Origin of the sequence: Pedobacter sp. MR2016-19, assembly GCF_014947265.1 — a bacterium.
In the GTDB taxonomy this organism is placed as follows: Bacteria; Bacteroidota; Bacteroidia; order Sphingobacteriales; family Sphingobacteriaceae; genus Pedobacter.
This window is the reverse complement of record NZ_JADCNK010000020.1, coordinates 1-57,671: the sequence shown is the minus strand read 5'-3', so window position 1 is coordinate 57,671 and position 57,671 is coordinate 1. Positions and strand designations below refer to the sequence as shown.

Annotated in this window: 53 protein-coding genes and 1 tRNA gene (1 of these 54 running past the window's edge); 25 read left to right on the top strand and 29 right to left on the bottom strand. The window is 37.6% G+C overall.

Features of this window, described 5'->3' with window-relative positions; all coding sequences use genetic code 11:
* On the bottom strand, positions 1-79 hold the 5' portion of the coding sequence (gene topA / locus IM793_RS20255) for a type I DNA topoisomerase (protein ID WP_193424496.1). 2,486 nt of this gene lie to the left of the window's left edge; only the first 79 of its 2,565 coding nucleotides appear in the window; it begins with the start codon at positions 77-79; its stop codon lies off the left edge, out of view.
* Positions 80-630: 551 nt separating this feature from the next.
* On the opposite strand from topA, the gene IM793_RS20250 reads away from it, so the two are divergent.
* The gene (locus IM793_RS20250) at positions 631-1,143 is read left to right on the top strand and encodes a glutathione peroxidase (RefSeq protein WP_121283271.1); all 513 of its coding nucleotides are present in this window, start codon (positions 631-633) and stop codon (positions 1,141-1,143) included.
* A 350-nt stretch (positions 1,144-1,493) separates the two neighbouring features.
* Here IM793_RS20250 and IM793_RS20245 read toward each other — a convergent pair whose 3' ends face one another.
* Together IM793_RS20245 and IM793_RS20240 are read right to left on the bottom strand one after the other, a co-directional pair.
* Positions 1,494-2,330 (bottom strand): MBL fold metallo-hydrolase, encoded by an 837-nt coding sequence (locus IM793_RS20245; protein WP_193424494.1) that lies wholly within the window; start codon positions 2,328-2,330, stop codon positions 1,494-1,496.
* Positions 2,331-2,376: 46 nt separating this feature from the next.
* Positions 2,377-2,820, bottom strand: a complete 444-nt coding sequence (locus tag IM793_RS20240; protein WP_121283273.1) for a MarR family winged helix-turn-helix transcriptional regulator — start codon at positions 2,818-2,820, stop codon at positions 2,377-2,379.
* A gap of 170 nt (positions 2,821-2,990) precedes the next feature.
* Here IM793_RS20240 and IM793_RS20235 point away from each other — a divergent pair, with 170 nt between their 5' ends.
* Positions 2,991-4,223, top strand: coding sequence for an MFS transporter (locus IM793_RS20235; protein WP_193424492.1), 1,233 nt, complete (start codon positions 2,991-2,993; stop codon positions 4,221-4,223).
* 282 nt (positions 4,224-4,505) lie between these two features.
* Here IM793_RS20235 and IM793_RS20230 read toward each other — a convergent pair whose 3' ends face one another.
* A complete protein-coding gene (locus IM793_RS20230) occupies positions 4,506-5,525 on the bottom strand; it encodes a LacI family DNA-binding transcriptional regulator (protein ID WP_227256330.1) in 1,020 nt (339 codons plus the stop codon).
* Between the two features lie 252 nt (positions 5,526-5,777).
* Between IM793_RS20230 and IM793_RS20225 the strand changes: the two genes are divergently transcribed.
* The 5 genes from IM793_RS20225 to IM793_RS20205 all read left to right on the top strand — a co-directional run bounded on the left by IM793_RS20225 (position 5,778) and on the right by IM793_RS20205 (position 11,000).
* Positions 5,778-7,607 (top strand): glycoside hydrolase family 2 protein, encoded by a 1,830-nt coding sequence (locus IM793_RS20225; protein ID WP_193424490.1) that lies wholly within the window; start codon positions 5,778-5,780, stop codon positions 7,605-7,607.
* Positions 7,608-7,671: 64 nt separating this feature from the next.
* On the top strand, positions 7,672-8,496 hold the full coding sequence (locus IM793_RS20220) for an SDR family oxidoreductase (RefSeq protein WP_193424488.1): 825 nt from the start codon (positions 7,672-7,674) through the stop codon (positions 8,494-8,496).
* Between the two features lie 53 nt (positions 8,497-8,549).
* Positions 8,550-9,713 (top strand): mannonate dehydratase, encoded by a 1,164-nt coding sequence (uxuA, locus tag IM793_RS20215; RefSeq protein ID WP_193424486.1) that lies wholly within the window; start codon positions 8,550-8,552, stop codon positions 9,711-9,713.
* A 750-nt stretch (positions 9,714-10,463) separates the two neighbouring features.
* A complete protein-coding gene (locus tag IM793_RS20210) occupies positions 10,464-10,697 on the top strand; it encodes a hypothetical protein (protein WP_132397428.1) in 234 nt (77 codons plus the stop codon).
* 229 nt (positions 10,698-10,926) lie between these two features.
* Positions 10,927-11,000 (top strand) — tRNA-Arg (locus IM793_RS20205).
* A gap of 357 nt (positions 11,001-11,357) precedes the next feature.
* On the opposite strand, the gene IM793_RS20200 is transcribed toward IM793_RS20205, so the two are convergent.
* The 6 genes from IM793_RS20200 to IM793_RS20175 form a co-directional block, all read right to left on the bottom strand.
* Positions 11,358-11,852 (bottom strand): hypothetical protein, encoded by a 495-nt coding sequence (locus tag IM793_RS20200; protein ID WP_193424485.1) that lies wholly within the window; start codon positions 11,850-11,852, stop codon positions 11,358-11,360.
* A gap of 143 nt (positions 11,853-11,995) precedes the next feature.
* Positions 11,996-12,904, bottom strand: a complete 909-nt coding sequence (locus tag IM793_RS20195) for a helix-turn-helix domain-containing protein (RefSeq protein ID WP_193424484.1) — start codon at positions 12,902-12,904, stop codon at positions 11,996-11,998.
* Between the two features lies 1 nt (position 12,905).
* Complete coding sequence (locus tag IM793_RS20190) at positions 12,906-13,847, bottom strand: STM4504/CBY_0614 family protein (protein ID WP_193424483.1); 942 nt, start codon at positions 13,845-13,847, stop codon at positions 12,906-12,908.
* A 15-nt stretch (positions 13,848-13,862) separates the two neighbouring features.
* Positions 13,863-14,363 (bottom strand): hypothetical protein, encoded by a 501-nt coding sequence (locus IM793_RS20185; protein ID WP_193424482.1) that lies wholly within the window; start codon positions 14,361-14,363, stop codon positions 13,863-13,865.
* A gap of 741 nt (positions 14,364-15,104) precedes the next feature.
* The gene (locus IM793_RS20180) at positions 15,105-15,992 is read right to left on the bottom strand and encodes an AraC family transcriptional regulator (RefSeq protein WP_193424481.1); all 888 of its coding nucleotides are present in this window, start codon (positions 15,990-15,992) and stop codon (positions 15,105-15,107) included.
* Between the two features lie 9 nt (positions 15,993-16,001).
* On the bottom strand, positions 16,002-17,006 hold the full coding sequence (locus IM793_RS20175; RefSeq protein ID WP_193424480.1) for an aldo/keto reductase: 1,005 nt from the start codon (positions 17,004-17,006) through the stop codon (positions 16,002-16,004).
* 166 nt (positions 17,007-17,172) lie between these two features.
* On the opposite strand from IM793_RS20175, the gene IM793_RS20170 reads away from it, so the two are divergent.
* From IM793_RS20170 to IM793_RS20160, 3 genes are all read left to right on the top strand, one after another.
* Complete coding sequence (locus tag IM793_RS20170; RefSeq protein WP_193424478.1) at positions 17,173-17,871, top strand: DUF1826 domain-containing protein; 699 nt, start codon at positions 17,173-17,175, stop codon at positions 17,869-17,871.
* A 124-nt stretch (positions 17,872-17,995) separates the two neighbouring features.
* A complete protein-coding gene (locus IM793_RS20165) occupies positions 17,996-18,727 on the top strand; it encodes a DUF92 domain-containing protein (RefSeq protein WP_193424476.1) in 732 nt (243 codons plus the stop codon).
* Positions 18,728-18,934: 207 nt separating this feature from the next.
* Positions 18,935-19,321, top strand: a complete 387-nt coding sequence (locus IM793_RS20160; protein WP_193424474.1) for a hypothetical protein — start codon at positions 18,935-18,937, stop codon at positions 19,319-19,321.
* A 363-nt stretch (positions 19,322-19,684) separates the two neighbouring features.
* On the opposite strand, the gene IM793_RS20155 is transcribed toward IM793_RS20160, so the two are convergent.
* Positions 19,685-19,918, bottom strand: coding sequence for a hypothetical protein (locus tag IM793_RS20155; RefSeq protein WP_193424472.1), 234 nt, complete (start codon positions 19,916-19,918; stop codon positions 19,685-19,687).
* Between the two features lie 162 nt (positions 19,919-20,080).
* Positions 20,081-20,539, bottom strand: a complete 459-nt coding sequence (locus IM793_RS20150) for a MaoC family dehydratase (RefSeq protein ID WP_121283284.1) — start codon at positions 20,537-20,539, stop codon at positions 20,081-20,083.
* A gap of 434 nt (positions 20,540-20,973) precedes the next feature.
* Here IM793_RS20150 and IM793_RS20145 point away from each other — a divergent pair, with 434 nt between their 5' ends.
* The 4 genes from IM793_RS20145 (at position 20,974) to IM793_RS20130 (ending at position 27,282) form a co-directional block, all read left to right on the top strand.
* Entirely contained in the window at positions 20,974-23,304 is a 2,331-nt protein-coding gene (locus IM793_RS20145; RefSeq protein ID WP_255512126.1) for an ABC transporter permease, read from the top strand.
* Between the two features lie 471 nt (positions 23,305-23,775).
* Positions 23,776-26,232, top strand: coding sequence for a TonB-dependent receptor domain-containing protein (locus IM793_RS20140; protein WP_193424468.1), 2,457 nt, complete (start codon positions 23,776-23,778; stop codon positions 26,230-26,232).
* Between the two features lie 272 nt (positions 26,233-26,504).
* Positions 26,505-26,945 carry a PaaI family thioesterase gene (locus tag IM793_RS20135; protein ID WP_193424466.1) on the top strand — a complete coding sequence of 147 codons (441 nt, stop codon included), beginning with the start codon at positions 26,505-26,507 and terminating at the stop codon, positions 26,943-26,945.
* Positions 26,946-27,108: 163 nt separating this feature from the next.
* Positions 27,109-27,282: a hypothetical protein gene (locus tag IM793_RS20130; RefSeq protein ID WP_193424464.1), complete on the top strand. Its 174-nt coding sequence runs from the start codon at positions 27,109-27,111 to the stop codon at positions 27,280-27,282.
* 76 nt (positions 27,283-27,358) lie between these two features.
* Here the strand turns inward: IM793_RS20130 and IM793_RS20125 are convergent, their stop codons facing one another.
* The 11 genes from IM793_RS20125 to IM793_RS20080 form a co-directional block, all read right to left on the bottom strand.
* Positions 27,359-28,639, bottom strand: a complete 1,281-nt coding sequence (locus IM793_RS20125) for a nucleoside recognition domain-containing protein (protein WP_193424462.1) — start codon at positions 28,637-28,639, stop codon at positions 27,359-27,361.
* Positions 28,640-28,892: 253 nt separating this feature from the next.
* Positions 28,893-31,751: a S9 family peptidase gene (locus IM793_RS20120; protein ID WP_193424460.1), complete on the bottom strand. Its 2,859-nt coding sequence runs from the start codon at positions 31,749-31,751 to the stop codon at positions 28,893-28,895.
* Between the two features lie 297 nt (positions 31,752-32,048).
* Positions 32,049-33,842 (bottom strand): membrane protein insertase YidC, encoded by a 1,794-nt coding sequence (gene yidC / locus IM793_RS20115; RefSeq protein ID WP_193424458.1) that lies wholly within the window; start codon positions 33,840-33,842, stop codon positions 32,049-32,051.
* A gap of 20 nt (positions 33,843-33,862) precedes the next feature.
* On the bottom strand, positions 33,863-35,479 hold the full coding sequence (locus IM793_RS20110) for a CTP synthase (RefSeq protein WP_193424456.1): 1,617 nt from the start codon (positions 35,477-35,479) through the stop codon (positions 33,863-33,865).
* Positions 35,480-35,638: 159 nt separating this feature from the next.
* On the bottom strand, positions 35,639-36,400 hold the full coding sequence (locus tag IM793_RS20105) for a GLPGLI family protein (RefSeq protein WP_193424454.1): 762 nt from the start codon (positions 36,398-36,400) through the stop codon (positions 35,639-35,641).
* 6 nt (positions 36,401-36,406) lie between these two features.
* A complete protein-coding gene (locus IM793_RS20100; RefSeq protein ID WP_193424452.1) occupies positions 36,407-39,184 on the bottom strand; it encodes an outer membrane beta-barrel protein in 2,778 nt (925 codons plus the stop codon).
* Between the two features lie 144 nt (positions 39,185-39,328).
* A complete protein-coding gene (locus IM793_RS24890; RefSeq protein ID WP_227256329.1) occupies positions 39,329-39,475 on the bottom strand; it encodes a hypothetical protein in 147 nt (48 codons plus the stop codon).
* A gap of 70 nt (positions 39,476-39,545) precedes the next feature.
* Positions 39,546-39,806, bottom strand: a complete 261-nt coding sequence (locus IM793_RS24885; RefSeq protein WP_227256328.1) for a hypothetical protein — start codon at positions 39,804-39,806, stop codon at positions 39,546-39,548.
* Between the two features lie 12 nt (positions 39,807-39,818).
* Positions 39,819-40,289, bottom strand: coding sequence for an HAD domain-containing protein (locus IM793_RS20090; RefSeq protein WP_193424451.1), 471 nt, complete (start codon positions 40,287-40,289; stop codon positions 39,819-39,821).
* Between the two features lie 16 nt (positions 40,290-40,305).
* The gene (locus IM793_RS20085; protein WP_193424449.1) at positions 40,306-40,689 is read right to left on the bottom strand and encodes a hypothetical protein; all 384 of its coding nucleotides are present in this window, start codon (positions 40,687-40,689) and stop codon (positions 40,306-40,308) included.
* 184 nt (positions 40,690-40,873) lie between these two features.
* Positions 40,874-41,416, bottom strand: a complete 543-nt coding sequence (locus IM793_RS20080) for a hypothetical protein (protein ID WP_193424447.1) — start codon at positions 41,414-41,416, stop codon at positions 40,874-40,876.
* A 267-nt stretch (positions 41,417-41,683) separates the two neighbouring features.
* Here IM793_RS20080 and IM793_RS20075 point away from each other — a divergent pair, with 267 nt between their 5' ends.
* Positions 41,684-42,637 carry a GNAT family N-acetyltransferase gene (locus tag IM793_RS20075; RefSeq protein ID WP_193424445.1) on the top strand — a complete coding sequence of 318 codons (954 nt, stop codon included), beginning with the start codon at positions 41,684-41,686 and terminating at the stop codon, positions 42,635-42,637.
* A 106-nt stretch (positions 42,638-42,743) separates the two neighbouring features.
* Here IM793_RS20075 and kdsB read toward each other — a convergent pair whose 3' ends face one another.
* The 3 genes from kdsB to trpS all read right to left on the bottom strand — a co-directional run bounded on the left by kdsB (position 42,744) and on the right by trpS (position 45,298).
* Entirely contained in the window at positions 42,744-43,523 is a 780-nt protein-coding gene (gene kdsB / locus IM793_RS20070; RefSeq protein WP_193424443.1) for a 3-deoxy-manno-octulosonate cytidylyltransferase, read from the bottom strand.
* 83 nt (positions 43,524-43,606) lie between these two features.
* Positions 43,607-44,221: a deoxynucleoside kinase gene (locus IM793_RS20065; protein ID WP_090500686.1), complete on the bottom strand. Its 615-nt coding sequence runs from the start codon at positions 44,219-44,221 to the stop codon at positions 43,607-43,609.
* A 78-nt stretch (positions 44,222-44,299) separates the two neighbouring features.
* Positions 44,300-45,298: a tryptophan--tRNA ligase gene (gene trpS / locus IM793_RS20060; protein WP_132397380.1), complete on the bottom strand. Its 999-nt coding sequence runs from the start codon at positions 45,296-45,298 to the stop codon at positions 44,300-44,302.
* A gap of 758 nt (positions 45,299-46,056) precedes the next feature.
* Here trpS and IM793_RS20055 point away from each other — a divergent pair.
* The 6 genes from IM793_RS20055 (at position 46,057) to IM793_RS20030 (ending at position 49,245) form a co-directional block, all read left to right on the top strand.
* The gene (locus IM793_RS20055) at positions 46,057-46,782 is read left to right on the top strand and encodes a 1-acyl-sn-glycerol-3-phosphate acyltransferase (RefSeq protein ID WP_193424441.1); all 726 of its coding nucleotides are present in this window, start codon (positions 46,057-46,059) and stop codon (positions 46,780-46,782) included.
* A gap of 3 nt (positions 46,783-46,785) precedes the next feature.
* On the top strand, positions 46,786-47,076 hold the full coding sequence (gatC, locus tag IM793_RS20050; RefSeq protein WP_193424439.1) for an Asp-tRNA(Asn)/Glu-tRNA(Gln) amidotransferase subunit GatC: 291 nt from the start codon (positions 46,786-46,788) through the stop codon (positions 47,074-47,076).
* A gap of 145 nt (positions 47,077-47,221) precedes the next feature.
* Positions 47,222-47,980 (top strand): ABC transporter ATP-binding protein, encoded by a 759-nt coding sequence (locus IM793_RS20045; RefSeq protein WP_121283302.1) that lies wholly within the window; start codon positions 47,222-47,224, stop codon positions 47,978-47,980.
* An 82-nt stretch (positions 47,981-48,062) separates the two neighbouring features.
* Positions 48,063-48,611, top strand: coding sequence for a cob(I)yrinic acid a,c-diamide adenosyltransferase (locus IM793_RS20040; RefSeq protein WP_193424419.1), 549 nt, complete (start codon positions 48,063-48,065; stop codon positions 48,609-48,611).
* Between the two features lie 85 nt (positions 48,612-48,696).
* A complete protein-coding gene (locus tag IM793_RS20035; RefSeq protein ID WP_010603503.1) occupies positions 48,697-48,918 on the top strand; it encodes a DUF2795 domain-containing protein in 222 nt (73 codons plus the stop codon).
* Between the two features lie 168 nt (positions 48,919-49,086).
* Positions 49,087-49,245 (top strand): lmo0937 family membrane protein, encoded by a 159-nt coding sequence (locus IM793_RS20030; RefSeq protein WP_109924584.1) that lies wholly within the window; start codon positions 49,087-49,089, stop codon positions 49,243-49,245.
* A gap of 511 nt (positions 49,246-49,756) precedes the next feature.
* Here the strand turns inward: IM793_RS20030 and IM793_RS20025 are convergent.
* Both IM793_RS20025 and queA read right to left on the bottom strand, forming a co-directional pair.
* Entirely contained in the window at positions 49,757-50,422 is a 666-nt protein-coding gene (locus IM793_RS20025) for a 2-C-methyl-D-erythritol 4-phosphate cytidylyltransferase (protein WP_193424417.1), read from the bottom strand.
* Between the two features lie 74 nt (positions 50,423-50,496).
* Positions 50,497-51,546: a tRNA preQ1(34) S-adenosylmethionine ribosyltransferase-isomerase QueA gene (queA, locus tag IM793_RS20020; RefSeq protein WP_121283305.1), complete on the bottom strand. Its 1,050-nt coding sequence runs from the start codon at positions 51,544-51,546 to the stop codon at positions 50,497-50,499.
* 201 nt (positions 51,547-51,747) lie between these two features.
* Here queA and IM793_RS20015 point away from each other — a divergent pair, with 201 nt between their 5' ends.
* Positions 51,748-52,992: an ABC transporter permease gene (locus IM793_RS20015; protein ID WP_193424415.1), complete on the top strand. Its 1,245-nt coding sequence runs from the start codon at positions 51,748-51,750 to the stop codon at positions 52,990-52,992.
* A 609-nt stretch (positions 52,993-53,601) separates the two neighbouring features.
* Here IM793_RS20015 and IM793_RS20010 read toward each other — a convergent pair.
* The gene (locus IM793_RS20010; protein ID WP_193424413.1) at positions 53,602-54,798 is read right to left on the bottom strand and encodes a pyridoxal phosphate-dependent aminotransferase; all 1,197 of its coding nucleotides are present in this window, start codon (positions 54,796-54,798) and stop codon (positions 53,602-53,604) included.
* Between the two features lie 113 nt (positions 54,799-54,911).
* Between IM793_RS20010 and IM793_RS20005 the strand changes: the two genes are divergently transcribed.
* Genes IM793_RS20005 through bioA form a run of 3 tightly spaced genes read left to right on the top strand, consistent with a single transcriptional unit; the run spans position 54,912 to position 57,644 of the window.
* Positions 54,912-55,898 (top strand): cation diffusion facilitator family transporter, encoded by a 987-nt coding sequence (locus IM793_RS20005; protein WP_193424411.1) that lies wholly within the window; start codon positions 54,912-54,914, stop codon positions 55,896-55,898.
* On the top strand, positions 55,885-56,337 hold the full coding sequence (locus tag IM793_RS20000) for an NUDIX domain-containing protein (protein WP_193424409.1): 453 nt from the start codon (positions 55,885-55,887) through the stop codon (positions 56,335-56,337). The genes IM793_RS20005 and IM793_RS20000 overlap by 14 nt, the downstream gene beginning before the upstream one ends.
* A 5-nt stretch (positions 56,338-56,342) precedes the next feature.
* Positions 56,343-57,644 (top strand): adenosylmethionine--8-amino-7-oxononanoate transaminase, encoded by a 1,302-nt coding sequence (gene bioA, locus IM793_RS19995; RefSeq protein WP_193424407.1) that lies wholly within the window; start codon positions 56,343-56,345, stop codon positions 57,642-57,644.
* Positions 57,645-57,671 lie beyond the last annotated feature (27 nt).

Sequence of the window (57,671 nt, the reverse complement as noted above, 5' to 3'; positions counted from 1 at the left end):
CAAGGAAATCTTTGCCTAAATAGCCTTCTATAGTTTTAGCTTTTGCGGGTGACTCGACGATTAATAAATTTTTGGCCATGAAATACGTTTTTGTGCAAATAAAGCTATAATTAAAGCATAAATCCAAACCTGAGAAGAATTTAATACATTTTTTTTATTAATTAAGTGATAAATATGTTGGTTTATAGGTCGATTTTAATCTGGTTTTAATCTTTTTTGTTTTTGAAAAGCAATAACAATGCTGTTAGGTTAAGGTTGGGCCCGCCCCCGTTTCTGCCGATGAAAGATCGGCATCTCACTTCGGTCGGGTTTAGTTGGCTTGGCTGATGCTGCTATTCAGGTTTTAATAGCGTTTTGTATGAAGCGATAAGAACAGACTTTGTTAATTAAACCGGATAGAGCGGAATAGCCCACAGCGCAGCGAGGACTATAAGCGATAGCAGGGCTACAACTGCGAAGAACTACTGCGCGCTCATTTCCTGATCAAAAGAAATAATGATTTATGATAATAGCCGCTTTATTGGCAATACCTTAGGTGCTTTAATTATGGATATCACATAATTTACAGCCACATTACATCAAGGCAACCGATTTGTACTTATATTCGTATATAAATATAAAATAAAAACGATGATCAGCACAATTCTAATCCTATTAAACTTATTGGTATCCCCACCAAAAAATGTTTATGATTTCAGCTTTAAAACCATTGATGGTAAGGAAATTAAGCTTTCTAAATTTAAAGGCAAAAAAATCCTAATTGTTAACACGGCATCTAAATGCGGTTTTACACCACAGTACGAAGATTTAGAAAAACTTCAGAAACAATATGGTAAAAAGGTCGTATTAATCGGTTTCCCGGCAGGTAACTTCGGTGGACAGGAATTTTCTACCAATGCAGAAATTAAAGAGTTTTGTACCGGAAAATATAATGTTTCGTTTTTGCTTGCAGAAAAAAGCAGTGTTAAAGGCGATGATATCAGTCCTTTGTTTAAGTATTTAACTTCTCAGACCAATACTGAAGAGCAAGGCGATATTAAATGGAATTTTGAGAAATTTTTAATCAATGAAAAAGGAGAATTGGTTCACCGTTTCCGTTCTAAAACAAAACCTACTGACGAGGCGATTATTAAAAACCTGTAAAGGGATGTAAAATGGACAATGTAAGAGGGAAGATGTATTAATCTTTCGCTTCTTTAAATAAATTAAAAGGTAAAGTGGTAAGACATTTTACCTTTTTTTTATGTTATATATGGAGTGTTCGGGGGATTTAGACATAAGAAAGGGGCTTAAATCCATAAGCCCCAAATAAACCAAACAAACTATTTATGAAGTTTATATAAAACGCCTGTTCAGATAAAAAGTTTTTGAAAAAAATAAATTTATAATGGGTAGATATGGTGTTAACAGCTCAATGGCTATTAATAGCGTAAAATAGGGGATACTGTAACCGAATTGATGGAAAAAGCCAAGATATTTTTGACAATAAAATGTTAAAACAGGTTAAGCTGTGCTGGTTGGTATAGATTAGGGTCGAAGCTGTAAACTTCAGGCGTATCTTGCCTGTTGCTAACGTAATAAAGCTCCGTTTCCTCATATCTAGAAGCTACTTTTACAAAAGTATCGCCAGCCACGTTTTTAAAAAGATTTTCAACCAACTCTGCGCTGTTATTATCTTTTGATAAGTGGCTCAGTAAGAGATGGCTCATGTATGGCGCTTTATGATTGACGAATAGTTCCAGTGCCTGTGTATTGCTCAGGTGGCCATGTCCACCCGTAATCCTTCTTTTCAAAAAATAAGGGTATTTACCACTCTCCAACATCTGCGAATCGTAATTGGCTTCCAGGAAAGCGGCATGACAGCTTTTGAAATGGGTAATTAAACGATCGCATACTGAGCCTATATCTGTAAAAACACCAACTCTTACTTCGTTACATTCAATAGTAAAACTATAAGGATCAGCTGCATCGTGAAATTTAGAAAAGGCAGCAATCTTTAAGTCGCCAATATGAATGTGCTGTTGATTGCTTAATGAAAAGGTATTGTTTGCATCCAAAAGCAGCCGGCTGCTTTTTAAGGTAGCTGTACTGATGTAGACCGGGAGTTTATATTTTTTAGCAAAAACAGCTACCCCTTTAATGTGGTCGCTGTGTTCGTGCGAGATAAAAACAGCTTTTACTTTGCTTATAGGTAAACCCAAACGATTCATCCGGATTTCTACCTCTTTACAGGTTAGGCCAATATCAACCAAAACAGCTTCATTATCATTACCTATATAGTAACAATTGCCATTACTGCCCGAATTGATTGATGTAAAATATAATGCCATTTTCAGGTTGCAAGATAAGGCTTATTTGGCGAAGCAAAAAAGAAAATTATACTCTTGCACCGTTGTGTTCTACCAAACGAGAAAGCAGTGGGAGGAAAGCCTGGATGAGGTTGATTTCTTCGGAAGAAAAGATTTTTTCCATGGTTTGTACCAGCCATTCTTCTTTTATTTTTCTAGTTGCAATAATGTGTTTTTCGCCAAGTTTGGTTAAGCCGATAAAAACCTTTCTTTTATCCTCCTCGCTTGGAAAGCGCTCTACACATTTGGCATCAAACAGGCGGTTAATGATCTGCGAAATGGCTTGTTTGGATACTCTTTCCATGTCTGCCAGTTCTGTAGAAAGCATTTTGCCATGCTGTTCGAGTAGCGACATGGTCAGTAATTCAGCGTTACTAAAGTCTGAACTTACATTTTGCTTGCGTAACTCTCTGGTTAAACGGGTAACGGTGCTTCTTAACTTTGCGGCAATCTCTTGTGTTTGAGTAGGCATCTTATTGGTAAATAAACTTTACAAATATAAGGTTTAATTTTTATAGATAAACTAAGTAACTTTTATTCGGCGTGTAAATTATGATGTTTTCGTGATAAAAAGGAGTTGTTTTGGTTTTAGAGTTTAATCAAAATTTTCTAATTTTGTAAAGTTACTTTACTATTTTAATTATGAGTATTTTTCGTTCGTTAAGACATTACAATTACAGGTTATTTTTTACAGGTCAGGCTATTTCGCTAATAGGCACGTGGATGCAGCGTGTTGCCATAAGCTGGTTGGTTTACCGTTTAACAGGTTCGGCATTTTTGTTAGGACTGATTACTTTTTTGAGTTTAATCCCTTCGCTGGTACTGGCACCCTATGCAGGGAGCTATGTAGACAGGCATAATAAATACAAGATATTAGTAATTACCCAGATCATTCTGATGCTTCAGGCTGGTGCTCTTGCTTTAATGATCTGGTTTAAGGTGTACGATATATTCTGGATTGCAGCACTTTCGCTGGTTCAGGGCCTGGTGAATGCTTTTGATGTGACTGCGCGCCAATCGTTAATGGTAAATTTAATTGATGATAAAGAAGATTTGCCAAACGCCATAGCGCTCAACTCTTCAATGTTTAATGCGGCCAGGCTAGTCGGGCCGGCATTGGCAGGCGTAATTTTAAGTGCCTGGGGAGAAGATATCTGTTTCCTGGTTAACTTTGTAAGCTTTATTGCTGTATTAGGCTGTTTGGTTATGATGAAACTGAAACTCACAGAGCACCAAAAATCGACAGAAAATATCTGGATTGACCTGAAAAAAGGTTACGATTATCTTAAATCATCTCCGGATTTGGCCTCTATGATATTAATGATGGCTGCATCAAGTTTATTGGTAATCCCTTTTACTACTTTATTGCCTGTTTTTGCAAAAGATATTTTTAATGGAAATGCCACTACATTTGGCTGGTTTGAAAGCGCTGCCGGACTTGGCGCCTTCTTCGGGGCAATTTATATGGCTACTTTAAAAGCGGGTCAGAACCTACAGAAAATTGTAATGATGTCGGGTGTACTGTTGGCTATTTCTGTTGTGGCGCTGGCTATATCCCCATCACTTATTATGGCCTTAATTTGTACCAGTATGGCTGCCTTGGGTTTAATGGCGCAAAACTCATCTATCAATACCTATTTGCAAACCCATGCCGATGATGTAATGCGCGGCAGGACTTTAAGTTATTATATTATGGCTTACCAAGGGGTATTGCCAATTGGTAGTTTGTTAATGGGTTACCTGGCGCATCTTTTCGGCACGCAAGTGGTTGTGGCTTTCGAAGGTGTTGCAGGATTGTTGATCGTAGCAGCGTTTGTATATAATGAAAATCATCGCAATCAATTGAAAAATAAGTTTTCTCTATCTGGAAATTAGATCATATCGTAAGTTTTTATTTTCTTAATTACCTTAACTTCTTAATGGTTGATGATAATTAGTTTTTTTACCATTAAGGAGTTAAGAAACATTAAGGCTTCCATAACAATTTATTAACTTCTTAATGTTGGATGGTTATGATGAGTTTTTTTTACCATTAAGGAGTTAAGAAACATTAAGGTTTAGTGCAAATTGTTTCCCGCAGATTAAACAGAAAAGAAACACAGATTTTAACAGAGTCGGTTAAAACGCCAAACTCCAGCCGCTATACGCTACCCGCATTTACCCGTGCACAATCAACTTACAATCGACCATTACTTTTTGGTAATTATGAATATCAATTTCTTTGTTAATCAATTGGATCAATAAAGCAATCGCATTTTCACCTACCGACTCGGGGTTTTCTTCAATAGAGGCGATAGGGGGCGAATCGAGATAACTGATGAAAGAAGTGTTGCCAAATCCTATACACTCCACTTCGTTGGTTTTGAAGTGCTTTGTGGATCTTAGGTACTTCATCGCGTCGAATAAAATAGGCTCTTTAAAAGCGACAAGCGCAGTGGGCATATTTTCTGGGTCGGCAAATAAATTCTTAATTGCCGAGATTGTGTTTTCCTTATCAAAATCGGTGTAAGCAACTAATTCTGATGAAAAAGGCACCTGGTTATCTTTTAACGCATTGATATAGCCATTAAAGCGATCGTGCGTGAAATTAATCATTTTGGGGCCACCCAAATAAGCGATCTTCTGATGCCCTCTGTCTATTAAAAACTTGGTAGCCTGGTAACAGCCCTGGAAAGTATTGCACAATACTTTGTGGCAGTTGAGGTTAAAACTCGGGTTCCGTGTATAATACACCACCGGAATGCCTATGTTTTCGAACTGGTTTAGGTGTGCAAAATCTTGTGTATGCTTCGAAATAGCCACAATTAAGCCATCTACCCGGCTCCGCAATAGCATATTTGCAGATTGAATCTCTTTTTCCAGTTCATCATGAGATTGACTGATGATCACATTGTACCCATTTTGAGTGGCAAACTGCTCTATGCCATAAATACTCCTGGTAAAAAAGTGATCTAAAAGATTGGGTAAAATAACGCCAATAATGCGCGATCTCTTTTCTTTTAAATTGATAGCTGATTTATTCGGTGTAAAATGCAAATCGCGGGCCATTTCCTGAACGCGCTGCCTGGTGTATGCATTTATAGTCGGGTAGTTGTTAAGGGCTTTTGATACTGTTGAAACTGACATCTTTAACTTCTCAGCTAAGAATTTCAGTGTAACAGGGGTATTGTTCGTCATCTTTTCCAATCTCAGTACATAATTAAGAAAAAAACCAATTATTTCAAACGTTTGAAATGTATTTTCAATAGATTTTATAGCGTTTTAGCCTTTTTAAAACCATTTAATCTTTTAAGCTTTTCTAAATTCGTTAGCACAATATAAACCAGGCAAAAACAGAATATTGCTTAAATTTAGGCTAGCGACAGAGAAACCGTCCGCAATTAATTGTTAGTTTTGAAACGATCAATTAATAATATTAAAACTTAAGTTATGCTAAAAACAACCTATAGCGTATTTTTAATCTGCTTTTCGCTCCTTTCATCATTCAGTTACGGTCAGGTTACCGCTATACAGAACATTCAGGGACGGAAAATCCAGAGTCTTAATGGTAAATGGAATTATATTATCGATCCTTATGAAAATGGTTATTACGATTATCGTCATGATCCATACGATCAGTCGAAAACCGGATCCGGAGGTTTTTATGATGATAAAGTTCAGAAAGATAAGTCAGAGTTGATTGAGTATGATTTCGATCATTCTCCTCAAATGAATGTTCCGGGTGATTGGAACTCGCAATCAGAAAAATTAGAGCTTTACGAGGGCAATGTCTGGCTTCGTAAAAAGTTTGATGCAAAACCCGAAAAAGGAAAAAAGTATTTCGTTTACTTTGGTGCAGTAAATTACGAAGCCCATGTTTATCTTAACGGTAAAAAACTAGGGGTACACAAAGGCGGATTTACACCCTTCCAGTTCGATGTAACCAATAATTTAAAAGCTGGCGAAAACTCCCTGGTGCTTAAAGTTGATAATATCCGTAAACAGGATGAAATCCCAACTGTAAATACAGATTGGTGGAATTATGGTGGCATAACACGTGATGTTTTTTTAGCAGAATTTCCTGAGCATTTTATCAGTGATTACAAACTTCAGCTTGTTAAAGGAAATAATAATCTGTTAAGTTTTTCAGCAAAACTTGCCGACGCCACTGCCGGACAGGAAATTACGCTTTCTATCCCGGAGCTTAAGCTCGAAAAGAAATACAAAACAGATGGCGAAGGTAAAATTGCTGATGAATTTACCTGGAACAATTTAAGCTTATGGTCGCCGGAAACACCAAAATTATATGCAGTAAATATTAAAACCGATAAAGAAGATATTAATGATAAAATTGGTTTCAGAACCATTCGGGTTGATGGCGATAGCATCCTGTTAAATGGTAAATCTGTTTTTTTAAGAGGGATATCACTACATGATGAAAACCCTCTTTTAGCCGGGCGTTTACGCTCAGAAGGGGATATGCGGATGATGCTGCAATGGGCAAAAGATTTGAATTGTAATTATGTTCGCCTGGCACACTATCCGCATAACGAAGAGATGATTCGTCTTGCCGATGAAATGGGTCTATTGGTTTGGGCCGAAGTGCCTGTTTACTGGACCATTAGCTGGACTAATCCGGCTACCTATGCCAATGCCAAAAAACAATTGACAGATTTAATTGTACGCGATAAAAACAGGGCAAGCGTAATTGTTTGGTCGATTGGGAATGAAACCCCGCTTAGCGATGCCCGTTTAAGTTTTATGAGCAATTTGGCAGAAACTGCCCGTGCCTTGGACGATACCCGTTTGGTAGCTGCCGCTTTAGAGGTACACCGCGAAGGGAATACGATCATTTTAAACGATCCTTTGGGCGAAAAAATTGATCTGGTTAGTTTTAATGAATACGCTGGTTGGTACTGGGGAGGTAATCCATCCGAAATTACCAAATACAATTTCGATATCAAATATAAAAAACCTGTGGTAGTTACTGAATTTGGTGGCGATGCACTGGGCGGATTCCACGCTGATGAAAATACCCGCTGGAGCGAAGAGTACCAGGAGGCATTGTATAAAAACCAGATTACCATGTTGAGTAAAATCGGTGCTTTACGCGGGATGACGCCATGGATTTTAACCGACTTCAGGTCACCAAGAAGACAACACCCAATTTATCAGAATTTCTGGAACCGCAAAGGATTGATCAGTGAAACAGGTAAAAAAAAGAAAGCCTTTTATGTACTGAAAGATTTTTATGACCAGATGCAGGTTAAATATAAATAATAGATGAACAACCCTAATCTTTTGATTCACGAAAGGATATAGAATAAATAAAAGAACTAATTAGATGATAAAAGAAATAGAGAGCCTGTTTTCGTTAAGGAACAAGGTAGTAGTGGTTACTGGTGCTACAGGTGTTTTGGGTGAGGCTTTTGTAAATGGATTATGTGCCGCGGGTGCTACAATCGTTGTGATTGGAAGAAACGAAGAGGCTGCAAAGCAAAGGGTTGCTGATGTAACAAAAGCAGGTGGGAAAGCCATTTATATTATTGCTGATGTACTGAATGAACAGAACCTGCTCGATGCGAATGAAACCATTATCAAAGAATTTGGCCGCATAGATGCCCTGGTAAACGCTGCAGGTGGAAATGTGGCAGAAGCTGTGATCCAGCCTGGAAGTGATATTTTTGAACTTAATATTCCAGCACTGAAACAGGCATTTGACCTCAATTTATTTGGAACCATTTTACCTACGCAGATTTTTGGTAAAGAAATCGCAAAAAATGGGGGAAGTATTGTGAATATTTCATCTGTTTCTGCTAACCAGGCCATTACACGCGTATTGGGTTACTCGTTAGCCAAAACTTCAATAGATTGTTATACCAAATGGATGGCTGTAGAACTGGCCAACCGCTACCAGGATAAAATCAGGATCAACTCAATTGTTCCGGGCTTTTTTATCACCAACCAAAACAGGGCTTTGCTCACCAATCCAGATGGTAGCTTAACCGCAAGAGGGCAGGCTATTATTTATAAAACACCATTTAAACGTTTCGGTGCTCCTGAAGAGTTAATTGGTGCATTGGTGTATTTGCTAAGTGATGCCTCTAAATTTGTAAACGGCGAAAATATTAAAGTGGATGGTGGATTTACCGCATTCTCTGGTGTTTAAACATCAGTGTGATGCTCCAAATATTATCATATAAATCAGTGTAATCATATATAATGAAAAAATTAGAACAAACCTGGCGTTGGTATGGTCCAAATGATCCGGTTAGCTTACAAGACGTTAAACAGGCTGGCGCTACAGGCATTGTAACTGCATTGCATCATATTGCACATGGTGAAGTTTGGCCATTGGAAGATATTCAGGAAAGAAAAGCCATTATTGAAGCTGCAGGTTTAACCTGGTCGGTAGTAGAAAGTGTTCCTGTACACGAAGCGATTAAAACGCGCAGGGCAGATGCCGGGCAGTATATCGAAAATTATAAAACCTCTTTGCGTAACCTTTCGGCCTGCGGAATTAAGATCGTATGTTATAATTTTATGCCGGTTTTAGATTGGACACGTACGCAGCTGGACCTGGAAATGACCGATGGATCGAAAGCGCTTTATTTTAACTGGATCGATCTGGCCATTTTTGACCTTTACATTTTAAAAAGAGAAAGTGCAGAAGCAGATTATTCGAAATCTATTTTGGATCGTGCAGCAGCTAAATTTGCTACCTTATCAGAACAGGATTTGGTTGATCTTCGGATCAATGTATTAATGGGAATCCCTAACGAGAAAGAAATCGAACTGGAAACTCTGCGCAACAGTATTAATGAATACAAAGCCATTGGAACACAAGGCTTAAAAGAAAATCTCAAATTTTTCTTATCCGCTATTGCTGACGTTTGTACGGAGGAAGGTATTAAAATGACTATTCATCCTGACGATCCGCCTTATGCTATTTTAGGTTTGCCAAGGATAGCAAGTACACTGGAAGACTTTAATTACATCATTAAAGAAGTAGACCAGGCTTTTAACGGTGTTTGTTTCTGTACGGGTTCTTTGGGTGCAGGTATGGATAATAATGCATTAGAAATCTTCAATGCGGTTAAAGAGCGGGTGTATTTTGCGCATCTGCGTAACGTCAAGAAAGATGAAGATGGTAGTTTCTACGAAGCAGATCATTTAGGTGGTGATGTAAACATGTACGAAATCATGAAAGCCTTAACAGAAGAAAATGCACTGCGTGATAAATCAATTCCTTTCCGTCCGGATCATGGTCACCAGATGCTCGATGATCTGGCAAAAGAAACCAATCCGGGGTATTCGGCTATTGGCCGGTTAAGAGGTTTGGCCGAACTGAGGGGCTTAGAAATCGGGGTTACAGGGAATTATTAAACAAATTTCCTGGAGAAACACATTCGCGGATCTGTTCCCATTCGTTTTGTAATCCTGAGGGATAATTTATTGTATAAAAATGAATATTAGTGACAGAGGATTTTTTGTGCTATGTGCCGGCGAGGAATCGTCATTACGAGTAACCATCAGGTCAGTGGCCTAAAAAAAATAGCAATGACGTCCTGTACGCGATTTCTAACGTATTAGGTTTAAGATTTTGCATCCTGCAAAACTCATTGAGCTAAGATGTCTAAGGTGGTTGTAAAAATTAAAGATTATGCAGTTTAATTAACCACCTTAGACACCTAAAAACATCTAATTCATTAAGTAATTCACACCATATAAGCTTATATGATCCTTAAATGTCTTATATGGTCAAAAAAATAACACTAAAATCAGTTGTTTAAATAAACGTCATTACAAGGAGGCCTTTCAGCCGACAAAGCAATCTTACAACTATCGCTAGTAGCGAGCGCTTTAAGATTGCTTCGTGCCTCGCAATGACGATCTTTCTATTGGGGCTGTCTATGGTAACGTAGTCGAAGGATCTTTTTAGCGTTTAATTTACCACAGATGCGCACAGATAAACACAGATTTATTTGTGCGCATTTTTGCAATGGCTGCGCTTGTATACGCCTTTCGCCAACCGCCAAACAATACCGTTGATCCTTATTATCCATAAATACACCCCAATTGCCAAAATTTTAACTCACCTTTGCTTGTGGCTTGAAATTTGAGTCTCTTAAAATTATGGAAAATAGCAATAATCCCAAGAAGAAGATCTTAACGCCTTCTGTTGTGCATGACGATTTACCAGAGGTTAAAAAGCCTGAACATCTGAGGAAAGTACCGCTGGATCACGATAGTGGATTGCCGGAAAATCCTGAAAGAAATTATCACCACGAAGAATTAAAGAGTATAACCTCCAGTCATGACGAAATCAGGCATGCTGATGACGATATCTGGAACGGGGAAGACGCTTAAATTAAAATCTAATCTTTTTTAACTAACTTATTCCGGTCATTTAACCGGGAATACGGTGTTTAATGTTGTTTTTTGTGAGCAGAATTAAAATTTATTTAGCCTAAATTAAATTTTAATTGCTTCGCTCTTAATTACTTATTTGAATTGAGAAAAGTAGCTTCTAAATAGTTTAAAATATATTTTTACATATTAAATAGAACTTCTATATTTGCAGCTCATTAAAAAATGAGCCTCGGTAGCTCAGCTGGATAGAGCGTCGGTTTTCTAAACCGAGGGTCAGGGGTTCGAGTCCCTTCCGGGGTACATTTAAAGGCCTTTAGTTATGCTAAAGGCCCTTTTTATTTCTCATCTATCCCGAATTGTTTCGTATTTGGATATTATGCTTTATTCTCTTTCTCACAAGTAAAGCACCACCAGTATTCCCTATCCTCATCTTTTAAAAGGGATTCTGACTTTTGCTTACAAATTTTGCAAATACGCTCTAGCCGTTCATCTTCCAAAGCCAGATAACTACAGGAATAACAACCCCAATTTGTTAAGACATATGGTTCATCTTCGATAACCCATGTAAAGCTTTTAAAGCCACATTTAGGGCAGGTATATAAGGACATAATTACTAATAACAAATCATTTTAGGTTTAACTAAGTGCCGCGGATTGCTTATGGCTTACATTTACTCAACCATTCAGTAAAGTACCTATTTACCGTCTCATCAATATTGCTTCTGTCCACTCCATCAATATACCATTGTACTTCGTCACTTATTAAATCACTCTTGGCATAATACAGAAAGTAGAACTGTTGAAGTGATTTCTCATAATCAAGTTCAATGTAAAGATCTCTAAGCTCAGTAAGAACTTTTACTGATTCTAGCTTGCCATCAAGGCACATCTCAATAAGGTAATTGACATAATTCCATGCAGCTTGGAGTTTATCAGAGAAGTCCAAGCCTAATTCATTAAGTGCTTTTGTAGTCAAGGTTTGCATTTCGAAGTAATCGAATGGCTCAGCCATACCTGCAAGAATAACAAGATGTTCAGTATCATAGCCATTTACTAGCATTTCAACTGCCCAATCAGACCAAGTTTTGTCAAAGTCACGATCTAATGCTCTATAAGCTAAAACCTTTATGGTAGAATTTAATAACGGATGCATTCCCGATATATAAATTGTTTTAACACAGTTTCTTTTAACCTTATAAGGAGGAAAATCTTAAATTGGTGGTGTAGTTAGATAGGATACTTATCACTGCATTTGATAATCAACTTTGTTACATTTAAATAGCGTAACTGCTACAGTTATACGAAATTGGACAGTGCTTCCTTAAGATCGTTTAAGTCGTACTTCATGATCAATTCTGATTCACCGTACAATAATCTAAGTTCCATCTTTAAAGTTTGTAAATCTTGTTTAACGTTACCGCGCCTTATAACTAAATCTAGCCTCATAACGTTGATTGTCTCATTTGGATAAATTGGTTCTCTGCACACCGACGAGATTTTAACACCACGATTTTGCCACAAAGTGTAATTCGTTGTGTTCTGAGATGACCAATTGTAGCTGACGTTTTCATGTGATCCTGTAAAATAAGCATTCAACTTGTAGGCTGTTTCGACGACTGAACCTTCGTTATAAATATCAATATCTAGTACAGCGGTGACCGTCGTAGCATCGGATTGAACTCTGATCTGATAGCCTTCAATCCCCAACTTTGCTTTTCTTTTCCTTCCATAACTCATTCGTACCTCATACTCCTCCATCGGGACTGAAATAAAGTTATATCTTTTGTAGTACCTATTATCTTTGCTTAAATGTGGTGCATCGTAGCTATAAGGAATCTTTACAATGTAGATGCTTTTCTTCATATCACCATCGATCCTAATTGGATAAATCGTCACATCTGCAATACGACGTTGTACGTACGAGCTTATAACTTGCTCAATCCACTCCTTAGTAAATTCATTACCATCTATGAAAGAAAATTCAGCAGCGACATGATTCACCTCTTTAATACCATAAACAATTATTCCACCATCTGAGTTAGCAAAGGATGCAACATCTTTTGATAGCTCCATTCGCTTTTTATCAATCTTCTCCAATGATCCAGCACTTTTAAAATCTAAGTAGATAGATTCCTCTACTTGGTTGTCAATCAGAGACTGGATATCTTCAATTGTATAATCATCCTTATCGTAGAAACTTCTCATACTATAAACTACTCTGTTCAATTAAAAAAATGATGTTAGCACCAGTTAGATTCAGGCCATATCTTGTAAGTTCGTCATCTACTTTTTGAGGTACTTGACCTTGGCCATGTCCTCCAACTTTGTTTCTAATGGTAGGGATTCCTGTTGTCAATAAGTTTTGTAGTGATGAGAACTGGTTTTGCGTGAATGATGGTATCAAGTTATTGGCAAAGCAAACGTTGATTAACTTACTCGCTGTATCAGTTTGGTTGAATGACCATCCTTTCTCAGCGCATATGATCTTCATCGTACTTTCAAAAGCCTTTAAGCAGTCAGTTAAACATTCTTTATTTCTACCATGCCTGTAATGCTCGTGTGCTTTTAAGTACTCCTCGTTGGCTCCTATAAACTTATCGTCCCATAATAAGGTTAATACAGGTTTAGTGATTTCAGAATGGATGTAAGTTGAGTCCACTCTTATTATTTCACCAGACTCGAACTGATACCCAACTCCGTGTTCTTTAAGGCGAGCATTTAGCTCTTCAACGGCTTCATCAGGCGTTAGCTTGATATCAGTCGTTTGAGTGTAGTCAGCTAGGTCTTTACCTATAACCTTGGTAATGTATTTAAAGCAAAACTCAATGATGTCTAAGACATTATCTACCTCCTTCGAATAGAGTAATTGACTTTTAAGTTGTTCTTTACCATTACGGGAGTATCCAGTATTATTAACGCCCAATTCAAATACACCATACTCTCTACATATGATTTCGTGAATTATCGCAAAACCTTTCTCTGGCTTATTACTACTACCATACCCTCCCTTATCCGTTCCGAATGCATCGTCGATGATAAGTGAAGCCTGAACTCTCAATCCACTTGGTAAATTATCATAAGTGAACACTTCAGGTACTTCACCTCTCAGTTCTTTCTGTCTCTTAGAATAAAGTTTGAATACAGGCATAGTATCTTAAATAGTTTAATGTCGTCTTGGTGCGGATCTTGTATGAGGCTTAACATATGTACCATCTTTACGAGTGTAACCTTTTACATGTACAGTTCCACCTGATGATCCAGTGGATTTTGTTGTTGATCTTGGAGTCGCAGATGGAGTATATGTTGGGTATGTTTTAAACAACCTACCGTACCTATAATCTGAAGTTGGTACACCGCTATACGTATAACCGTAGTCGGTCGTAAAAGATAATTGAGCGAGTTGCTTCTTTGTCAGCTTCTTTAGCGGCTTCCAAGTTACAATATAAGGGCTGTAACCGTTTGCTAAACCGTAGCGGGTTGCTGTTCTCGATGATTTGCCACTACTAAGAAATGCTTTCCCTGCTTCAATGGATGCCACCTTTTCGAAGCCATCAGTAGTTGAGTAGATTGGCGTTTCAATATCAGAAACAGTAAGATAGTAATTAATGGTGCAGCCTGATAGTATTAGTATCGCAACTAATAAAGAAAAGATGTATTGTTTCATTGAGCGTTTAATTTAATAGAGAGATTTAGTAAAGCAAAGATAATAGAATGAATGATGAATGCAAATAGGTTTAATTAATAGCTATAAATGTGGTTGCACCCTTGCTATTGTTAATATTCCTTGCAACTTTTCAACATTATTACCGCAAATACAAGTACGCTAATTATTATTAGTAAATTTGACTTATAAACAGAAAAGGAGCATATCTCTATGCTCCTCTATTAAGTTTTGGAGAAATGTTATTCACGCAAGAGCAACAGTATCCGAGTAAAAGTTAAATCGCAAGTTTAACTGTAATCAAGAACCTCGAAGCTGACACTTCGGGGTTTATTTATTTAACTATAACACAAATTTATGTTATTATAAATCACATAACAACTTTGTAGGCACATAAATTAATCAACAGGTTTATTAACACAAATGTTGATCATTTAATAATTATCGTGGATGACTAATTACAAAAAACTAGCGATGGCAATAATATGTTCAGAGGACTTTGAACTTTTCAAAGTCCGGTTTTTTATGAAAATAATTGTTTGCTATAGGCCTTTTTCAAAGTATTCCAGCTAATAGTCAGCCCGATAAAGGGGAAGAGGAGATTCGTTTAGAACACTCCTTGCAACTTTAATCCAAAACGTCATTTCAGCTTTTACTTCATTTTAGATGAATTGTCGGATTATACAACGCCCAGTTTTGTATGGTTAAATCTAAACAATTTATACCTGCTTGAATATGCGTTTGTTAGTTAAAAGCCTGACGAAATTCCAGCGGCGATGAATTCGTTTTCTTTTTGAAAAGCGTACTAAAAGATTGCGGGTGCTCAAAGCCCAGGGTATAGGCAATCTCGCTGACCGAGAGGCTGGTCGTGGAAAGTTTTTCCTTCGCTTTCGCGATCAGTTTTTCATGGATATGCTGCTGTGTGTTTTGCCCGGTATGAACCCGGAGCAGGTCACTCAGGTAATTCGGCGACAGGTTCATTTGCCCGGCAATAAATTGTACCGTGAGCAAAACCTGTACGTCGTTGTTAAAATAGTCATCGATTAACTGCTCGAACCTGGTTAGCAGTGCTGAATTATTATTCTTACGGGTCAAAAACTGCCTTTCATAAAAACGGTTGGAGTATTTTAACAGACTCTCGATCTGCGTGAGAATAATCTCCTGGGTATATTTATCGATATGCTGGCACTCCTTATCAATTTTATGCAGGATAGTGATGAGGTCATCTTCTTCTTCGGCAGATAGATGCAGCGCTTCGTTAACCGCATAATCGAAAAAACCGTAGTGGTTAATCGTATGGGCCAGGGGATGCTGTAACAGGAAGTCAGGGTGAAAAATCAGGAGGTAACCAGACCCGCATTCCATATTTTGCAGGTCCAGTTGTTGTACCTGATTAGGTGCAGTAAAACTCAATACTCCTTTATCGTAATCGTAATGTTGCTGTCCGTACCTGATTTTGCCTTTGGCTTCACGTTTGAGCGCCACGCAATAGAAGCGGTTAACGAAACCTTTCCAGATCTCGTCTTCCAAAAAGACACTTTCCGCCAGATTGATCACGCTCACCAGCGGGTGGCGGGGTTCTGGTAAGGACAGCAAACGGTGAAATTCTGATAGTGAGTTAATGGAGTTCATAAAACAAATTTAATCAATTAAGCCCATACTGAACTCATCATAAGGAGCGCCGGTATCCGTACCCAAAGGCACGATGTTTTCCAGTTGCGCCAGATCAGCCTCTGTTAATACAATAGTTGTAGCCGCAATGTTTTGCTCCAGGTATTTCCGGCGTTTGGTTCCCGGGATCGGAAGGATGCCCTTGCTCATGATCCAGGCCAATGCGAGTTGTGACGGAGTAACCTGCTTAGCTTCAGCCATTGCCTCGATGGCTTTCACCAACTCAATATTTTTGTCGAACTGTGCACCTTGGAAACGCGGAATTGCCCTGCGGAAATCGTTTTCTGGTAGGTCATTTATACTTTTGATCTGTCCGGATAAGAATCCACGACCAAGTGGTGAGTAGGCTACAAAACCAATGCCCAGTTCCTGTAAGGTTGCCAGAACGCCACGTTCTTCCACTGTCCGCTCAAACAAAGAGTACTCGCTCTGTACGGCAGTGATCGGGTGCACGGCATGCGCCCGTTTAACCGTTTCGGATGAAACTTCAGACAAACCGATATAACCCACTTTTCCTTCTTTAACCAGCTCGGACATCGCCTCAACCGTTTCCTCGATCGGTGTGCTTTTATCCAGGCGGTGCAGGTAATACAGATCTATGTAATCTGTATTCAGATTTTTGAGCGAACGCTCCAAAGATTTCTTTACATATTCTTTCTTGCCATTGATTGCCCAGGTTACCTTATTGTTATCATTGATTTCCCAACCAAATTTGCTCGCTAAAACATACTGATTACGTTTGCCACTGATCGCTTTGGCGATTAACTGTTCATTTTTCAACGGTCCGTACAGATCAGCAGTATCCAATAGATTACCGCCTAATTCGAGCGAACGGTGAATCGTCGCAATCGCTTCCTGCTCATCAGCAGGCCCGTACATATGCGCATCTTCAAAACCTGTCATACCCATGCAGCCAAGGCCAATTGTGGGCACAACCAGACCCTGGCTGCCCAATGCTATTTTTTTAATTTCCATGATCCAAAGGTCGGCAAGCCAAATTATAAGCATGTATGCAAACCCCTGAAGCTTGTAAGCAAATCAAGGAACGATTTTTTAATGTCTATACGTTTCGATTTATGAGAGACTTAGCAATTAACTCTTATTTTTGCAGTTCATATCGGCTATATGGCTTCACTAAAAAATGGATAAAAAAATTTCTAAGCGTTCACAGATTGCGGTGGTCTCCACTTTTTCTGATCTTTTGGATACAGATTTTAAAGATGATGTAAATGCAGTTTACTGGCATAGAGACCTGTTGGGCGATTTTAAGGAAATTGTGTGCAAACTTGAATTGAAAGCGGACCTGACAGAAATATCCATGGAAGATCTCCAGGCACTTGAGCTTTCAGAAAAAGGAAGTATGGCCAGGGCGGTTATCCAGACCGATTTTCAGTTGTTGGCAGATTCCGGAGCATCACCCTCCCTTAATTTAATTAAAGGTTACGAGCGGGATAAGGAGTTTGATTTCATTTCAACAGATGTATATTCTTTTCATGTAGACCGATCGCCCATTGGCACAGATACATTTTTATGTACTTACTATGGTGCTGCCAGTGAAATTTTACCCAATCATCAGGCTGAGCAAAAAGTACAGGTGCCGGAAATCCGGCAGAAGCTCAGGGAATTGCATGATGGTCCGGAGGAAGAATTTGAAATCTTTTTGACGGAACATTATTTTGATCTGCATTATCAGGTTAAACCGGGTGGAGTACCTGTAAACCTGGGATTGGGCCATTTGTGGAGACTTGCCGTAGATCATCCTGAGAAACATTGTTTACCCTGCATCCATAGGGCACCAATAGAAAATGATGGGGAGTATAGATTGTTGCTCATTTGCTAAATTAGCCAGGCTAAGTTTTTAAGCAGATAGAATGTTATGGTTTTCTGTTTTTCTCAGGTGCTAATGACATCGGTAAATATGTGTTATGGCTTTTTCATCAATATAATTCAAATATATTTGCGATATGTTTAATAACGGCATCTTTTTGCCTATCATCATAATTGCTGGTATTGCTTATAGTACCCTGGCAAAAAAACTGACTGTTCCGGCTGCGTTGACAGGAGGTATGCTGGCCTGTCTTATTTATATTGCTGCTGGTTATACAGGCGTTGCGATGATGAGCCTGTTTTTTATCATGGGTTCTGCAGCCACTTCCTGGCAGAAGCATAAAAAGCAACCTTTTGCCACAAGTGCGGAAACTAAAAATGGCCGTAGTGCGTTGCAGGTTTTGGCCAATGCCGGGGCTGCTGGTATTGTGGCTATAGTGATTTTATTTTATCCCTCGCTTACTTATTTAATGCTTCCGGCAATGGCGGCTGCTTTTGCTTCAGCTACTGCAGATACGCTGTCATCAGAGCTGGGGATGGTTTATGGAAAACGGTTTTTTAATATTATTTCTTTCCGGCCCGACCGCTGCGGGATGGATGGTGTGATCAGTCTGGAAGGAACGGTGATCGGTATTGGCGGTAGCTGTATTATTGCTGCAATTTATGCGCTGGGAAACGGATGGAATATTAACTTTTACTTTATCGTTATTGCTGGTACGGTAGGAAACCTGACGGATTCTATTTTGGGTGCTGTATTGGAGCGCAAAGGCAGAATCGGCAATGATATGGTTAATTTTTTGAATACATTAACAGCCGTGCTGGTGGTGTTGATGTTGGAAATTGTTTTTATAATTGTTCTAAATATTTAGACAAAATGTGAGCTAATTGCAGATTATGCTATCAATTACTATTAATAATTTCAATGGTGAAAATCGTACTCACCTTTAATATCAGGCCGATTATACCTTACTGCCTTAATTTTTGAAATCATCTTTTTGTATTAACAAAAAATATTTTTTGCCAATTTATAATAAGTTTTTTCGCGATATTTATGTTATTGTTTATTCCATAAGATCATGAAAAAAATCATTTTTGTTTTACTGCTGGCAGCCTGTGGATTTTCAGGTTACGGGCAAACTTATCAGCGTATCACCAGTAAGAATAAAACCTATCTGGAAACATTGAAAGGAGTGAGTTACACCTATAAACAGGGTATTGTAACCCTGAAGAATAATGGCAACTATGCTTTAGGAACTGTGAGTGTTGTGGCCTCATCGAAAGTTGACAGTACCCTATTTGGGATTGCTTTGTTTGAGGATGGAATTGAAAAAGGGGAGACTGTTAAAGCTGATGTTTATTTTACCACCGGCATGGGTAAAAAGGAACATGAGGTGCCTTTAAAGCAGGTTGATCAGAAGAACCTGGTACTGTCTTTTGATAAGGCAACCCGGGCTGTAAAATAATCGTTTGCGGTATTGTTTTTTTTAATTGTTGATTTTAACTTACAGGTTAGTGCATTGGTGGCAGTTTAGCAAAATAAGCCTGATTGCCCTGGAAAATAGCCTGCATCTGTATTGATATTATTGAGAATCAATTTTCCATAACATGTTATGAATATTTAACACTGGCTTAATAATCGATATTTAGATTTGCGCTATAAATATTTGGTTAGTATTTATAAGTTTAGGTTAGTTGATAAGAAAAGCCCGGATGGATATCCGGGCTTTTTATATTTTAAGCATCATTTCGATACATTTTCATTGAACTAATCTATTTTATCAGGACTGGTCAATCCTTAATAATACTTAAGAACTGATTGATGTAGTTTATTTCACACCGGTTACCATATAAATACTCTGACCAACAGCACCTTCATAACCAAATACCAATTTATATTCGTAAAATTTTTCGATTTCGCTTTTAAAAGAATCAAAAGAAGGCGTTTCTTTTGATGCATATTTAGGATCCCATTGAAATTTACTTCCAATTTTTAAAGTAGCTTTATTACCGTTATTCTCATGGTTGATGATTAATTGGGTAGGGGTGATGATGTTTTCCATATGTCAAATTTAATAATCTTATCTATTTAAATTAACGCCTAGTCAGTAGAATTATTTCCAGACCAATGTAACAATTAGGAAACCGTATCGGGCGCATATCGCGTTAAGTCAATAGGAAAATAGAAAAATGATGGTCTTCAATTTGCCAGATCACCTTAGCATTTATATAAAATGATATAAAAATACTACGTCACCCACATATGCTGGCTTTGGCTGGTCTTTAATCACAAGAGTAGCCTGAATGGTAACTTTTGTTATTCCCCTCAAATTGCTGATAGAAATTAATTTAGCTTTTAACTGCACCTCGCTATCCACTAAAACGGCCTGGCCAAATTTAAAGCGTTCAATGCCATAATTAATTTCCATTTTAATATTACGTACATCTGCAATCTGCTTCCATAAATAAGGAATTAACGACAAGGTTAAATATCCATGCGCAATTGTTGCCTTAAAAGGTCCTTCATTTTTAGCTTTCTCCGGATCGGTGTGTATCCATTGATGATCCAGGGTTGCATCAGCAAATTTATTGATCTGTGCCTGGTCTATAGTATGCCATTGCGAAACACCCAGTTCTTTACCCAGATGCGATTCATACTCTTCAAAATTATTGATCACCAACATATATTCTGTTTATAGGATTAGTACTGTTTACAACTCCTTAGGGATAACAATCCTTAAGGTATTATGGTTTCATTCACTCTTTTGCATCCAATTATAATCATAATAACCGTGTTTATGACGATATACGGATAAAAATTTTAAATGGATTGTTCTGCTGATTTTACTCTGATCAGTGCAGCTTGTTTATAATCAGTAAGATATAGGTTATAAGGCGATTTTGAGAATTTATATATTGTTACTGAAATTTACTGTCCGCTTGCGTACAGTCTTGTTCGTTTCTGAACAGTAATTATATTTTATTCGCCTTCTCCTCGTTTTAAACCGCATATTTATATTTGGCATAAGAATGGAGTTGTTTGCCGAAATATAAGTCTATGTTCAGATTAAACTTGAAAATTGCTTTTAGAAATCTGATTAAAAACAGATCATATACCTTGATTAACATACTTGGTCTGTCTATCGGGATGACAAGTTGCATTTTGATCTTCATATTTATCAGGTTTCAACTGAGTTATGATACAAACTTTAAAAATGCAGATCGGATATATAGGTTTGTAACCGATTGGAAATACAATAATTTTGATGATTATTCTGCAGGTGTACCCATACCGTTTGCTCCGGCTGCTAAACAAGAGTTAGAAGGAATAGAGAAAATTGCAAGAATTTCGCGCAATAGCGGTGTGGTAATGGTTAAGAATAATGATGGCACTGAACGTTTTAAAGCCGTTCGTGAAGTATACTTTACTGAATCTGATCTGTTTGATATATTAGCGGTAAAATGGCTTTTTGGTCAGGCCGGACAATCGCTTTCCCGGCCAAATACTGTAGTGCTATCCGAAAAAACTGCCAGAACCCTTTTTGGTTCTGCCCAGCTTGCTATTGATAAAAGTTTTACTTTCTGGAATTCTATCCCCCTAACTGTTGTTGGTGTATTTGCTGATTTACCCGAAAGTACCAGTGTTCCAATGGATATTATGATCAGTTTTCCAACTTTTTCCGGAAGTAAAAACCAGGATTGGGATTCGGTAAATTCATATGATGAGTGTTTTGTGCTCCTGAAAAAAGGCGCTTCTATGCCATTATTAGAACAGTCGTTAGAAAGGTTAAATAATAAATATTTAAAACAGAAAAAATTACCAGGCAATCAAAAGAGTCGCTTACAGCCTTTAGCTGATGTGCATTTTAGTGAACGTTACAATAATTTTGCTGGTACCGCTATTACGAAAAAAGAAGTGTATAGTTTGGCCATTATCGGACTCTTTTTAATGGTCACAGCATGTATCAACTTTATTAATCTGGCCACCGCTCAGTCAGTAAACCGTTCGAAAGAGGTAGGCGTACGCAAAGTGATGGGAGCAATGCGTAAGCAGCTTGTGCTTCAATTTTTAGTGGAAACTGCTGCAATTGCTACTGTTTCTATGCTTTTGGCTTGTATATTTTCAGAGTTATTATTACCTCAGTTGGCCAGCCTTTTTAAAGGGCAGATCAATCTTTCTCTTTTTGCAAGCCCTATAATTCTTGTTTTTCTGTTTTTTATGGTGCTAACTGTAAGCTTTCTTGCAGGATTTTATCCGGCAATGATTATTTCAGGTTTTAGTCCTGCTTTAGCCATTAAGAATAAAGTGCGCATCAAGTCAGGGAATTTTAACCTTCGCATGGTGCTGATTGTGATGCAGTTCACCATTACTATTGTGCTGATAATTGCTACGGTTGTAGTAGTGAGGCAAATGCAATATGTAAGGGAAAAACCCCTTGGTTTTAAAAAGGATGCGATTGTACTAATCAATTTTCCCGGAGATAGTGCCAGCCTAACCAAACAGCAAATGTTCAGAGAAAAACTGTTGCACATACCTGGTGTGGAAATGCAGAGTTATTTTATACGGCCACCACTTTCGGGTATGATGAATACTACCAATTTTTATGTAGATGGCCGCGAGAATAAAGACTTTGAAGTGCGGCTTTCTATAAGCGATGAACACTATTTTGATCTGTTTGGACTTCAGTTTGTGGCAGGTAAGGTTTACGGGAAAAGTGATACGGCAAATGCTTATATCGCCAACGAGACCTTTGTCAAAAAAATAGGAATTTCGAATGCTCAGCTAGCGCTGGGAAAAGTAATTTCGCAAAATGGAAGAACAGGGCCAATTGTTGGGGTAGTAAAAGATTTTAATGATCAGTCGCTTCAGGAGAAAATTTCGCCTATGGTTTTCTATCAGGAGAAAAAGCACTATTATAATATGGCTGTCAAGCTTAATCGTAAACAGCTTATTGAAGCGATGAGAAACATCGAAACCATGTGGAAAAGCAGTTTTCCAAATGAGGTGTATTCAGCAAAATTTATTGATGACGATATTAACGGATATTATGAGTCGGAACGGATTACGGGCCTTTTATTTAAGATTTTTGCCGTTGTAATTATGTTTATTTCTTTTATCGGCCTTTTTGGATTAATATCTTTTGTTGCCACACAACGTACACGCGAAATGGCTATCAGAAAAGTTTTAGGTGCTACCACTGTCGAACTCATAAAAATGCTCAATGGATCTTTTGTTAAAATGGTTTTTATAGCAAACCTCGTGGCTTGGCCCTTAGCTTATATTTTAGCAAATAAATGGCTATCTGGGTTTGCTTATCGCACTGCTCTCGGTTTATGGCCATTCTTATTAGCGATGATTGGATCAATGCTGTTAACAATGGTTACAGTAAGTTTTAGATCGTACCGTGCAGCTAAAGCTAACGCTGTAGATGCACTTAAATACGAATAATCTTTAAATTATTTCAATTGTATAACCCAAAATACTCAAGTGTTTTAAGCACTACCATATCTACGTGTGTTACGCTGAGTGCATTGAATGTGTCACCCTGAGCGTTAATTATTGTATAAAAATCAATATAAATTAAATAAGAATTTAAAGGAATTAAATCAACCTCGGATTATCGTCAGCAATGACAACCTTTCTTAAGAGATCTGTCAATTGTAGCGGAATCTAAGGGTCCATCTCTGCGTAAATCTGCTAATCCGTTGGCGACATACGTTATAGTTTTCTGATAGATCAAAAAAAGGCCGGAAACTGTAAGCATTCCATACCACCTCTCAGCATTAAAAAAACTTTTCGCCTTACGCTAAACGCTTATCTACCTTTGTCTTAAATATCATCTAAATATTTTATTTGATATATATAAATTAAAATTTAGATTTGTCTAAAATTATATTTAGATAAATCATTTTTGTATTTATGAAATCTCCATTATTATATTGCTTCTGTTTTTTTATATCACTAAATGCCATTGCCCAAAAGGTTACAGTTAAGGGATTCGTGACTTCTCAGCATGTACCTGTAGAAAACATCACTATTAAAATTTTAGGTACGAACCAATTAACAAAATCGGGTAGTTCAGGTAGCTATCAATTCAGCGGAATCGCTTCTGGAAATTGCGATCTGGTTTTTTCAGGCATCGGTTATCAGTCAAAAAGAATTAGAATAACATTAAAAGGAGATACCACTTTGGTTAATGCCGACTTATTAAGTTTAGCATCAGATCTAAACGACGTGGTAATTACGGGGGTAAACCGCGCAACACAATTACGGAAAAGTCCTGTGCCTATTGCCGTACTTTCTAAAAAAACAATGGATCAAAATGTAAATACGAACCTGATAGAAGCTATTGTTAAAGGCGTGCCTGGAATTACAGCCGTTACCACTGGCCCAAATGTTTCTAAGCCTTTTATAAGGGGATTAGGTTATAATCGTGTGTTAACATTGTATGACGGTTTAAGGCAGGAGGGGCAGCAATGGGGCGATGAACATGGAATTGAGGTAGATGAATATGGCATTACACGTGCTGAAGTTGTAAAAGGTCCGGCTAGCCTAACCTATGGTTCCGATGCATTGGCTGGAGTAATTAATATGATTCCTTATACGCCGAATTTTGAAGATGGAAAGTTGAAAGGCGATTTTACTGCAAATTACCAAAGCAATAATGGGATGATCGGATCATCGCTCGGACTGGCCTACATTAAAAAAGATTGGAAATATACCTTTAGGGCGACCGGGAAAACAGCACATAACTACCAAAATAAAATTGATGGGCTGGTTTATGGAACAGCTTTTAGAGAATACAATTTATCGGCAAGCGCCAGGGTCGATAAAGCCTGGGGCTTTTCTAAAACAGCCATCACCTATTATGATAATTTGATGGAAATTCCTGATGGCAGCAGAGATTCTTTATCGAGACGATTTACCAGACAGGTTTTGGATGATGGAGATGATATTAAAAACAGGCCTGTTGTGCCTGAAAGTGAATTGAATACCTATTCCATTAATCCCTTGCATCAACACATTCAACATTACCGTTTTTATAACACCAGTCAGTTTAAATTTGGAACGAGTGATTTAAATGTATTGATTGGCGGACAGCAAAGCGTGAGGAGAGAGTATAACCACCCTACATTACCAGGTCAGGCCGGGCTTTATGTGGTGTTAAATACTTTTAATTACGATCTCAAATACAATCTGCCTGATTTTGCCGGAATCGAAAGTACCATCGGGGTAAATGGCATGTACCAGGGAAACAGGAGCAAGGCCGCTACCGATTTTCCCATTCCCGATTATGATCTTTTCGATATAGGAGCTTTTTATTTCGCAAAGAAATCGATGGGCAAGGTAGATGTTTCCGGCGGAATCAGAATCGATAGAAGGAATATCAATTGGGGCGATTTTTATGTAGGTACCAATGCACAAACCGGTTTCGGCGAGCAGGTAAGCGCAAACAACCCTACCGGGAAATTACAGTTTCCATCTTTTAATAAAAACTATTATGGCTTATCAGGAAGCCTGGGTCTAACGTATAATATTTCAGAAAAGTTTTTGATTAAAGCCAATATTGCGAGAGGGTATCGGGCTCCAAATATTACAGAAATCGGTTCGAACGGCTTAGATCCAGGCGCACATATCGTGTACCTGGGCAACAGGACCTTTAAACCAGAATTTAACCTTCAGGAAGATATTGGCATTATTGCTTACTTAAAAGATGCTGAAATAAGTGTTGAACTGTTTAATAACAATATTCAGAACTACATTTATCAATCGCGCTTAACTGATGCCAGCGGAAATCCGGTGGTTATAGTTCCCGGAAACCTAACTTATCAGTACCAACAATCAAAAGCCAGGTTATATGGTGCAGAAATTTCGATAAATCTACATCCTGCAAATTTAAAATGGCTAAGTTTCAATAATAGTCTCGCTTATGTAGTCGGGTTGAACCAGAATCAGGAACTCTTAGATAAACATGGTAGAGACGCGAAATATTTGCCTTTTATTCCGCCATTACAAGTGAGGACAGAGATCAAAGCAACAGCGCAAAAGCCTTTAGGTATTTTTGACAAACCTTATATTAAAATTGATGCTGCTTTTTTCGCTGATCAGGATAAATTTTATGCGCTTGATAATACGGAAAGCTTTACCTCAGGTTATACTTTAATCAACGGTGGAATAGGATCAACACTAAAAACTAAAAAAGGAAAAACCTTATTCGATATTTTTCTTCAGGCCGATAATATTTTTAATATCGCCTACCAATCAAATCTAAACAGATTGAAGTATTTCGAATATTATAACCGCTCGCCCAATGGCCGGTCAGGGATTTACAATATGGGCAGGAACCTGAGTTTTAAAGTTATAATACCAATTTAAGAATAGAGGACAAGATGGATGATGTAATATGTAAGAGGGGAGATGGATGATGTAAGAGGGAATGACTATAAGGTGAACTTGCCCATTATCCATCTTACATGGTTACATCTTCCATTTTCCTTGGGTTCATTAAACCTTTTTTCACTCAACCATTCCATCTTATGGACTTATGGACTTATGGACTTATGGACTTATGGACTATGAACTAGCGATTATGCTCCATTTTTCCTACTTTTACTTCATCCATCTTACATGATAACATTTTACATCTAATGGAACCATCTTTAAGCGAACAGCGTTTAACTTTTTTAAGGCAATCAATTGGCAAGGTAATTACCAATTCGCCTTCAAATTTTATGAACTGGCTGGCCCCGGTTTTAATTAAAGCAGATCATGGCATATTGATTTGCCAGTATACCATCCGTAAAGAAATGACCAATCCTTATCAAATTTTGCATGGCGGTGTAACAGCAGGTATTATTGATGATTTAATTGGAGCAACTGTTTTTACGATGGGATTAAATGAACGATACACCACCGTAAATAATTATATCGATTATTTTGCTACGGCCAGCGAAGGCGACGAAGTTGTTGCAGAAACCTCGATTGTAAAAAGAGGCCGCACGATATTAAATCTGCAGTGCGAAATATTTTTACCCTCAAAAAAGCGTTTAATAGCTAAAGGCTATTCCAACATGTTAAACATAGGTTAAGTCTTTTCTGTTAGCTTAAGAATTAATTGTTAATTCCTTTAAATTAACGAAACATTCTCGTTTATAATTTGTTGTACATTAACCAAAAATATAATGAGCCATGTTAGAAAATTATTCCACCCTGCAATTCAATGTGAGAGGCAAAATTTTTAAGGGATTTTGCATGCGTATTCAAGATGATTTTCACGAAACCTATGCCGTTGTTTTAGATGGCTATCATTCTTTCTGTATCTGGTTAGATAATAAAACAGAAAAATGGTGTGCTTCGAAAAATATAGCAATTGATCCTGATGCTATTGATGAGATCATCAATAGGATTTCCATTCCGGTTTCGTAGTTTATGCACATCTGATATAATGCTCATAAAAAAAAATCTCCATTTGGCTTTTCTCAAATGGAGATTTTTTATGCTTTTATTTTAATCCAGGCCAAAAGAGGTAAGCCATGCTTATCGCAGTAATTACGCCAACTAAATCGGCCAATAACATCGAACCAATTGCATAACGGGTATTTCTGATGCCAACAGCACCAAAATAAACAGCTACTACATAAAAAGTGGTATCTGATGCACCCTGAAACACCCCTGATAATCTGCTTGCAAAAGAATCTGGTCCGTTGGCAATCATGGTACTCACCATCATGCCCCTGGCTGCTCCGCCACTCAAAGGCCTGATCAAAGCTGTAGGTAGCGCATCAACGAAACGGGTATCTGCGCCTAAAAAGATGAAAGCATGTTTAATTCCGTTCATGATTACATCAAAAGTTCCGCTAGTCCTCAACATACATACGGCAACTAAAATCCCCACTAAATAGGGGATAATTTTGATGGCCGTTTCAAATCCGCCTTTTGCGCCTTCAACAAAAGAATCAAAAATGTCTATTTTCTTGTATAACGCACCAATAACGATGAGTAAAAAGATCAGTAAAATAAGTCCACCACTTAGCAGGCCAGAGAAAGAAGTAACACTTGTTGCATTTAAACGGCTCACATACCACACTATGGCTGCAATTACTGCTGAAATTCCTAAAACCCATGTTAAAATAGCAGGTTGTAAAAGATTGATTTTCTGCTTGAAAGAAACAATTAGCATTGCTGCCATGGTACCTACAAAGGTTACAATCATACAGGGAATAAAAATATCGGTAGGATCCTGCGCATTTTGGGTTGAGCGGATGGCAATTACACTTACAGGGATCAAACACAAACCTGCGGCGTGCAGACATAAAAACATAATCTGCGAATTACTGGCAACATCTTTATTCGGATTCAACTCCTGCAAACTTTCCATGGCTTTAATACCGAAAGGGGTGGCTGCATTATCTAAACCTAATAAGTTTGCTGAAAAGTTCATGATCATGTGGCCCATAGAAGGGTGACCTTTTGGCACTTCAGGAAAAAGCTTTGAAAAAAATGGGCTGATCATCCTTGATAATAAACGGATACCACCTGCTTTTTCTGCAATAGCCATAAAGCCCATAAACAAAGCCAAAGTGCCTACCAACTCAATACAAAGTTTTACAGCAATGGAACAGGTTTGAATAATTCCGTCCAATTTAAGCGGATTTGCCGGATCATCGGACTTTCCGATTACCATCCAGTTAAAAATATCGCTTTGCCCAAAGAAAAAGCATTTAATACAAGCTACAACAATAGCTACAATAATAAATGCCGACCAAATCCTGCTTAATGCCATTAGGGTTGTGTAGTTTTATTTGAAGTGGTTAAAATACCGCTTTTAAGCGAAAGTTCATAGTGGAGAAGTCCGGAGTCGGTAGTCTTTAGTCCGAAGTCAGATTCTGCATACTAAATAATGGTTTATGGTCGATAGTCAAATGGTTGATAGACTGCTTATTCAGCATATATCAACCCAATATAAAAAGTCCATGGTCAGTTTTATATACTCCTAACCATGGACTTCTGACTCCGGACTTCCGACTTCGGACTAACTACGGTTTATCATCCGTTAATTCAAAACCCCAGGTTTTTCCTTTTTCGGTAGCAGGAATTCCACTTGTCATCCAGGCCGGAGCTTTCGCACCTTTTAAATAATAGTCGAAAAATTGTTGTTCTCGGATTTGAATATCCTTGCGGTTCTGGCGTTGAACCAGGTTGTGCGCTTCACCATTATAGTTTAACATCCACACAGGTTTACCTAAACGGCGCAGGCCTGTAAACATTTCGATCCCTTGATACCAGGGCACAGCACCATCTGCATCATTAGCCATGATTACCACAGGTGTATTAACTTTCGGAAGCATAAATAGTGGAGAGTTCTCAATATATAATTCAGGTTTTTCCCAAAGTGTTGCACCGATACGGCTTTGTGTTTTCTCGTACTGGAACTGACGGTTCATACCGGTTTCCCAACGGATACCACCATAAGCCGAAGTCATATTCACCACAGGTGCACCAGCCCAGGCTGCTGCATACATGTTATTTTGCGTAATGAGATAGGCTACCTGATAACCACCCCAGCTTTGACCCTGGATGCCGATTTTACTACCATCAACCCAGCTGTTTTTCTTCAGACTTTCCACACCTGAATTGATGAATTCAACTGCTGATTTACCTGGATGACCAGTTTCATAACTAATATCGGGTGCGAAAACTAAATATCCGTTACTCACGAAATAAGAAATATTTAAGCGGGATGGAGTAGGGGCCGGCGCTTGATAAGTATATAAACCATCCGTTAATTTTTCGTAGAAATAAGCAATCATCGGATACTTCTTATTTGGATCGAAATTTTCCGGTTTGTACAAAATACCTTCGGCTTTATAACCCTTTGGCGTAGTCCACTTAACCAGCTCAGCCGTGCCCCAATTGTAGTCTTTTTGTTGAGGGTTGGTATTGCTTAATTTGGTTTCCGTTTTGAAATCGGTGGTGATGTAAACATTTGGCGATTCTACATAACTGGCTTTATCGTAAATGTAAATATCAGCATCTTTTGCTTTTATCAGGTTCGAGTATTTAAATTTAGCCATTACAACCAGTTCAGGCGCTTTAGCTGAACCTACACTGCTGCGGTAAAAACCATTCTCTTTAGTCAAATGGTTAAAGCCATCTAGCCAGACCGTTTCGTTCGCTTTTACAAATTTGCTGTCTGCATTGCGTTCAAACCTGTTATCCTGTTGTACTCTTTCGTAACGGAAGGTAAGGTTGTTTGCTCTTCCAAAACCGGCAGTAATGTTTTTTGGCGCCGTTTTTCCATCTGGAGAGAACGACCAGATATCGTATTTATCGTAAATTAATAAGGCCTTATCGCCTTCAGTCCAGGTGGCTAAGCCATAAGCAGATGGTAAATCGGGTACATCATTTTCTTCATTGACAAATTTTTCTGTTAATCCGGTTGTTAGTACAGTTAATTTGCCTGTGCTTATGTTATAAGTATTCCAGCTACCTGCTTTTCTATCAAAATATAAAACGTAGTTTCCGCCAGGAGAAGCCATGGCATATCCGCTTAAATTATCAATGATTTTCTTTTTCTGACCATTTTTAGTGTCAACTAAAAAGTAATCTTTTGTGGTAGAACCGCTCCATTGCGATTCGATCCTACGGCCATAGTCTGTAGATGCTAAAACCACATTGGCATCACCTTCCGCAACCATATTGGCATCAGGTAGTTTTAGATCTGTTATTGGAATTACTTTAGGATCGCTGCTGTAAACATCAATAACGGATAAATAGCTTTTTTTGCTGTCCCTGTCCGCATTTTTAAGCTGCATCGGCTGTAGATAATCGTCTTTGTAGTTCCAAACATCAACTTTGGCCACTTCGAAATCTACGATTGTAGTATCTTTTGGCTTTTTAATAGGGGAGATGCCAAAAAACAATTTCTTGCCGTCTTTACTAAAAGTTATTTTACCATCGCCATTAACCGACCATTTTGCGGGTAACCCTGGCATATCAAAATCTACCAGTATCTGCGCCGTATCAAGCGTTAAAGAGTTGTAATAAATATTGTAATCTTTTATTTCTTGTTTCTCCGGACTTTGCTCACCCACAAAAGCAACATGTTCGCTTTCCTCATCAAATGTGAAGTTTTTGAAACTTCCTTTACCTTTAATCAGGGTTTTTAATGTGTTTTTTTCTGTATTCAGCAAGAACACACCCTGAGGGGCTGTTTTGTCCTTTTTAGCTCCACTGCAGGCAAAAACCAATTGTTTGCCGTCTTTACTGAAATAATAATCGGTGACGAATTTATAGGTTTTATCTGTGCCTGTTAAAAGGTTTTTCACTACCAGATCGGTTCCTTCTTCGGTTTTGCCTTTTCCGGCAGGTTCATCATCGGCAAAATCAGTTTCGTCATCCTTTTTCTCAGCAGGTTTTACCATTCTCTTTGCTGTATCTGGCTTTTCAGTTAAATAGGCCATTACACCAACGCCTTCTTCAGGGAATTTGAAAGATTTTACCCTTGCTACTTTTGTAACGGCACTAGTAGTGAGGTTGGCAATGCCCAACGAATCTTTTGGCAATTCATCTGTCTTTTTCTTTTTAATTTTAGCCTGACGCAAATCTTTATTTAGTGGACGGATGTTAAATGCTGCGAACTTAGAATCGTTGCTAAATTGCGAGTTCATCCCTCTTGGGATATTTATCTTTGCATTCGTTTTAATATTAGTAAGGTATAATTGTGCTTCTCCTTCTTGTTGTGAGATGCTATACATAGCCCATTGACCATTATTTGATAATTGCTTTGTGCCTACTGATTCCCAGGTATCATATACCGAATGATCTAAAGGTTTCTTTTGTGCGTAGGCAAAGCTGACAACGAAAAACAGAATAATAGTTAGTCTCTTTTGCATTTTTAAATTTATTAATTTGTTTGGTTGAGATTTAATCTTCTAAAATTGGAATTTTTTAGCTTATTAGGAAACTTGTATACCAAATATTACAATAAAAAAGGGAATTTGAAAGGTAAAATGTAAGATGGATGGTGGGATTTGTAAGAAGTCCGGGGTCGGAGGACCGAAGATTAAGCTTTCCAGAATTAACACCTAAGGCCGTGCGCTTATTGCTCTTAGCTCCACGACCTCTGCTTAAAACTAAAACCCCCCGATTACTTTAAGCAATCGAGGGGTTTCATATCATTAAAGGCTAAATTACTTTTTAGCTTGTTGTTGCTGACGCATATAGTCATCTAAACGCTGTTGGAATTTAGATTTTTTCTTTTTCTCGTCAGCTGGTCTGGCTTTGTTTTGCTGAATTAAAGCATGAATTTTATCATCATCAACCATTTTACGAATTAAGAACTGCTGTCCGAAAGTCATTAAGTTGGCTAAGAAATAATAATAGTTTAATCCGGCAGGGTAGCTGTTCAATACCCCTAAGAAAATAACCGGCATAATATAACCGATGTATTTCATTTGGCCTGTTGCTCCAGAAACCTGGTTATTGAAATAAGTCATAATTAATGTAGAGATGGTCATCAATACACACATTAAACTTAAGTGATCGCCAATGAAAGGGATTTTTACACCAAATTTGATAAACTCATCATAGGTTGATAAATCTTTCATCCACAAGAAACTCTCACCGCGTAACTCAAACAAGTTCGGGAAAAAGAAGAAGAAGGCCATTACCAAAGGCAACTGTAATACCATTGGCAAACATCCACCCAAAGGATTTACCCCCGCTTTCTTATATAGTTTTAAATATTCCTGTTGAACCAATGTTGGGTTATCTTCACCTACTTTAGCTTTAATTTCATCCATTTCTGGTTTCAATACACGCATTTTAGCCATCGATAGGTATGACTTGTAAGTAAGTGGTGATAAAGCAAGTTTTAACAAGATGGTTAATACCAGAATGATTAAACCGTAGTTCCAGCCAAAGCTGTTTAAGAAGTTAAATACCGGTAACACAATAAAGCGGTTAATGTATTTCAATGGCCAGTAACCCATATCAACCTGCTGCTCTAAATCATAACCCTGTGCTTTTAGGGCAGAGAATTTGTTGGTTCCGAAATAAAATTCCATTTCATAAGCCTGGTTTGCAGTATGCGCATATGGCAATTGCATATTGGCATCATAAAACTTCACCTGGCCAGGAGCTGTAGGTATTTTAACTTCTAAACTTCCTTTTTCGAAAGCTTGTTTCGAGATTAAAGAAGCTGAGAAAAAGTGTTGCTTGAAAGAGAACCATTGGATTTTACCTTTCGATAATTCTTCTTTCTCATCTTTCGAAACACTAAGGTGGTTTACATCACCATCTAAATATTTGTAATATGGTGCAGAATAACGGTGTTCACTTTCGATCGATTTTTCTTGTTGTAATAAGATAGTCGACCAATTTAAACCAATCGTATTACCTGCAATTACCTGTTGTAAGCCAACTAAATTAACATTGAAAGCTACTTTGTTGCTTAAGGCCTTTAAATCGTAAACATATTCTACGTAAGCATTGGCGCCATAGTTGGCACGCATGGTAACCGTATTGCCTGTTTTTGTCGAAGTAAAATATAAATCGTTGGTATTAATTACTTTACCAGCTGCGTTTAAATTTAAACCAAACTTGTTTTCGCTACCAGCAAATAAAATAAGTGGTTTACCGGTAAAGGTTTTTTGCCCTTTAACTTCAACAGATGTAATTTTACCACCTTTATTGCTTAAAGTGATTAATAATTTTTCGTTTTCCAGAACCGTATTAGCTTCAGTACCCGTTAAAGCAGTGCCAAAAGGGCCTTTTAAGGCTAAAGAATCTACAGCAGGATTAGCAATCGCTGCAGTTTTGGTGGTATCTTTTTGTACTGGTGTAACGCCAGCTTTTTTCAAAGAATCTAAACGCTCTGTTTCTTTGGCTTTTTTTATTTCAGCCTCGTTCGGCTTCAAAAAGTAGAATGATCCTGCCAAAATGATCATAATCAGGAACAGTCCTGTAAAGGTATTTCTATCCATTATTTATGTATATACTGCTTTTAATTCGTTTTCTTTTTTGCAAACTCCATTGCAGCGGCGACAAATTTAACAAAAAGTGGGTGAGGATTAGCAACTGTTGATTTTAATTCTGGGTGAAACTGTCCGCCAACGAAAAACGGATGATTTTTTAGCTCCACAATTTCAACCAAATTGGTTTGCGGATTCATACCTGACGCAATCATTCCTGCATCTTCATATTGCTTTAAATAAGCATTATTAAATTCGTAACGGTGACGATGACGCTCGTTGATATGCGATTTACCATAAATAGAAAATGCTTTTGTTCCTTTTTTGATATCACAAGGATAAGAGCCTAAACGCATTGTTCCACCTTTATTGGTTATTTTTTTCTGCTCTTCCATCATGTTAATGACCGGATTTGCCGAATTTTCTTCAATTTCAGTCGTGTGTGCATCTTTCAAACCTAAAACATTACGGCCAAATTCGATAACTGCACATTGCATACCCAAACAGATCCCAAAGAAAGGCACATTGTTCTCGCGAACATATTTGATGGCATCAATTTTACCTTCAATACCACGGCTACCAAAACCGGGTGCCACTAAAACACCTTGTAAATGTCCCAATTTTTCTTTTACGTTATCCGGGAAAATACCTTCAGAGTGGATATATTCTACCCTTACTTTACATTCGTTTTTCGAACCTGCGTGTACAAAAGATTCGATAATTGATTTATAAGCATCAGGTAATTCTACATATTTACCAATCAGGCCAATTTTTACTTCGGCAGTTGGGTTTTTTAAACGACCCAGGAAATCTTTCCAGCTTTCCATATCCGGATCGTTCTTGGTAGGCAGTTTTAATTTCGATAAAACAGTTTTATCCAATTGCTCTTTTAACATCAACAATGGCACATCATAAATAGTAGATGCATCCATCGATTCGACTACGGCATTGATGTTAACGTTACAAAATAAAGCAATTTTTTTTCTGATCTCAGGGCTAATGTGATGCTCGGTTCTGCAAACCAATATATCCGGCTGTATTCCGTACTCCAACAAAGCTTTAACTGAGTGTTGTGTTGGTTTGGTTTTTAATTCACCTGCAGCGGCTAAATAAGGAACGAGGGTTAAGTGAATAACAATTGCGTTGGAGCTGCCTTCTTCCCATTTAAACTGACGAACAGCTTCGATAAATGGTAGAGATTCAATATCGCCAACTGTTCCTCCAAGTTCAGTAATTACAATGTCGAATTCACCGCTATCGCCCAAAATGCGCATGTTGCGTTTAATCTCGTCGGTAATATGTGGAACTACCTGTACCGTTTTGCCTAAATATTCGCCTTTACGCTCTTTGCTAATTACGTTTTGATAAATGCGGCCAGTAGTAATGTTATTTGCCTGCGAAGTTGGAACGTTAAGGAAACGCTCATAATGACCAAGATCCAAATCGGTTTCAGCACCATCTTCAGTTACAAAACATTCGCCATGTTCGTATGGGTTTAATGTTCCTGGATCGATATTAATGTACGGATCGAATTTTTGGATGGTTACACGGTAGCCACGTGCCTGTAAAAGTTTAGCTAAAGATGCGGAAATGATGCCCTTACCTAAAGAGGAAGTTACACCGCCCGTAACAAAAATATACTTTGTCATGATTGATAATTTGTGGAATTAAGCAGGGGTTTTGAGCCTGTTTAATTGTTTTTGTACGGGATACAAAGGTACAAAAAATTATCACTCGATTAGGTTTTGCATGAATATTTTTTAATGGTTTTATGTGCTTGATATTGACTGTTTTAGGGGGTATGCCACTTAAAGTATCAGCGTATAAAGTTCTTTTTTAATAGCTTCTATCTTTCTGGGATTCTTTTTATCATCATAACGGGTATAGAGGTCGACCATTTTTTTGAAATCTTTTTCCGTATCGGTTCTCTTTCCTTTTGCCGGAGGTGCGATGTTTAAGATCGGAACATTTTTCGCTTCCACCTTGGTGGCAAACCAGGTGGTGTTGTAGCGTGGTATGGCCAAACCCAATATCATTCCGGGTAAACCGGTAAATCCTTCCGGGCCACCTTTTAATAAAATCTCATCGGTATAAAAGGCCACTACAGTAACAGAATCGTTTATTACGGTTGTTGCTTTACGGCATTCGTAACCTGCAATCTGGCGCACATCATGCATAATTTTCCATTGGAGATGGGGGATAGTGTCTTTTAAAATGAAATCTTCGCCATTTATTGGCTTTCTTATTACCCTTGCTTTTTTGCTAAAATCGGTATACATTTCATTTGTATTCTCACCAGCAATAAAGAAGAAATTATTGTCGTTTAAGGTTTCCTTCGGTTTAACTTTATAAATGGAGCTACTGTCGTTAAAACTATAATCCCAGCTGGAAGTCCTGTATTTGCTCATTTTATCTTTAGCATCGTCTGACATCCAATCGTTTTCTGCAATTTGCTGCTTCTGGTTTATCTTTTTTTCAAATGTTATTTTTGCACTTCTGATGAAAACAGTTTGTGCCCTGATTATGGTAACTGCAAAAAATAAAATTATGCTTAATCCTAAATGTTTCATCTGATGTTATTTTTTGTCTTGTTTAACAAAGTTTCCGGTTAAATTATAGGTGACACCGATCAGGACATACCTTGGAATAAAACTGTTGGTGTTCTCACTAATACTGTTGCCGCCAACGTATCGATTGTAACCGATTCTTTCGGCTAAAATATCTGAAATCGCTATTTTTAATTCCAGTTCCTGGGCTTTAAGCATCTTCTTTGATAAATAGGCATTCCAGATGGCAATATTTACCGGCCTGCTGAACGAAGCATTGGCAGGCTGGTATGATAATGATATTGAGGTATTGAATTCGGTATTGTATGGCAGTTCTATCGTACCGGAGATTTCGTGGTTATGGTAAAAGTTTTTACCATTATTTATGGATCCGGTGGATGAGCGGCTGTTTGAAAAGGTAAAGGACGGATCGTACTGAATTTGAAGTTTATCGCTATAATAACTGAGGCGAGGACGTAAACTGATACTATTATTTACATTTTCATTTAGTTTATTGTTTAAAATAGAAACCGAGTTTGAATGGTTATAACTCGCATTTAAGCCTGTATTAAAATTAATTTTGCTGAAACTTTTATTAAAACTTGCGCCTGCGTAAAAATTGTTATTCCCATTTAGATTGATGTAACTGCTTGTGGTTTTGTTTACCTCATCTACTGTACTCGTGCTCACCACTGCATTTTTAGTAAAACTGTAGCCCCCATACACATAAGCGTACATCTGCGATTTTTGCTGGTAGGTGTTTAAATTAAAGCCAAAATTATTATTGAAAGATGGTTTTAAATTTGGATTACCTTTTATTTCGTAAAGTGGATTGTTTATTTGCCTGATTGGTTGTAGTTGATCCAAGCTGGGCTGTCGCGTATTTCCGTTATAGTTTAAGGATACACTTGTGTTTTTACCGAGTTTATAGTTGAGGTTACTCTGTGGTGCCCAGTTTAAATAATTGCGGTTAAATTTGTTGCTGCGGTCTAAATCATTCAGCTCGAATGTTGTTTGTGTAGCCTCTGCACCGCCAGATAAAGTAAATTTCTTTGCCCGATATTGTAATACAACCTTACCTATATTCGAAAAATTATTGAAATCGAAATTATTACTTAGCGAATCGATCCGTTTATTATTTAATGACTTATCGAAAACGAGTTTATGGCTATTGGAGTTTACCGTTTTAAAGCTATAGGCGGTTTGCAAGGAGAATTGTTTGTTCAGCGGTTCAGTATACGATATTCTTGCGCCAAATGAGGTTTCCCTGCCCGAGTTATCATTGAGGAAGTCCTGAGTGATCGGCGGCCCTTTTGTTACGCCATTGTCATCATAATAATTAGTTACACTTTTACTGTTGCCAAGACTGGTACCATTTTTGGTTTCTGGTTGTAAATCGATAGACAGCGTTCTTCCTTTTTTGGCAAACTTTTTCGAATAATTGATATTGCCGTTAAACAGATTGTCAACTCCGTTGCTGTTGTTTGTTTGATCACTGTTGTTTACAAAAAATCCTGCGCCGTTTTTGGTTTCGTTAGTGCTTTTGTATTCATCACTGTTTTTGTTTTTGCTCTCAGCAAATGATATTTTTAATGTAGACAGCGAGTCTATCTTAACATCAACGCTTCCTTTTAAACCTTGGCCCGAACTCTTAGTTTCGCTGTTTGCACTGCCGGAACTAAAGAAATTTGTTCCATTTGGCAATAGTGACTGGTTTTTAGAGGTTGTTCTATCTATAACGTCCCGATTGTTGCCTTTATAATTGAGTTTCAGACCTACTTTATTTTCATTCCATTTATCGGAGAAATGTGCGCCATAACTGGTGATATCAGGCAAGCCGTCTGTTGGCGAGAAACCATCATCGTCTCGATTGCCGTACATAATCATAACGGTACTGCCATCATCGCCAACTTCAATTACATCATAATCATTTCCTTTTAATCTGCTCATGGCTTCACTTGCTTTCGAATCCTGGTTGGTATTAGAGTTAAATCCAAACACTGCAGCTTTTAATTTACTTTTGTAGATACCAGCCATGCCCCCAACATTTTGAAAATGATTTAAATCGCTGCTGGCATCCAGCGTACTCAGATAGCCATTTTTAGCATTCTCCTTGAGTTTAATATTCATCACCTTCTCCTTGGCATCACCCTCTTTTATTCCCGATAATTCTTCCTCTTTGGTTTTTTTGTCGTAAACCTGAACTTCACTAACTGCATTAGCCTTTAAGTATTTCTGGGCCAGAAGCGGATCATCGCCAAAAAATTCTTCTCCATCAACCAAAAGCGTATTTACATCTTTTCCACCTGCTTTTATTGCACCATTTTTATCCACCTCAATTCCCGGTAATCGCCTTAGCAGATCCTGCAAGTTGGCATGTGGCTTAACCGCAAAGCTATCTGCCTGGTAGGTTATCGTGTCGCCTTTCATGCTAATGGCCTGTTTTTGTGCCTTGATTGTCACCTCATTCAAAAGTGTAGCTTTGCTATCCATTGCAATATTACCCAAGTTAAATTTAGATGAATCTGACAACTGGATGTCTCTGATATAATCGGCCATTTTAGGGAAGGTGATGACTAAAGTATAACTGCCCTTTTTTAGGTTCGATAATTCGAATTCGCCATTGGCCTTGGCTCGAGTATCTTTAACTAAAACGGAATCTTTACCTGATATCAGTAATATAGAACTGTTTTGTAATTTTTTTTTCTCGACGGTATCAACTACAACGCCTTTTATGCTTGCTTTTTGTGCCAGTGCCGGGAAAAATAGTAATGAAAAAATAAAAACCAGGAAGAGTTGCTTGAGCATGTATGTTTTAGAGAAACGTTAAATAATCTGTGTTTGGTTACGTGCTCTAAAATACAACTATTTATTTAGTTTATGAATAAATATTAAAATATTTTTTTATGGTGAAAAGAGGAGGGAAAGCTTAATATACAGAATGATGGCATTTTATTTCCCTGCTGTCAAAATCAATTTTTTGATGAGTACAACCTGCCCTAAATGGTAATAACTGTGTTCAATTACAGCTTCTATACTCCGTAGGTAAGTGCCATACTTTTCGTTTACAAATATCTCGTCTAACTTTTTATCTGGCATTTTTTCTACTGCGATAGCAAAAACTGAAGCATTGTCAAATAATTCGGAAGCTAATTTATTCCAATCAGCTTCAGAATGTATAGGGGGGAAGATCGAAACTATATTGGTCTTTTATTTCTAGCAGACCACCATTAAATACAGTTAAAATTCCGGCTAAATAATAATTGATATGATAGGTTATGGCCGCAATGGTATTTAAATTTTCTACCTGATGAATGGCCTGTTGCCAGGTAATTTTTTCTAACTGATCTCTATAATTGGTATTGGCTATCCAATAGCCATTTAAAAAAATCTCTCTTAAGCGATTTGCTATAAAACCAGATTTTTTCATAAGAAAGATTCCTTAAGCAAATTCGTTATGACTTTTTTCAGCAAGTTCGAGTACTTCATCTGCCAAATAATCAGTTAAACCAACCGATGCGCTGGTTTGGATCAATCGTTGTTTTAAAGATTGAGGCAAATCATTAAGCGATTTATCGTCGTCAAGGATAATGAAATCATCATTATTATCTTGTGATTTAAACCAGTTTAGGATCTCACTCTTTCTGTTAATTAAATCGATGTTATCCGGAAGGCGGCCAATTTTGCTTAAACTGATATTTCTTGTTTTAAAAATATCGAGCCATTGATTCAAACTGTACTTAAACTTGTGCGAAGTGGTAAGAACAATTTCAAAATCATGATTATAGAGGATTTTATTTAGTGCTTTAACAGCTTTTGGATTAAACTCAACAAAGCCATCTGCTAAAATCTCTGGTCTTCTCCATGAGTTAGCAGGTACCATTACTCCGTCTATGTCTAATAATAAAAACATAATACAAATTTACGTTTTATTTTGTCAATTCGAATATTTTTTCTATCGATATATTGTTAAACTTTGCATCTAACTCATTCATTCTCTTGATCTTTAACTCCGTGTCCCATTCTTCATCAACGAATTCTACTTTGTGCCATTCACATACATTTGTTGCGCTGGTTTTACATGATGGTACCCTCCCTAGATCAATATCTGCCAATATCGAACTAATATAACGGTGATGACCATCTATTATAAAGTTATCACTTACCTTAATGTCATCAAATTTAATTCCGTTAATCATCTTTTTATACATCCGGTTAATTACCGGTATCGAAAGTTTGGTATGTGTTGAAAGTAAGTCAATCCTTTTTGACTTTAAATTTTCAGAAATAATTTCGCTATTGATATCCCCCATATTATTCTTTTTATAAATTTCATGGGATGTTTTTAGTGCTTAGCTAACATCAAAATATGATGTCTGATTTATAGATAAAACATTATCGAACTAAGCAGAAAATAAGAATAGATTTTAGCGCAACTATATATATGTTACGTATTCAAATAAATATAGTAATTAATTTTATGATTAGGACAATAGCTTAACAACAATTATAATAAATTTTCACCTTTTGTTCTTTTTCGCTCCAGGCAATATAAATGTTGTTCTCTTTTCCTAAACGGTATTTAAAGCCGTTTAAACCTGATTTTTTTAGTTCCTCATAAAGTGCCTTATCTGGTGTGTATTTATCCGCCTTATCTTCGGGCATTACTGCTGGCTCCAGAAAATTATCATCACTGAAAAAGTCGTCTGCAATGGTTTTTAGGAAAATAACCTGGTCTTTCTCTTTCGAAAGGTCAACATTTGGGTCGGTATTGTTAACCAGTTCTGTTCCCTTGATTTTAGCATTGTAAATCTCTTTTCCATCAGCATTTTTGATCGTGAAATTCAACACCATTTCTTCGGGTTTTCTGCCGGTGAGTTCTATCTTAAAAGTGTCTAAACGTTTTAAATCAGAAAAAGATTTAGCCAGACTTTGGTTCACATTTTTAAACTCAATGGCATTGGTCTCTTTTTTGCCATTCGAATTACAGGCAACAAGCGCTAGAAGAAAGATAGCAAGGAAGAGCGATGTATTTCTCATATTTCAAAACTACAAATTTTATCATGTGGTTTAAAATTAAAAGGAGTGACCACCCGATAACCACAATTGAAAATCGAAATATCCATTAGGCAATTGCTGTTTAAATTATTCTGAACATTAAAATAATTTTCCTAGCCTAACGGTGTTGAAGTGTGTTTGCTTTGTTATAGATAAACTAAAATACGCAAAGATTAGCGATACCGTAAAATGTTTTGGATAGGTCAATTTTGTTATTATATTTGCGTAACTGATTACGTAATTTATGTTATGAATTTTTTTGAAGAAGTAGGCAAAGTAGCCATTGGCAGCAGGTTAAGAATGTTGACTGATAAGGTGACTGAAGATGCTGCGCAAATTTATAAGTTGTATCATATTGATATGCAGCCCAAGTGGTTTCCTGTATTTTATGCTTTAGTACAGGGAAAAGAAAAAACGATAACCGAACTGGCTAAAGATATTGGCCATTCTCACCCATCTGTCAGCAAAATTATCAGTGAGATGCTGAAAAAAGGTTATGTTAAAGAAAGTAAAGACAAGGCCGACGGGCGTAGAAATGTAGTGAGCCTTTCTAAAAAAGGAGTGGAGATCTCTAAAGAAATAAAAGATCAGCTCATTGATGTAAATGCCGCTATTGAAGAGATCTCGGCACAAGCGCAGCATAAACTTTGGGAAGCAATAGGCGAATGGGAATTTTTACTGGAGCAAAAAAACTTGTTAAGAAGGGTAATCGAAAAGAAAAAGGAAAGAGATAGTTTAAAGGTTGAAATTGTAGATTACCTGCCCAAATACCAGGAAATATTCAGATCGCTGAATGTAGAATGGATTTCAAAGTATTTTACCATGGAAGAATCTGATTATAAAGCTTTAGATGATCCTCAAGGCTATATTTTAGATCAGGGAGGTTTTATTCTTGTTGCGCTTTACGAAGGTGAACCCTTAGGCGTTTGTGCATTAATTAAGATGGATGATGACGAGTATGATTTTGAACTCGCTAAAATGGCCGTATCGCCAAAAGCCCAGGGAAAAAATGTTGGGTTTTTACTGGCGAGTGCCATTGTTGAAAAAGCAAGGTCATTAGGTGCCTCTAAAATTTATTTAGAAAGTAATACCATTTTAAAACCGGCCATAAATCTTTACCACAAATTGGGTTTTAAAAAAGTGGCAGGCAAGCCTACGCCTTACGCACGATGCAATATTCAGATGGAACTGGTGGTAAAATAGTCCGAAGTCGGCAGTCAGGAATCCGAAGAAGATTGGGCTCAAGTCATTAGCACTTAGCCATGAACCATCAAACTATCAACCAACTAATGACTAATGAACCAATAACTTACTCGTGCTTCAGTGCCTCCAATAGATTATTTAATTTCAATAAATCTTCAGGGGTGTCAATAGCAACAGTTTCAAGGTCGGTAACTTTGGTTTGGATATAAAATCCATTTTCAATCCAGCGCAGCTGTTCCAAACTTTCGGCAATCTCTAAAGAGGATGGAGGAAGTTTGGTAATGGCTTTTAACGACTCTGTGCGGTAACCGTAAATCCCGATGTGTTTATAAAACTGGTGTTTCTCTGCCCATACGCCTGGTTCACCATTTCTGATAAAAGGAATTGGGCTCCGGCTAAAATACATCGCCCGGCCATTCACATCAATCACCACTTTAGGGCTATTGGGATTGTATACACTTTCCTGACTTTGAATAGATTTGATTAATGTTGCTAACTGTACTTTTTCTTCAATAAAACAGCTTGCCAATAAATCGATCTGGGCAGGTTCGATAAAAGGTTCATCGCCTTGGATATTGATCACGATATCGTATCCTGTTAAAGTTTCAATCACTTCTGAGCACCTGTCTGTTCCGCTTTGGTGATTAGAGGAGGTAAAGATAAATTCTCCACCAAATCTGGTCACTTCATCTGCAATCCGTACATCATCGGTGGCAATTACTACTTTTGATAAGCTTTCGGCTTTCGATGCTTGCTCATAAACCCTTTGGATCATGCTTTTCCCGGCAATATCCACCAAAGGTTTTCCCGGAAAGCGGGTAGAGGCATATCGCGCCGGAATAATGCCTATAATCTTCGCATTTACTGATGAATTTTTATCAATCATATGTTATTCAGGTAAAATTGATAAAAAGCAAATACAAATATTCAACCATTTACCACAATTTAACTCCACTTCAGAGGATTGGATTAAAATAAACCGTTAATCTCCGCCTCTATAGATTGGATTACCGTTCCTAAATCTTCCGGATTATTGGTAAAATCTAATTTATCCTTATCTAAAATTAATAATTTTCCGAGTTTGTAACCTTTAATCCAGGCTTCGTATTTTTCGTTTAGTTTAGAAAGGTAATCGATACGGATACCTGCTTCGTATTCCCGGCCACGGCGCTGAATATTGTTAACCAAGGTAGGGACCGATGCACGCAGGTAAACCAATAAATCTGGTGGTTTAATAAAAGAAGTAATATTGTCAAAAATAGCCCTGTAATTATCGTGATCGCGGGTGGTCATTAAGGCCATATCGTGGAGGTTTTCTGCAAAAATATGTGCATCCTCGTAAATGGTTCTGTCCTGGATTACATTACGTTTATTAACCTCAATATCAGTGATTTGCTGAAAGCGGCTGTTCAGGAAATAAATCTGAAGATTAAAGCTCCAACGTTTCATGTCGCTGTAAAAATCTTCCAGGTAAGGGTTATTGTCCACAGCCTCGTATAAAGCTTCCCATCCATAATTCTTAGCCAATAAACCCGTTAAAGTAGTTTTACCGGCACCTATATTTCCTACAATTGCTATGTGCATATTTTTTTTCGTTTTGCGGTGAGCGTTTTGCGTAAGGCGATTATAGCGCCAACCGCCAGCCGCTTACCGTAATATTAATTAAAAACTTTTAAACCCGATTAAACTGCGAACCTCTCTGATGGTTTTTTGAGCACTTTCACGAGCCTTTAATGCACCATGTTTAGCTACCTGCCTTAAATAGGAATCATCTTTGGCAATGTCCTGAATACGCTCGCGCATTGGTGCAGTAGCGATAATCATATCTTCTGCCAGTTGCTTTTTGAAATCGCCATAACGGATCTGCATTTTGTTGTACAGGTCGTCAAAATGCTGATGGGTATCTACGCTCGATACCACTTTCATTAAATCGAAAAGATTCTGGATCGGTTCAGGTTTTGGTTGGTTCTCTTCTGTCGGACCACCATCACTAACCGCTCTCATTACTTTTTTACGAATGGTTTCGGGGTCATCTGATAAATAAACAGCATTGGCTTCACCTTCTGATTTGCCCATTTTGCCTTTTCCATCTAAGCCTGGTACTTTAACCAGTTTATCAGAGTAGCTAAAAGCGTATGGTTCAGGGAAATATTCGGTATTATACAATCTATTGAAACGGTTTCCGAAAGTACGGGCCATCTCTAAATGTTGTTCCTGATCTTTTCCAACAGGTACTTTGGTCGCCTTATGGATTAAAATATCGGCTGCCATTAATACCGGATAGGTTAATAAACCTGCATTTACGTTATCGGGGTTGGCACGTACTTTATCTTTAAAAGAAGTACTACGCTCTAATTCACCCATATAAGCGTTCATATTTAGGTATAAATATAGTTCCGCAATTTCGGGAACATCACTTTGTATATAAATAGTGCTATTTTCTGGATCGATTCCACTTGCCAGGTACTCAACCAAAACATGTTTAATATTTCCATGTAAATCGGCTGGAGTTGGATGTGTAGTTAAAGAATGTAAATCGGCGATAAAAAAGTAGCAGTTATATTCGTTCTGCATTTGAACAAAATTTTTAACTGCACCATAATAATTACCCAAATGTAATTTTCCTGTTGAGCGAATGCCACTCACCACTGTTTCTTTCATAATGGCACGAAATTAAAAATAAAATACAAGCAAATCATAATCGCCTTGATTTTAATGATAAGATTTTTAATGTGGTCGTCCTCTCGACCGAAGTGCAACGTAGCGGAGAGATCTATGTTTAGCTTTTCATAGCGCTTGGTCTCTCACGCAAAACTATATCTCCCTCTAATGGTTGGTGTCTCACCGACCACAAGATTTATTAATAGATTTGAAAATGAAAGCCAGCATTTCATAGGAGATTTCAGTCCTTCTTTCCGTTGCATTCCGCGCTGCGCTGTGGGCTTTACACTTCAATAAGATTTATAAACAAAGGTTTCTGCAAGCATGGAGCCGTTTTAACCCGCTAGCATCATCGAATCCAGAGTCCTCATCAAGCGGTCGTCCTCTCAACCGGAGCACAGCGTAGCGGAGAGATCTGTAACAATAAATCCCTTCGTGTTTGGTGTCTCACCGACCACTAAGATAATATTTTTGATTTGAAAATGAAAGTCAGCATTTCATCGGAGGCTTCAGTCCTTCTTTCTGTTTCAAGTCCTCGCTTCGCTGTGGGCTTTACACTTCAATAAGGTTTATAAACAGAGGTTTCTGCAAGCATGAGCCGTTTTAACCTGCTAGCATCATGGAATCGAGAATCCTCATCAAGCGGTCGTCTCGACCGGAGCGCAGCGAAGTGGAGAGATCTGTGAATTGGCTGTTCCTCACCACAATCTTGATCCTTAGTTTGAAATATCAAACTATTTTATATTTTTGGTATAGCTATGACCAACATTCTAAGGCAAGTACACCGGATATGGTTTCTATTCTGGATACTGTTTTTTTTCGCTCTCTTTTATCCCTTTTACTACATTACTTCATGTAATGAAAAATATTACGGTATTTTAAACTTTTTCCGTAAAGCCAATAGTTTTTTATGTAGCCTGTTTTCGGGTGTTTTTTTTCGCTACCACTACGAAGAAAAGCTTAATCCTAAACAAACTTATATTTATTGTGCCAATCATACTTCTAATCTTGATATTATGATTTTTTGCATCATGGGGCATGGAAAATTCCATTTTATGGGAAAAGATGAGTTATTGAATAATCCTGTATTGGGCATTTTCTTCAAAACCATAGATATTTCTGTAAACCGTGACAGTAAGATTTCTGCTTTTAAAGCATTTAAAAAAGCTGGCGAAAACCTTGAAAAGGGGATGAGTCTGGTCATTTTTCCAGAAGGTAAAATTGATGACCATTATCCACCGAAGTTAGGCGAATTTAAAAATGGTCCGTTTCGTTTAGCCATTGATAAAAATATTCCTCTGGTACCTGTGAGTATCACCAATGTTTGGAAAATTAATTGGGATGATGGCGCAAAGTATGGAAGTAAGCCGGGAATTTGCGATATTTACGTCCACAAACCCATAAACACCTCAACTTTGGCTGATGTTGATTCTGATGTATTGAAAGAAAGGGTTCACAGTTTGATTGAGAGCAAGTTAATTTAGAATATGAATTTAGACACAAAAACCATCCATAAAATAGCCGATCTGGCCCGAATTCATATTGATGAAAAGCAGGTGGATACACTGATCCCTGAAATGAACAAAATTTTATCATTCATGGAAAAGTTAAACGAATTGGATACCTCAAATGTAAAACCTTTGGTTTATATGAACGAATCGGTAAATGTTTGGAGGGAAGATGTAGTTAAGCAGGAAATAACTACCGCTGATGGTCTGAAAAATGCAGCAAAGCATACTGACCAATTTTTTATGGTTCCAAAAATTATTGAAAAGTAATGGTGTAATCGTCATGCTGACCTGTAGCGCAGCGGAAAGTCACGCAGTAAATTTAATTCAGCATTTTTAAGCTTAACATTTGTGTGGTAATTTTTATCCCTCTTGTAACATCTTACCCTTTACGCTTGTCTAAAAAAGAAAAAACATGGAGAAACCACTCATCACTATAAAAGAAATTGGCCGTAAATATGTTATTGGATCTGAAGTGATTCACGCTTTAAAATCAGTTTCTTTAGATATCAATAAAGGCGAATTCGTAGCATTGATGGGCCCGTCTGGTTCTGGTAAATCAACCCTGATGAATATTTTAGGCTGTTTGGATACGCCGTCAAGCGGAACATATATTTTAAATGGAACGAATGTAAGTCAAATGAGTGATGATGCCTTGGCAGAAGTACGCAACCAGGAAATTGGCTTCGTTTTCCAAACTTTTAACTTATTGCCACGATCAACATCTCTTGATAATGTTGCTTTACCTTTAATTTATGCCGGAACAAGTAAAAAGGATCGGGATGCGAGGGCAGCTAAAGCATTGGAAAATGTTGGCTTAGGCAATCGTATGGATCATAAACCCAATGAACTTTCAGGTGGTCAACGTCAGCGTGTGGCAGTGGCCAGGGCTTTAATCAATAATCCTTCTATTATTCTGGCCGATGAGCCTACCGGTAACTTAGATACCAAAACATCAATAGAAATTATGGGACTGCTTGAAGAAATTCACAGTAAAGGCAATACCATTATTTTAGTTACGCATGAGGAAGATATTGCACAGCATGCCCACCGCATTGTACGTATGCGTGATGGTTTGATTGAAAATGATTATTTAAACACTGATATAAAAAATGTATCTCCACGCTTGCAGGCATTGAAAGATAACGGTAGCGATTGGGAGAAAATAAACTAGCACTAAGGTTAAGGGCTTAGGGCGTAAGGTTTAAGGCTTTTAAAACCCTATACCTTAAACCTTTTGCCTTTAACCTTTCTAAATGAAAATCTACACTAAAACTGGCGATAAGGGCCAAACATCACTTATTGGTGGTACGCGTGTACCTAAATATCATTTACGTATCGAAACCTATGGTACTGTTGACGAGTTAAATTCGCACATCGGTTTAATTATGTGTCAGGATATTGAGGCGTACGACCAGAAACTGCTAAAAGAAATTCAGGATAGGTTATTTACCATTGGTTCATCGCTGGCTGCAGACCCGGAAACATCTAAAATGAAGATCCCCGATCTGCACGATACTGATATTACCCTGTTGGAAAATGAGATGGATCTAATGAACGAAAAGTTGCCTGCCTTGAAACATTTTGTGCTACCTGGCGGAAATACTGTTGTTTCTTACTGCCATATTGCACGCTGTGTTTGCAGAAGGGCAGAACGTTTGACAGTCGCGCTTGCAGAAAATAGCTTTGTAGATGAGCGGGTAACAGTTTATCTGAATCGTTTAAGCGATTATTTATTTGTTTTGGCACGAAAACTGTCGGTCTATTTTGAGGCTGAAGAAAACATTTGGATTCCTCGGGTATAATAGTGGAAAAATAAGTTTGTTTTGCTCAAAAATTTTAATATACTTTGCGCAATAATAAGAATAGGAATTTAATTGAATTGACGATATGTATTGGACATTAGAATTAGCATCGCACTTGGAAGACGCACCATGGCCTGCAACTAAAGACGAATTAATTGATTATGGTATCCGCTCTGGTGCCCCGGTAGAAGTAATTGAAAACTTACAGGCATTAGAAGATGATGGCGAGCCTTATGAAACTATTGAGGAAATTTGGCCTGACTACCCAACTAAAGAAGATTTCTTCTTTAACGAGGACGAATACTAGGATTTTAAAACAGATAAAAGAACCTTTCAGTAAAACTGGAAGGTTTTTTTGTTTATTATTTTAATGGTGTAAATCAGTTGGATAAGCAAAATATTTACATTTTTTAAACAAAATCTAAAAGCCGTGTGTTAATAATGCAAAATGTAACTTACTAAAAAAATTAACACTATGGGAAATTTATTGTATTTAGTCGCAGTAGTATTGGTAATACTATGGGTGATCGGATTTGTATTTCATGGCTTCGGCGATGTTGGTGGTATCATCCACGTATTATTGGTAATCGCAGTAATTGCCATCTTATTAAAAGTAATTGGCAGGGCGGCGTAAAAATATATCGCACCGACATTCATTCGTTCAGAAGTAGGGAACACTTTGAAAATAGATGGATTAAAAAAAGGAGTTTCATTTTTAGAACTCCTTTTTTTGCGACCGTCATGCTATTTCTTACAAGTTAAAAATATTGTTATCAATTGTATTGTAGCTACTACATGGTTACATATTCTATAAAATAGACCCCTGAAATGAATTACCTTTGGCAGACCGCTAAAGGTCTGCTATTAATGACGGATTCCAATAAAGGTTCGTCATCTCGATCCGATAGCTATCGGATGAAGTGCAGCGCAACGGAGAGATCTTTTTAAAGAAAAATATCGAAATGAAATTTAAAGATTTCTCCACTACGGTCGAAATGACGATACTTCGGAGCTGTTTATCTCCTTAAAATCCACTATTATTTATATTGATTTTTACAAAATAAATTATTCATCATGGTGAGAGCAAGTTTTTAAAATAACAGCAGAACTTCTCTCTAAGGGTATATTTTTTCGAATTTAAACTTTTAGCTCTTCAATAATAACTCTGCCAGTTCAAGATCAATTGGGTAGGTGATTTTAATATTTCCTCTTTCTCCTTCGATGATATTAATCTCATACCCGATAGATTCTACCACACTTGCATCGTCGGTGAAATGGGCTTTAAACTCCTGGTTGTAGGCTTCTTTAAGAATATTATGGCTAAAAGTTTGAGGTGTTTGAACCAGAAAGATTTCATCACGATTTAATGCCGTTGTTTTGTCGTTTCTAAGCAAGCGTACGCTATCGCTGGATTGTACTGCGGCAATAACATTTCCCTGTAGCTCTGCTGCTTTAAAACACGTGTCTATAAGAGATTTGGAAACGAGTGGACGTACAGCATCGTGAATGGCAATGTAACTTTCCTCATCAATAGCTGAGATTGCATTTTTTACAGAGTAAAAACGCTCTGTTCCGCCGTCGATAACCTGATGCGGGATGTGGAAATTAAATTCTTCGCATAATCTGGCCCAGTAAGCCTGCTGATCTTTGTTTAGGACTAATAAAATTTTAGGTTGAGTATCGCTTTGTGCAAAAGCTTTTATCGTATGCATTAAAACCGGAAGGTTTTTGAGCAGTAGAAATTGTTTTGGGGTTTCTGTTTGCATCCGATTGCCAGAACCGCCTGCTACAATTATAGCGTAGTATTTCATTTTTGAAGATATGAGATGATAGATTTGAGATATGAGACCTGATTAACTCAAATCTCATATCTCAATACTCAAATCTATATAATTAGCATGGCATCGCCATAGCTGTAAAATTTATATTTTTCTTTTACTGCAACTTCGTAAGCATTCATTACATTTTCATATCCGCCAAATGCACTAACCATCATCAATAAAGTAGATTCCGGAGTGTGGAAATTGGTAATCATTGAGTTAGCAATACTAAAGTCGTAAGGAGGGAAGATGAACTTACTGGTCCAGTCGTTAGCTGCTTTTAAGGTTCTGTTAGCAGAAACAGCCGATTCGATAGCACGCATTGAAGTTGTTCCTACAGCACAGATTTTTCTTTTATCCTCTAAAGCTTTGTTTACAATGTTCGCATCTTTTGGTTCGATGATAAACTGCTCCGAATCCATTTTATGTTTGGTCAGGTCTTCAACCTCAACGGTTCTGAAAGTTCCTAAACCAACATGTAAAGTTACTTCTGCAAATTCTACACCTTTAAGCTCAAGGCGTTTCATTAGCTCACGGCTAAAGTGTAAACCAGCAGTTGGAGCTGCTACTGCACCCTCGTGTTTAGCAAAAATGGTTTGATAACGTTCTTTATCCTCGGCGGTAGCTTTACGTTTGATATATTTAGGAAGAGGAGTTTCGCCTAAAATTTCAACGTTTTTTCTGAATTCTTCGTCAGTTCCTTCGAATAAGAAACGGATAGTACGACCACGTGATGTGGTATTATCTACAACTTCGGCAACCAATAAATCGTCGTCGCCAAAATATAATTTATTGCCTACGCGGATTTTACGTGCCGGATCTACTAAAACATCCCATAAACGTAATTCCTTGTTTAATTCACGTAGTAAGAAAACCTCGATGGTTGCACCGGTTTTTTCTTTATTGCCGTATAAACGGGCTGGGAAAACCTTCGTGTTGTTTAATATCATTACGTCTTTGTCATCGAAATAACCTAAAACGTCTTTGAAAATTTTATGTTCAATTTTACCGCTGTCTTTGTGTAAAACCATCAGGCGAGCTTCATCGCGTTGTTCTGCCGGATTGTTGGCAACTAATGATTCAGGTAAGTTGAATTTGAATTGTGATAATTTCATTCTTGATGAATTTTTTGAGGTGCAAAAATACGAATTTAATTTTTCTTTTTCGTATTTTATCAAACGCAATTTGTGTATATTATGTTTTGAACATTTTAAATCAAATAATACAGTGCGATTAATGCATTTGTAGACGTAAAATTAATTAGTTTTGAAGATAAGCTGTAACCTTTTGAGAGGCTTTGCATCTAACCTTTAATTATGATAATCTTTAGGCTAATAGGCGAGAGTTTCCGTTTTGCATTTGATGCATTGCGCCAGAATAAATTACGCACCATGTTATCGCTTTTGGCTATAACAATTGGCATTTTTACCATTATTGCCGTATTTTCTGCAGTAGATACTTTTCGTGGTAAATTGCAGGCCAGTGTAGATAAATTAGGTTCTAACACCATTTATGTTCAAAAGTGGCCCTGGAGTTTTGGCGATAATTACCCATGGTGGAAATATATGAACCGTCCTCAGCCTTCGTTGCGCGATTTTGAAGCCCTGCGGGAAAGAATTGAAAATGCACAAGGCGTTACCTTCGAAATATCGACCAGCGATAGGACCATCAAGTACAGAAGCAGTTCGGTTGAAGGGATTTCAGTATGGGCGGCGTCTCACGATTTTAATAAAACCTGGAATTTTGAGCTTCAGGATGGCCGGTATTTTACTGAAAATGAAAGTAAAAACGGATCTCCGGTTTGTATTTTAGGTTCTGATATCGCCGATGGACTTTTTGATGGAGATGCGGCGGTAGGTAAACAGGTTCAGATTTTAGGAAGAAGATTGACTGTTGTAGGCGTTTTTAAAAAAGAAGGGGAAGATATGTTGGGTACTTCTCTTGATAAAAATGTAAATATTCCCATTGCTTTTGCAAAAGGTATTTTAGATATCCAGAGTGAACGTTATGGTCCGCAAATTACCGTTCGTGGTAAGGATAATGTGAGTTTAGAAGAAGTGGAAAGCGAATTGAAAGGCTTAATGCGCTCCATCCATAGAATTAAACCTGGCCAGGAAGAAGATTTTGCGTTAAATAAAACGACCATTATTTCCAACCAGTTAGATTCGATGTTTAAAATGGTAAATATTGCCGGTTGGGTTATTGGTGGGTTTTCGATTTTGGTTGGTGGTTTTAGTATCGCCAATATCATGTTTGTATCAGTTAAGGAGCGTACCAATATTATCGGTATCCAGAAATCATTGGGTGCGAAAAATTATTTCATCCTGCTTCAATTCATATTCGAATCCATTTCGTTATGTATTTTAGGTGGTTTGCTGGGTTTATTACTAGTTTTTTTACTCGCACTGGGGATTGGTGCTGCCACAGATTTCCATATTATATTGGGTATGAATAATATTGCCTTGGGTATTGGAATATCGATTATTATTGGCACGATATCTGGTTTTTGGCCGGCATATTCAGCATCAAGATTAGATCCGGTAGAGGCGATTAGAAGTTAATTCAGTTGGTAGTTTTTAGTTAGCAATTTGCAGTTGTCTGCACTTACCGTAGTGAATAAACCTTATTGAAGTGGAAGCCCGCAGCATAGCGAGGAATATAACGGAAAGAAGGACTGGATTCTCCGATGGGATGCTTGCTTTCATTTTCAAAGTATAAAGAAATACTCTTATGAGGTCTGAATTAAATAAGAAGATTTCTGGCGATAAAATCGCCTTTCTCATTAATCCTCGTTACAAACGAGGACTATAGTAGTTGACAGTTTTTAGTTTTCAGTTGCAATGCCCATTGTTCATAAACCTTATTGCAGTGGAAAGCCCACAGCGCAGCGAGGACTTGCAACGGAAAGAAGGGCTGAAACCTCCGATGAAATGCTGGCTTTCATTTTCAAATCAAAAATATTATTCTAGTGGTCAGTGAGGAACCAAACACAAAGGGATTTGTTGTTATAGATCTCTCTACTACGCTGTGCTCCTGTCGAGATGACGGCCTGGAGATGGGAATGTAGTCAAGATGATGATCATACTATAGAAAATAAAACCCCTCGCTAAATTTAATAACGAGGGGTTTTTATTATATTAAGTCAACTGAAAACAGCCAATTGCAAAAGACTAGGCTAATTTACCTAAAGCTTCTTTAATTCTTCTTAGTGCTTCAACTAAACTTTCGTCGGATGCTGCATAAGATAAACGGATATAGTTATTGTTTCCAAACGAATCGCCACCAACGGTCGCAACGTGACCAACGTTTAATAAATATAAAGCTAAATCTGATGAATCTTTAATTACGTTTCCATCTGCATCTTTTTTACCAAAGAAAGAACTGATTTCAGGGAAGAAGTAAAATGCCCCATCAGGAAGATTTGTTTTTACCCCTGGAATTTCGTTTAACAGGTTATAAACCAATTCTCTACGGCGTAAAAATGCTTCTTTCATTTCTAAAACACTTGCTAAACCTTGCTCGTAAGCAACAATTCCTGCTCTTTGTGCAATAGAACATGTTCCAGAAGTTGTTTGTCCTTGCAATTTATCGTTAGCGGCTGCAATTTCTTTATTGGCTGCAATGTAACCTAATCTCCAGCCTGTCATGGCGAAAGCTTTAGAGAAACCATTAACAATGATTACGCGGTCTTTAATGCTGTCGAATTGAGCAATCGACTCATGTTTATCAACAAAGTTGATGTGTTCATAAATCTCATCAGATAAGATATAGATATCAGGATGTTTTTCGAAAACGGCCACCAACGCTGCTAATTCTTCTTTGCTGTAGACCGAACCTGTTGGGTTACAAGGCGAAGAAAACATAAATAATTTCGATTTCGGCGTAATTGCTGCTTCTAATTGTTCAGGAGTAATTTTGAAATCGCTTTCGATATCCGTGTCAATAAAAACAGATTTTCCTTCCGCCAGCGTTACCATTTCTGAGTAAGAAACCCAGTAAGGCGTTGGAATAATTACTTCATCGTCCTGATCTATCAAGGTTAAAATAACATTTGATAGAGATTGTTTTGCACCTGTTGAAACAACGATTTGCGAAATATCATAATCCAGGTTGTTTTCTGTTTTTAACTTGTTTACGATTGCCTGGCGCAGGTCTGGATAGCCGGGTACCGGCGAATAACGTGTATAATTTTCGTCTAATGCCTGTTTAGCAGCATTTTTGACATGATCGGGTGTATTGAAATCGGGTTCGCCAACGCTTAAACTAATGATGTTAATACCCTTAGACGCTAATTCGCGACCAAGTTTAGTCATTTTAAGGGTTGCAGATTCGGAAAGGTTGTTGATTCTTTTGGATAAGGTGCTCATGGTTAATTACTTTGAGCGCAAATATATAAACCAAATATTATTCTGCACTAAAAAAGACATAGTTTTTCTTATTTAATTTATTCGATAAGCGTATTTTTGAAAAAAATATCCTTGTGTCGGTAAAAAAGAAAGCGATAATAATTTCTCTGGTGGTGAGTGTGGTGCTGATGCTGGCCAAGTTTGCAGCGTATTTTATTACGGGATCAAACGCAATCTTAACAGATGCAGCGGAGAGTATTGTAAACGTAATAGCGGGCAGTTTCGCCTTTTATAGCATCTATCTGAGTACGCAACCCCGCGACGAAAATCATCCATATGGACATGGAAAAGTTGAATTTTTCTCTGCCTTTGTTGAAGGAATATTGATTTTGATTGCGGGCGTGGTGATTATTTTCAAATCATCGTACAACTTTATTTATCCTCATGTAGTGGGTGAGCTTTTAACCGGAACGCTGATCATTGGTATTACTGGCTTGATTAATCTGATTGTTGGTTTGTATCTTATAAACGTTGGTAAAGATGAACATTCGGTTACCTTGCAGGCTGATGGCAAACATTTATTAACTGATACTTATACAAGCGGTGCAATTGTGATTGGATTAATCTTAATTCAGCTGACAAATATTATTTGGTTGGATAGCTTACTCTCCTTCTTTGTAGGCTTTTACATTGTTTATTCTGGTTATAAACTCACCCGTGGTTCGGTGGGTGGTTTAATGGATGAAAGCGATTTTATCCTGGTTGAAGAAGTAGTAGATGTTTTGCAGAAGAACAGGCACAATCCATGGATTGATGTACATAACCTGCGTACGCAGCAATATGGCCCTGAATTTCACATCGATTGCCACGTAACGTTGCCCTATTATTTTGACTTAAATAAGGTTCACCGGGAAATCTCGCAGATTGATGAATTGATCAATAAAAATGGCGTTCGTAAAGCAGAGCTTTTTATACATGCAGATCCATGTTTGCCCGAATGCTGTAATTATTGCCACATGAGCGAATGTCCGGTGAGGGCAGAGGCTTTTAAAAAAGAAATTGTGTGGACACCTGAAATTGTAATCAAAAATAAAAAGCATTTCGAAAATGAGCTACTTTAATGTCAGGGTTTATGGATTGTTAATTAACCAGAATAACGAGGTTTTGGTAAGTGATGAAGAGGAATATGGTTTTCGTTTCAGCAAATTTCCGGGTGGTGGTTTAGAGTTTGGTGAAGGTTTAATTGACGGATTAAAACGTGAGTTTGTGGAAGAGTGTAACGCCAAAATTGAAGTATTGTCTCATTTTTATACCACAGATTTTTTTGAAAAATCTTCATTTAATGATAGCCAGGTGATTAGCGTGTATTATCTCGTTAAAGAAAAAGCTCCCTTGCTATTGGCCTTTAAGGATACGATTTACGATTTCGATGGATCAGGCGAAATTCTTCAGGCTTTCAGGTGGGTAAAAATTGAAGATTTAAACATCGGAGATATCACCTTTAAAACAGATAAAACTGTAGCTCAGCTTTTAAAAAATCAATATTCAGTTAAAGTATAATTATGATGTCTGATAATTCCCAAGTTTCCACTTCTTTTTCCGAACTCAATCTAACAGAACGCGATAAAAAGGTGATCTGGCATCCTTATACCCAAATGAAGAATGCGTTGCCGCACATCCCGATTGTGAGAGGTGAAGGGGTGTACGTTTTTGATGAGAACGGAAAACGGTATATCGATGCGGTTTCATCCTGGTGGGTGAATATTCATGGCCATTCACACCCTCACATCGCACAAAAAGTAGCCGAACAGCTCACTGTACTCGAACATGTAATTTTTGCAGGTTTTACACACGAGCCAGCTGTACTACTTGCGGAAAGGCTCTTGCCCATATTGCCTGGCAAACAAGATAAAGTTTTTTATACTGATAACGGATCAACAGCAGTAGAGGTAGCCTTAAAAATGTGCCTGCAGTACTGGGACAATAAAGGTACTCCTAAAACGAAGATTTTAGCTTTTAAAAATGCCTATCACGGCGATACTTTTGGCGCCATGTCAGTAAGTGGGCGCAGTATTTTTACCGATGCTTTTACTAGTTTATTATTCGATGTTGAGTTTATCGATCTGCCCGATGAGAGCAATATCTCACACCTTACATCTCACATCTCAAACCTTACAGATACCGCTTGTTTCATCTTCGAACCCCTAATTTTAGGTTCGGGTGGAATGTTGATGTACGAGGCCAAATATCTTGATGAACTGGTTGCTGCCTGTAAAAAAGCAGGTATCTTAATTATTGCTGATGAGGTAATGACGGGCTTTGGCCGGACAGGCACTTACTTCGCCTGCGAGAAATTAGAACACAAACCTGATATTATTTGTTTGAGTAAAGGTTTAACAGGCGGTACTATGCCTTTAGGTATCACGACCTGCACCGATGAAATATTTGAAGCCTTTTTAAGTGATGATAAATTAAAAACATTATACCACGGACATTCTTTTACTGCTAACCCGATTGCCTGTGTAGCATCTTTAGCAAGTTTAGATATTTTATTGCAGGAAGAAACACTGGCCAATATTAAAAGGATAGAGGCTAAACACGCTTTGTTTTTACAGGAGATTAAAGCGCATCCTAAAGTTAAAGCAGTTAGGCAAACCGGTACCATTATCGCTATTGAGTGGGAAACAGGAAATGAAACTTCTTATTTAAGTAATTTGCGTAATTTATTGTATGCCTACTTTTTAGATAAGGGGATTATATTAAGGCCATTGGGCAATATTATTTATATCCTTCCACCATATATAATCAGCGATGAAGATCTGGATTATATTTATACATCCATAAAATCGGCTTTAGAAGAAGTATAGGTGCTTTTAGGTCGTAGCGAGACGCTA

Bases quoted from the DNA above. Each gene is read 5' to 3' on its own strand.
- IM793_RS20220 (WP_193424488.1), top strand. From the start codon at position 7,672: ATGATAAAAGAAATAGAGAGCCTGTTTTCGTTAAGGAACAAGGTAGTA.
- IM793_RS20045 (WP_121283302.1), top strand. From the start codon at position 47,222: ATGGAGAAACCACTCATCACTATAAAAGAAATTGGCCGTAAATATGTT.
- IM793_RS20130 (WP_193424464.1), top strand. From the start codon at position 27,109: ATGCGTATTCAAGATGATTTTCACGAAACCTATGCCGTTGTTTTAGAT.
- yidC (WP_193424458.1), bottom strand. From the start codon at position 33,842: ATGGATAGAAATACCTTTACAGGACTGTTCCTGATTATGATCATTTTG.
- kdsB (WP_193424443.1), bottom strand. From the start codon at position 43,523: ATGATTGATAAAAATTCATCAGTAAATGCGAAGATTATAGGCATTATT.
- IM793_RS20040 (WP_193424419.1), top strand. From the start codon at position 48,063: ATGAAAATCTACACTAAAACTGGCGATAAGGGCCAAACATCACTTATT.
- IM793_RS20185 (WP_193424482.1), bottom strand. From the start codon at position 14,363: ATGAAACAATACATCTTTTCTTTATTAGTTGCGATACTAATACTATCA.
- IM793_RS20190 (WP_193424483.1), bottom strand. From the start codon at position 13,847: ATGCCTGTATTCAAACTTTATTCTAAGAGACAGAAAGAACTGAGAGGT.
- IM793_RS20105 (WP_193424454.1), bottom strand. From the start codon at position 36,400: ATGAAACATTTAGGATTAAGCATAATTTTATTTTTTGCAGTTACCATA.
- IM793_RS20140 (WP_193424468.1), top strand. From the start codon at position 23,776: ATGAAATCTCCATTATTATATTGCTTCTGTTTTTTTATATCACTAAAT.
- IM793_RS20250 (WP_121283271.1), top strand. From the start codon at position 631: ATGATCAGCACAATTCTAATCCTATTAAACTTATTGGTATCCCCACCA.
- IM793_RS20030 (WP_109924584.1), top strand. From the start codon at position 49,087: ATGGGAAATTTATTGTATTTAGTCGCAGTAGTATTGGTAATACTATGG.
- IM793_RS20125 (WP_193424462.1), bottom strand. From the start codon at position 28,639: ATGGCATTAAGCAGGATTTGGTCGGCATTTATTATTGTAGCTATTGTT.
- gatC (WP_193424439.1), top strand. From the start codon at position 46,786: ATGAATTTAGACACAAAAACCATCCATAAAATAGCCGATCTGGCCCGA.
- IM793_RS20235 (WP_193424492.1), top strand. From the start codon at position 2,991: ATGAGTATTTTTCGTTCGTTAAGACATTACAATTACAGGTTATTTTTT.
- IM793_RS20000 (WP_193424409.1), top strand. From the start codon at position 55,885: ATGAGCTACTTTAATGTCAGGGTTTATGGATTGTTAATTAACCAGAAT.
- IM793_RS20180 (WP_193424481.1), bottom strand. From the start codon at position 15,992: ATGAACTCCATTAACTCACTATCAGAATTTCACCGTTTGCTGTCCTTA.
- IM793_RS20210 (WP_132397428.1), top strand. From the start codon at position 10,464: ATGGAAAATAGCAATAATCCCAAGAAGAAGATCTTAACGCCTTCTGTT.
- IM793_RS20110 (WP_193424456.1), bottom strand. From the start codon at position 35,479: ATGACAAAGTATATTTTTGTTACGGGCGGTGTAACTTCCTCTTTAGGT.
- IM793_RS20055 (WP_193424441.1), top strand. From the start codon at position 46,057: ATGACCAACATTCTAAGGCAAGTACACCGGATATGGTTTCTATTCTGG.
- IM793_RS20165 (WP_193424476.1), top strand. From the start codon at position 17,996: ATGTTTAATAACGGCATCTTTTTGCCTATCATCATAATTGCTGGTATT.
- IM793_RS20175 (WP_193424480.1), bottom strand. From the start codon at position 17,006: ATGGAAATTAAAAAAATAGCATTGGGCAGCCAGGGTCTGGTTGTGCCC.
- IM793_RS20200 (WP_193424485.1), bottom strand. From the start codon at position 11,852: ATGCATCCGTTATTAAATTCTACCATAAAGGTTTTAGCTTATAGAGCA.
- IM793_RS20065 (WP_090500686.1), bottom strand. From the start codon at position 44,221: ATGCACATAGCAATTGTAGGAAATATAGGTGCCGGTAAAACTACTTTA.
- IM793_RS20170 (WP_193424478.1), top strand. From the start codon at position 17,173: ATGGATAAAAAAATTTCTAAGCGTTCACAGATTGCGGTGGTCTCCACT.
- IM793_RS20230 (WP_227256330.1), bottom strand. From the start codon at position 5,525: ATGACGAACAATACCCCTGTTACACTGAAATTCTTAGCTGAGAAGTTA.
- IM793_RS20240 (WP_121283273.1), bottom strand. From the start codon at position 2,820: ATGCCTACTCAAACACAAGAGATTGCCGCAAAGTTAAGAAGCACCGTT.
- bioA (WP_193424407.1), top strand. From the start codon at position 56,343: ATGTCTGATAATTCCCAAGTTTCCACTTCTTTTTCCGAACTCAATCTA.
- IM793_RS20195 (WP_193424484.1), bottom strand. From the start codon at position 12,904: ATGAGAAGTTTCTACGATAAGGATGATTATACAATTGAAGATATCCAG.
- IM793_RS20245 (WP_193424494.1), bottom strand. From the start codon at position 2,330: ATGGCATTATATTTTACATCAATCAATTCGGGCAGTAATGGCAATTGT.
- IM793_RS20155 (WP_193424472.1), bottom strand. From the start codon at position 19,918: ATGGAAAACATCATCACCCCTACCCAATTAATCATCAACCATGAGAAT.
- IM793_RS24890 (WP_227256329.1), bottom strand. From the start codon at position 39,475: ATGCCAGATAAAAAGTTAGACGAGATATTTGTAAACGAAAAGTATGGC.
- IM793_RS20135 (WP_193424466.1), top strand. From the start codon at position 26,505: ATGGAACCATCTTTAAGCGAACAGCGTTTAACTTTTTTAAGGCAATCA.
- IM793_RS20090 (WP_193424451.1), bottom strand. From the start codon at position 40,289: ATGTTTTTATTATTAGACATAGACGGAGTAATGGTACCTGCTAACTCA.
- IM793_RS20025 (WP_193424417.1), bottom strand. From the start codon at position 50,422: ATGAAATACTACGCTATAATTGTAGCAGGCGGTTCTGGCAATCGGATG.
- uxuA (WP_193424486.1), top strand. From the start codon at position 8,550: ATGAAAAAATTAGAACAAACCTGGCGTTGGTATGGTCCAAATGATCCG.
- IM793_RS24885 (WP_227256328.1), bottom strand. From the start codon at position 39,806: ATGAAAAAATCTGGTTTTATAGCAAATCGCTTAAGAGAGATTTTTTTA.
- IM793_RS20080 (WP_193424447.1), bottom strand. From the start codon at position 41,416: ATGAGAAATACATCGCTCTTCCTTGCTATCTTTCTTCTAGCGCTTGTT.
- IM793_RS20160 (WP_193424474.1), top strand. From the start codon at position 18,935: ATGAAAAAAATCATTTTTGTTTTACTGCTGGCAGCCTGTGGATTTTCA.
- IM793_RS20035 (WP_010603503.1), top strand. From the start codon at position 48,697: ATGTATTGGACATTAGAATTAGCATCGCACTTGGAAGACGCACCATGG.
- IM793_RS20120 (WP_193424460.1), bottom strand. From the start codon at position 31,751: ATGCAAAAGAGACTAACTATTATTCTGTTTTTCGTTGTCAGCTTTGCC.
- queA (WP_121283305.1), bottom strand. From the start codon at position 51,546: ATGAAATTATCACAATTCAAATTCAACTTACCTGAATCATTAGTTGCC.
- IM793_RS20075 (WP_193424445.1), top strand. From the start codon at position 41,684: ATGAATTTTTTTGAAGAAGTAGGCAAAGTAGCCATTGGCAGCAGGTTA.
- IM793_RS20085 (WP_193424449.1), bottom strand. From the start codon at position 40,689: ATGGGGGATATCAATAGCGAAATTATTTCTGAAAATTTAAAGTCAAAA.
- IM793_RS20100 (WP_193424452.1), bottom strand. From the start codon at position 39,184: ATGCTCAAGCAACTCTTCCTGGTTTTTATTTTTTCATTACTATTTTTC.
- IM793_RS20015 (WP_193424415.1), top strand. From the start codon at position 51,748: ATGATAATCTTTAGGCTAATAGGCGAGAGTTTCCGTTTTGCATTTGAT.
- IM793_RS20150 (WP_121283284.1), bottom strand. From the start codon at position 20,539: ATGTTGGTGATCAATAATTTTGAAGAGTATGAATCGCATCTGGGTAAA.
- IM793_RS20225 (WP_193424490.1), top strand. From the start codon at position 5,778: ATGCTAAAAACAACCTATAGCGTATTTTTAATCTGCTTTTCGCTCCTT.
- IM793_RS20010 (WP_193424413.1), bottom strand. From the start codon at position 54,798: ATGAGCACCTTATCCAAAAGAATCAACAACCTTTCCGAATCTGCAACC.
- trpS (WP_132397380.1), bottom strand. From the start codon at position 45,298: ATGAAAGAAACAGTGGTGAGTGGCATTCGCTCAACAGGAAAATTACAT.